The sequence below is a fragment of the Pseudomonas sp. 18175 genome (genome assembly GCF_050432925.1).
GTDB lineage: Bacteria > Pseudomonadota > Gammaproteobacteria > Pseudomonadales > Pseudomonadaceae > Aquipseudomonas.
In genome coordinates this window covers 224997-282667 of the sequence record NZ_JBKFTO010000006.1, presented here as the reverse complement: position 1 = coordinate 282667, position 57671 = coordinate 224997, and the positions used below count along the sequence as shown (strand labels likewise).

Below are 57671 nucleotides of genomic sequence, written 5' to 3'. Positions count from 1 at the left end.
CGCCAGGGATCTTACCGGCAGCGTAAGTTTTTTCCTGGTAGTGAACAGAAAGAGGGAAGAAGCCTTTGCTTGGGTCAGCGGTCTTTGCGCCAACAACGGTCACCAGTACGGTAACGTCGTCGTCAACGGTAACCAGCACTGCGCCGGAGGCTTGACGGGCGATGCGGCCTGTCTCGAGGGTAACGGTCGACTGACCGAACTGGAATTTTTTGATAACCGGGTTCACGGTGTCCTACCTTCTTTGTGGCTCTTGGGGAACTTGTCTTCTTGCGAAATTCTTGGGCAATGCTGGGAATCGGCCCAACCCTCGTCCAGGGTAAAACGTGTATCCAGATAAAACTTGAGGCTGGGAGCCTGCCATGGGCCAGCGGGAATCCCACTGACACACGGCAGACAACCAACCTCTAGCGCAATCGCTTATTAGCGACGCAGACCCAGGCGACCGATCAGAGTCTGATAACGACCCAGATCCTTGCCTTTCAGGTAGTCCAGCAGCTTACGACGCTGGTTTACCATGCGGATCAGACCACGACGGGAGTGGTGGTCTTTACCGTTGGCCTTGAAGTGACCTTGCAGCTTGTTGATGTTGTGGGTCAGCAGTGCAACTTGCACTTCTGGCGAACCAGTGTCACCAACAGCTTGCTGATAGTCAGCAACGATTTGTGCTTTTTCTTGAACGTCGAGAGCCATGAGGCAATCCTTTTATCAGGAAACTGTTTCAAAGAAACAGCTTCAACAGGCCAGGGACAAATCCCTGTATCTAAAAATGAGGAAGTGACCGTGCCTGTTAACAGCCACCCTCGTTCGGTCATTCTGACCGAATCAGTCGACGCGGCGCGATGCGCCCGTCTTCGCTCACTTCACCGATACCGATAAAGCGACCGTTGTGATCTTGTACCCGCACCATACCGAACTTCGGTGCATCCGGAGCGCGTACCGGTTGGCCGTTGAGCCAGTAGAACGCGCTGTGCTCCGAAAAGTGCAGCAATGGCCAATCCAGCAAACCGCTGTCGGACGGCATCAGGAAGCGATCAACCGCTTCGTTGCCACCTTCGGCGTGCACCGCTTCCAACTCTTCCAGCGTGACCGTCTGGGCCAGGGTGAAAGGGCCGGCCTGTGTGCGCCGCAGTTCTGCAACGTACGCGCCGCAACCGAGCTGTTCACCAATATCTTCCACCAGGGTACGGATATAAGTGCCTTTGCTGCAGTCCACGGCCAAGCGTGCGGTGTCACCTTCACAGGCGAGCAATTCCAAGCGCGCAATAGTAACAGAACGCGGTTCACGCTCCACTACTTCGCCCGCACGTGCCAGCTTGTAAAGAGGCTGCCCATCCCGCTTTAGTGCCGAGTACATCGGCGGTATCTGACTGATTTGCCCACGAAAAGCGGGTAAAGCAGCCTCGATATCAGCACGACCAACGGTCACGTCGCGAACCTGTAAAACATCACCTTCGGCGTCGGCCGTGGTAGTGGTCTTGCCCAGTTGCATCAGGGTTTCGTAACCCTTGTCGGAATCGAGCAGGTATTGCGAAAACTTGGTGGCCTCGCCAAAGCACAATGGCAGTACGCCAGTGGCCAGGGGGTCGAGGCTGCCGGTGTGCCCGGCCTTCTCGGCATTGAGCAGCCAGCGGACCTTCTGCAACGCCGCATTGGAGGTAAAACCAATGGGTTTATCGAGCAGAATGATGCCGCTGACGTTGCGACGGATACGTTTGACCTGAGCCACCGCTTACTCCTTGGCGTCTTCAGGTGTGGACGGGTGCTGGCTGTCTTCCGCCACGGCGCGCTCGATCAATGCCGACAGATGCGCACCACGCACGACGCTCTCGTCGTAATGAAAGTGCAACTGAGGCACGCTGCGCAGCTTCATTTCACGGGCCAACTGCATGCGCAGGAAACCTGCGGCCGAGTTGAGCACCTTGATGCTTTGCGCGATTTCTTCGCTGTTGTCCTGCCCCATCACGGTGATGAAGATCTTGGCGTGACCCACGTCACGGCTCACTTCAACCGCGGTGATGGTGACCAGGCCAACGCGCGGGTCTTTGACTTCGCGACGGATCAGTTGGGCCAGCTCGCGCTGCATCTGATCGCCGATACGTTGGGTACGGCTGTATTCTTTTGCCATGTCTTGTTACCTGTTACTGCCACACGGTGAAACCCGTGGGGTCTGAAAGCGGCAAACGCCCGGCCTGACAAAAGCCAGACCGGGCGTTGCGTTTAGAGTCCGTACGCTGCGCGGGGCATTTGCATGCCCACGCGCCGCGTGGCTCCGGAAGTGTGCGAGTTAGAGGCTGCGAGCAACCTGAACCTTCTCGAAGACTTCGATCTTGTCGCCAACCTTGACGTCGTTGTAGCTCTTGACGCCGATACCGCATTCCATGCCGGCACGCACTTCGGAAGCGTCATCCTTGAAGCGGCGCAGGGATTCCAGCTCGCCTTCGAAGATAACGATGTCTTCACGCAGTACACGGATTGGACGGTTACGGTACACGGTGCCTTCGACAACCATGCAACCGGCGATCGCACCGAATTTCGGCGAGCGGAACACGTCACGCACCTCGGCGATACCCAGGATGTTCTCCCGAACGTCGCTGCCAAGCATGCCGGTGAGGGCTTTCTTGACGTCTTCGATGATGTCGTAGATGACGTTGTAGTAACGCATGTCCAGGCCTTCCTGCTCGACGATCTTGCGAGCGCCAGCATCGGCACGCACGTTGAAGCCGAACAGTACAGCGTTGGAAGCCAGTGCCAGGTTGGCGTCGGACTCGGTGATACCACCGACACCGCCACCGACAACGCGCACTTGCACTTCGTCGTTACCCAGGCCGTTCAAGGCGCCGTTCAACGCTTCGAGAGAACCACGTACGTCAGATTTGAGGACGATGTTAAGCGTCTTCTTCTCTTCCTGGCCCATGTTCTCGAAGATGTTTTCCAGCTTGCCTGCGTGAGCACGAGCCAGTTTGACTTCACGGAACTTGCCTTGACGGAACAGAGCCACTTCACGGGCTTTCTTCTCGTCGGCAACCACGCTCATCTCGTCGCCAGCGTCCGGGGTACCGTCCAGGCCGAGGATCTCGACCGGGATAGCAGGACCTGCTTCCTTGATTGGCTTGCCGTTCTCGTCGAGCATGGCACGTACACGGCCGTAGTTCGAACCGACCAGGACCATGTCGCCTTGGCGCAGGGTACCGTCTTGAACCAGAACGGTCGCAACCGGGCCACGGCCCTTGTCGAGGCGGGATTCAACCACAACACCACGGCCAGGAGCCGATGGAGTAGCAGTCAGTTCCAGCACTTCGGCTTGCAACAGAACAGCTTCAAGCAGTTCGTCAACGCCAGTACCCATCTTCGCGGAGACTGGTACGAATGGAGTGTCACCACCCCACTCTTCGGATGTCACGCCGTGAACCGACAGTTCGCTACGGATGCGATCGAGATCGGCGCCCGGCTTGTCGATTTTGTTCACAGCAACTACCAACGGAACGCCAGCTGCCTTGGCATGCTGAACGGCTTCGATGGTTTGTGGCATCACGCCGTCGTCGGCTGCAACCACAAGGATCACGATGTCAGTCGCCTTGGCACCACGGGCACGCATTGCGGTAAACGCGGCGTGACCAGGGGTGTCGAGGAACGTCACCATGCCACGGTCAGTTTCAACGTGGTACGCACCGATGTGCTGGGTGATACCACCGGCTTCGCCAGCAGCAACCTTGGCACGACGAATGTAGTCGAGCAGGGAAGTTTTACCGTGGTCAACGTGGCCCATTACGGTCACAACCGGAGCACGGGAAACTGCCTCACCTTCAAACTTCAGGGACTCGGCCAAGGAATCTTCCAGGGCGGTGTCGCTGACCAGGGTCACTTTGTGGCCCAGCTCCTCAGCAACCAGTTGGGCAGTTTCCTGATCCAGTACCTGGTTGATGGTGGCTGGAGTGCCCAGCTTGAACATGAACTTGATGATTTCAGCTGCCTTGACCGACATCTGCTGGGCGAGATCGCCAACAGTGATGGTCTCGCCGATCTTCACTTCACGCACGACAGGGCCGGTTGGGCTCTGGAAACCGTGGGCGTTGCGTTTTTTCAGCTTGGCCTTGCCGCGACCACCACGACGGAAGCCATCGCTTTCTTCGTCGGTAGTACGTGGGGCAACGCGCGGAGCAGGCGCTTTCTCTTTGACCGAGGCACGATGCGGAGCGTTTTTACGCTCGCCATCGCCGCCACCGCCGCGACGATTGTTATCGTCTGCACGTGGCTTGTCTGGGCGACGAGGTTCGTCACGCTTGCGAGCGTCAGCAGCAGGCGCTGGTGCAGCGGCAACCGGAGCGGCCTCACGCACAGCTTCAACTGGGGCGCTTGGCGCGGCTACTGCTTCAGCAGTAGCAGGTTGCGCAGCAGCAGGCTGGCGACGCGCTTCTTCTTCGGCGCGGCGCTTGGCTTCTTCTTCAGCCTTCTGACGAGCAGCATTTTCTACTGCGCGACGTTCTTCCAGCTCGCGTTTGCGCTCGGCTTCGATTTCTTCCGGGCTGCGCTGTACGAAGACTTTCTTCTTACGTACTTCAACGCTGATGCTCTTGCTACCAGCAACACGCAGGGTGCTGGTGGTTTTGCGCTGCAATGTAATCTTGCGCGGTTCTTCCACTTTCGCCTTGTGGCTGCTCTTCAAGTGAGTCAGCAAAGACTGCTTCTCACTATCGCTCACACCTTCATCGGCGGCGGTGTGCGGCAGACCTGCCTCACGCATCTGCTGCAACAGGCGCTCTACCGGTGTTTTGACCTCATCGGCCAGTTGTTTCACCGTGACTTGCGTCATGCACTTCTCTCCTCAGGCCGCGCCTAGTTACTCGAACCAATGGGCTCGGGCGGCCATGATCAACTTGCCGGCACGATCATCGTCAATGCCGTCGATGTCGAGCAGATCGTCAATAGACTGCTCGGCCAGGTCTTCGCGGGTAATTACGCCGCGCACCGCCAGTTCCATCGCCAAATCCTTGTCCATACCCTCAAGCGAGAGCAGGTCTTCGGCCGGATGGGCGTCTGCCAGCTTTTCCTCAGTAGCGATGGCTTTAGTCAACAAACGATCCTTGGCCCGAGCGCGAAGCTCGTTGACGGTGTCTTCGTCAAAGCCGTCGATGTTGAGCATTTCTTCCAACGGTACGTAGGCAATCTCTTCCAGACTGGTGAAGCCTTCATCTACCAGCACCTGTGCCAGGTCTTCGTCGACTTCCAACTCGTCGATGAAGTTGCGCAGGATGTCACCGGTTTCAGCTTGCTGCTTAGCCTGGATGTCCGATTCGGTCATCACGTTCAGGGTCCAACCGGTCAGTTGGCTGGCCAGACGCACGTTCTGACCACCACGACCAATGGCCTGAGCCAGATTGTCTGCGCCAACGGCGATGTCCATTGCATGGGCATCTTCGTCAACGATAATTGCCGCCACTTCAGCCGGCGACATGGCGTTGATCACGAACTGCGCCGGGTTATCGTCCCACAGGACGATGTCCACACGCTCACCGCCCAACTCGCCCGACACTGCCTGGACGCGCGAACCGCGCATACCGATGCAAGCGCCTTGCGGGTCGATGCGTTTGTCTTTGGAGCGAACCGCGATCTTGGCGCGTGAACCCGGGTCGCGGGACGCAGCCATGACTTCGATCAGGCCTTCGGCGATCTCCGGCACTTCAATACGGAACAGCTCGATCAGCATTTCCGGCGCGGTACGCGACAGGATCAACTGAGGGCCGCGGTTCTCGGTGCGGATTTCCTTGAGCAGCGCACGCAGACGCACGCCAACACGGAAGGTTTCGCGAGAAATGATGTCCTCACGGGCCAGCAACGCTTCAGCGTTGTTGCCCAGGTCGACAATCACGTTGTCGCGGGTGACTTTTTTCACGGTGCCAGAGATGATTTCACCCAGGCGCTCGCGATAAGCGTCAACGACTTGAGCGCGCTCGGCTTCGCGAACCTTCTGCACGATGACCTGCTTGGCGGTCTGTGCAGCAATACGGCCGAACTCGATCGACTCGATCTTTTCTTCAACGACATCACCGACCTTGGCGCCAGGGTGCGTTTCGGCAACCTTGCTTGGCCAGGTTTCGATGGCCGGATCATCAAGATCGGCTTCTTCAACGACCGTCCAGCGACGGAAAGTCTCATAGGCACCGGTGTGGCGGTTGATTTCCACACGCAGATCAACTTCGTCTTCAAAACGCTTTTTGGTAGCAGTGGCCAGGGCCAGCTCCAGCGCTTCAAAAATCACGTTTGCCGGTACGCCCTTTTCATTGGATACCGACTCAACAACCAGCAGTACTTCTTTGCTCATCGTACGCCTCGCCTTTCGCAAGCCATTGGATCCGCGGGATCCGCGTCTCAGTCAAAACTGGGAATAATGTTGGCCTTGTCGATCATATCGATCGGCAACAGGAACTCATGGTCTTCTACCTGCACCACGACATCCTGCTCTTCTACACCGCGCAGAAGGCCCTGAAAGTTGCGTCGCCCTTCAAAGGGAGACCGCAGCTTGATCTTCACTTGTTCACCGGCAAATTTTGCAAACTGATCAATAGTGAACAGTGGGCGTTCCATGCCTGGCGAGGAAACTTCGAGGGTGTATTCAACGGAAATCGGATCTTCAACATCCAGGACACCGCTGATCTGACGGCTGACAATGGCACAATCGTCCACCAGCACGCCGCCCTCTTTATCGATATAAACGCGCAACATTGAGTGGCGACCTTGAGCCGAAAACTCAATACCCCAGCATTCATAGCCTAGGGCCACGACCACCGGGGCCAGCAAGGCCTGCAACTCTTCTAGCTTGCTCGACACCTGAACCCCCTCGTGCATGTATGTGCATGCTGTGCAAAATAAAAAAATGGGCGAAACGCCCATCCTTGAAACGCCGTCGAACAGCGGCGTTGAAAGTGTCCAGCTAACAAAAAGCCCCTTAAAAGGGGCTCCGCTAAAACTGGTTGCGGGGGCCGGATTTGAACCGACGACCTTCGGGTTATGAGCCCGACGAGCTACCAGACTGCTCCACCCCGCGACAAAGCTGGGGCGGAAGTATACGACCGATCCCTTGCAGGGTCAATGTAACCTTCCACCTACAAGAAAGCCCGCAACAGCGGGCTCTCCTGATAATTGGTACCGAGAAGGGGACTCGAACCCCTACACCCTATGGGCACAACCACCTCAAGGTTGCGTGTCTACCAATTCCACCACCTCGGCAATACAGCGTTTACAACCCTTCTTACTTTTGCTCTTGAGCTGGAGGTACGTCAGTCGCTGGAGTAGCCGACTTTTGCTCTTGAAGCACCGGGACATCATCAGAAGCCGGTTTTGCTTTTGGTACTTCCAACACTGCTGGGTTTGGTAAACCTACTTGAGTCAGCACATGAGCTTTCTCTTTAGCAAAGTAACCTAACCCTAAGCTGGTTATGAAGAAACCGGCGGCAAGTATAGCAGTAAACTTACTAAGAAAGGTAGAGGAACCTTGGCTTCCGAACACAGTATTTGAAGCACCTGCACCGAAAGACGCACCAGCATCCGCACCTTTACCCTGTTGCAACAAAACCAGGGCAACTACGCCCAGGGCAGCCAACAGATGAAAAACGACTACGACTGTTTCCAGCATTTTTTCAGTTTCCCGCGGCGCGACAGATCGCACCGAACTCATCTGCATTCAGGGAAGCTCCACCAATGAGCCCCCCATCGATATCCGGCATGCCGAACAGTTCGACCGCATTGGCCGCCTTCACGCTGCCGCCGTATAGAAGACGCACACCTTGTGCGACTTCAGAATTCTCTGCCGCCAACTGCGCGCGGATGGCTGCGTGCACATCCTGCGCCTGTTGCGGTGTAGCAGTCAGCCCGGTACCAATGGCCCAGACCGGCTCGTAAGCAATTACTGCCTTTGCAAACGCACCAACACCCAGCTCCTCGATGATGCTGCCCAGCTGACGCGAGACAACTTCAAGAGTCTTGCCCGATTCGCGCTCCGCCAAGGTCTCCCCTACGCATAACACTGGAATCAAGCCACAAGCCTGTGCCGCTGCGAACTTGCGATTGAGTGTCCCATCACGCTCGCCCACCATCTGACGGCGCTCGGAGTGCCCGACAAGCACATAGGAACAACCCGCATCGACCAGCTGACTCGGCGAAATCTCACCCGTCAACGCACCTTGCATTGGCTCCACCGCGGAGTTCTGCGCGCCGACCTGAATCGACTTGCCTTTCAAGCCATCAACCACTTGGCTGATATGCAAGCAAGGCGGGAAAACCGCAACATCAACACCGCTCGGCAAGGCCAAGTGACGAAGGCCATTGATCAGCTCAGCGACACTGGCGCGGGTACCGTGCATCTTCCAGTTACCAGCTACCATAGTGCGACGCATGCTGTACCTCGTCGGTCAAAGTGGGCGCAGATGTTACCCAACCACATCATCACTGGCAAGCCGAATTCAGGCGCAAACTTCAGTTACCAGTTTTGCCAGGTCTTCGGCGTGGCCGCGAACCTGTATTTCGTCATCACCTTCGACCATAACGCGCACCAGAGGCTCTGTGCCGGACTTGCGCAACAGCACCCGCCCACGCCCCGCCATTGCAAGGGTCACACGCTCGCACGCCTCTTTGACAGCCGGGTGCTCGATCGGGTTTTCGCCGCCTGCAAAGCGCACGTTCAGCAGAACCTGTGGGCACTTACGCAACGCCTGACGCGCCTGGGCGAGGCTCTCCTCGCGACGGCGCAACGACAACAACACCTGCAACGCAGCAATAATCGCGTCACCGGTAGTGGTGTGCTGGAAGCAGACGACATGCCCTGAGTTCTCGCCACCTACCTGCCAATTGCGCTCCAGCAGCTCAGCGATCACGTAACGGTCACCGACGTTTGCACGCACAAATGGAATCCCGAGATCAGCCAGGGCCAACTCCAGCCCAAGGTTGCTCATCAAGGTACCGACGACACCGCCTTGCAGCTTTTCACGCTCATGCAAATCGCGAGCGATGATAAACAACAAGTCATCACCGTCCACCACCGCACCCGTGTGATCCACCATCAGGACTCGGTCGCCGTCCCCATCAAAGGCAATCCCCAGGTCGGCATGTTCAGCCAGAACCGCTGCCTGCAATTGCTCCATATGAGTAGAGCCGCAGTTCTCATTGATGTTCAAACCGTTAGGCTGAGCCGACAACACGGTGACATCCGCCCCCAGCTCCTTGAACACACTTGGAGCAACCTTGTAGGTCGCACCGTGAGCGCAGTCGACAACGATCTTGAGGCCTGCAAAATTGGTGCTGGTAGGCACGCTGCTTTTGCAAAATTCGATATATCGGCCGGAAGCATCATTGATTCGCGAGACCTTGCCCAACTTGCTGGACTCCACCACCGTCATCGGCGCATCCAGCAACTCCTCGATCATCAACTCGATCTCGTCCGGCAGCTTGGTGCCTTGGCCAGAGAAAAACTTGATGCCGTTATCATCATGAGGATTATGCGAAGCGCTGATCACAATACCGGCTTCAGCGTGAAAGGTACGCGTCAGGTAGGCGATCGCCGGTGTCGGCATCGGCCCCAGCAACATGACATCAGCCCCCGCAGCGGACAAACCGGCCTCCAGTGCAGATTCAAACATGTACCCGGAAATCCGGGTGTCCTTACCTACCAGGATGCGGCACGCGCCCATGCTACGGAACGCCATTCCTGCCGCCCAGCCCAGCTTAAGCATGAAATCAGGAGTAATCGGAAACTCGCCGACACGACCCCGGATACCATCGGTACCAAAGTATTTCTTAGTCATAAGTGCTCCTTCATTCTTATTCGGCAGATTCTACGGCGGCAATCATGCGCACCACATCCACGGTCTCGGCAACATCGTGCACCCGCAAGATGCGCGCCCCCTTGGTCACGGCAAGCGCCGCCAAGGCAAGGCCACCATACAGCCGCTCACCCACTGGGCGATTCAAGGCCAGCCCTATCATGCTCTTGCGCGAAACACCGACCAACAGCGGCCGACCAAGGGCATGCAGGGATTCCATGTGCTTGAACAGGCTCAAGTTGTGTTGCAGGGTCTTGGCGAAGCCAAAGCCAGGATCGAGGATGATCTTCTCAGCAGAAATTCCCGCCGTGGCGCACTGAGCGACACGCTCGGCAAGAAAACCGCTCACCTCGCCAACAAGATCATCATAGTGCGGGCTGTCCTGCATATTGCCGGGCTCGCCCAGCATATGCATCAGACACACCGGCAAACCAGTAGCTGCGGCGGCGTCAAGGGCGCCATCGCGCTGGAGAGAGCGCACATCATTGATCAACCCAGCACCTAGGCGTGCAGTTTCACGCATCACTGCCGGTGTAGAAGTATCTACCGAGATGATCACATCCAACTCACGGGCAATTCGCTCAACGATCGGCGCCACTCGCTCAAGCTCCTCCAACGGAGAAACAACGCGAGCGCCGGGCCGGGTCGACTCGCCACCGACATCTATCAAGGTCGCGCCAGCCGCCACCATTGCCTCGGCGTGACGCAACGCTGCATCAAGCTGGCTAAAACGGCCGCCGTCTGAAAAAGAATCGGGGGTTACATTAAGAATGCCCATGACATGCGCATGGGCCAAATCAAGAACCCGATTGCCGCAAGGCAACCGGGTGGAGGACAACGCAGAAGTCATTTCAAACCTTAATGGTCAGCTGCCGGGCCGCCGATAGGGGTTTCTGGGCGTTCATTCTGAACCACTGGCGGGGTGCCAGAAGTTCCGGAACCGCCTTCCCAATCGCGCGGCTCACGAGGCGCACGACCCGCCATGATGTCGTCGATTTGATCGGCATCGATGGTCTCGTACTTCATCAGCGCATCAGCCATGGCATCCAGCTTGTCACGGTTATCCGTCAGAATCTGTTTCGCCGTGCCATAGCACTGATCGATGATGCTGCGCACTTCGGAGTCGATCAGCTTAGCCGTCTCACCGGAGAAACTGGCGCTTTGACCGCCACCACCGCGACCCAGGAATACCTCACCGTCCTCCTCAGCATACATCAAAGGACCGAGTTTTTCCGACAAACCCCACTTGGTCACCATATTCCGCGCAATCTGGCTGGCACGCATGATGTCGTTGGAAGCACCGGTAGTCACACCGTCAAAGCCGAGGGTCATTTCTTCCGCAATACGACCGCCGTAGAGCGAGCAGATCTGGCTGATCAGTGCACGCTTGGAGAGGCTGTAGCGGTCCTCTTCCGGCAGGAACATGGTGACACCCAATGCCCGACCGCGAGGAATGATCGACACCTTGTAAACCGGGTCATGCTCAGGCACAACGCGACCAACAATGGCGTGACCGGCTTCGTGATACGCGGTGTTCTGCTTTTCTTTCTCGGACATAACCATGGACTTGCGCTCGGCGCCCATCATGATCTTGTCTTTGGCCAGTTCGAACTCTTTCATTTCAACAATGCGCTTGCCGGTACGGGCTGCAAACAGCGAAGCCTCGTTGACCAGGTTGGCCAGGTCGGCACCGGAGAACCCCGGAGTACCACGAGCGATCACGGCCGGAGCCACGTCGTCACCCATAGGCACCTTGCGCATGTGAACTTTCAGGATCTGTTCGCGACCACGAATATCCGGCAAACCCACTACGACCTGACGGTCAAAGCGGCCTGGACGCAGCAGAGCCGGGTCCAACACGTCAGGACGGTTGGTCGCAGCGATAACGATGATACCGTCATTCATTTCAAAGCCGTCCATCTCAACCAGCAACTGGTTAAGAGTCTGCTCACGCTCATCATGACCACCGCCCATGCCGGCGCCACGATGGCGACCAACGGCGTCGATTTCATCGATGAAAATGATGCATGGCGCGTGCTTTTTAGCCTGTTCGAACATATCGCGAACCCGGCTGGCACCAACACCTACAAACATTTCAACGAAGTCAGAACCGGAAATGGTGAAGAACGGCACCTTGGCTTCGCCGGCAATCGCCTTGGCCAGCAAGGTTTTACCGGTACCCGGAGGACCGACCATCAGCACGCCGCGAGGAATACGGCCACCCAGGCGCTGGAACTTACCCGGATCACGCAGGAACTCTACGAGTTCGCCAACCTCTTCCTTGGCTTCGTCGCAACCAGCAACGTCAGCCAGGGTGGTCTTCACCTGATCTTCGGAGAGTAGGCGCGCCTTGCTCTTGCCAAAGCTCATCGGCCCGCCCTTGCCTCCCGCGCCACCTTGCATCTGGCGCATGAAGAACATGAACACGGCAATAATCACTAGGATCGGGAAGCTGGCCACCAGGAGTTGGGTCCAGATGCTTTGCTGCTCAGGCTGCTTGCCTTCGACAACCACGTGGTTATCCACCAGGTCGCCGATCAGACCGTTGTCCTGGATTGCCGGACGAATGGTCTTGAAGCTGTCGCCATCGTTGCGTTTGCCGGTGATCACGTAGCCATCAACCGCTACGCGCTCGACCTTGCCATCCTTAACTTGCTGGATGAAGTCGGAATAGTTGAGGGTCTGCGGCTCGTTAGGGCTGGAGAAGTTGTTCATCACCGTCACCAGGACAGCCGCGATGATCAACCACAGGATCAGATTCTTTGCCATATCGTTCAATTAACTACCCTCTGAAGCAAGCTCCGCTACTGGCGCGCGCTTCGCATGATATTCACCGGCCTAACTTACTACATTACCTACAACTCTGGCAGGCGCCGTCTGTAACCCTTTGTGAAACTTTGACTACACAATATTCGTAAAGCTTCGTGACGAAAGCGACATAAAAAAACCTATCGCCCTCCTCAACTTTCTCAAAAACGCTCTTCACTCGCCGCGCCTTCGACGCCACGGAAGCCACGGCACAGCAGGTATTGCTCTCTGGAGCGGTCTCGGGAAGAGTCTGGTTTGCGCGTCTGCACCTTATCGAACAGCTTTCGGATGTTCTTGTGGTACTCGTCAAAACCTTCACCCTGGAAGACTTTCACCAGGAAATCGCCACCGGGACGCAACACCCGACCCGCCAAATCCAGCGCCAGCTCGCAAAGGAACATGGCACGCGGCATATCGACGGCCGGTAATCCACTCATATTGGGGGCCATGTCGGAAATCACAAGGTCTACCTGCGAATTTCCCACAGCCTCCAGGATTTGGGCGAGTACCGCGTCCTGGGTAAAGTCACCGTGAACAAAGGTCACGTCCGGGATGCTATCCATCTCAAGGATGTCGGAAGCAATAAGTCGACCTTGCCCACCAATCAGACGACTGGTCACCTGGGACCAGCCACCGGGGGCCGCACCAAGATCGATAACGCTCATGCCTGGACGAATCAACTTGTCCTTGTCCTGGATCTCCAGCAGCTTGTAGCTGGCCCGGGAACGGTAACCGTCCTTCTGCGCCTTTTTGACGTAAGGATCGTTGAAATGCTCTTGCAGCCACTTAAGGCTAGTTTTGGAACGGGCCACGGGCCACCTCGAAAAATAAAACGGGTCGTGATTAACTGGGCGGTCCCGGACTCGCTCGGGTAAACTGGCCGCCGCTTTTTACAAGATCAGACGCAGGGGTCAGATTATGCCGCTCACTCAAGAGCAGAAGAAACAGTACAAATCCATTGGCCACCATCTGAAACCAGTTCTGATTGTGGCAGACAACGGTTTGACTGAAGGTGTGTTAGCCGAATTCGAACGCGCGCTGAACGATCATGAACTGATCAAGATCAAGGTCAACATCCTTGACCGCGAAGCACGCCTGGCTGCCGTTGCAGAACTGTGCAAGGTAGGCAAAGCGGACCTGGTCCAGGTCATCGGCAAGATGGCGCTGCTGTATCGCAAGAACTTCAGCGTCAACAAGCAACTGTCGAACGTTCATCGCTTCAAATGATTCAAAGGGTCACGGGCGTGCTTCGCGCGCCCTGCCACTCCACCCTGGCGCCGGCTGCATAACCAGCACCAAACCGGAGAACCCTAGCACAAGATAGCTGAATAGCTGCCAGCGCAACGCTTCCGGCAGCCAGACATGCACGATGCAATACATTGCACATGCATACAGCGCCATCAACAGCAGTTGCCCGCGAATATCCCGCCACAGACTCCCCAAGCCCTCGGCCTTGACCAGCACCAACGCCTGGATCATCACGCACGCCGCTGCAAAACCCACCAGCAACGCGCTCAGTAATCCGTCGATCTCATCGATCAACAACGGTGCCAGGCCAATCAGGCCCAGCGCCGGCAAAACACCAATGTGCAGCAACCACAGGCCGCCCACCCAAAGCATCTGGGAGAGCTGCCAAAGCATGGCGCCCGCACGGAGCGGGCGCCGCCTTTCAGACGTGACGAACTTCGACAATCTCGTACTCGATCACGCCACCCGGCGTCTTCACAGCCACCACGTCACCCTCTTCCTTGGCAATCAAGGCGCGGGCGAGCGGCGAACCAACGGAGATCTTGCCGAGCTTAAAGTCAGCTTCGTCTTCACCCACGATGTGATAGACCACGCTTTCGTCGGTTTCAACGTTGGCGATTTCCACGGTGGTGCCGAAAATCACCTTGCCGGTCTTCGGAATGGTCGTTACATCGATAACCACCGAGTTTTGCAGGCGGCCTTCGATGTCACGGATCCGCGCCTCAACCATACCCTGCTGCTCACGAGCAGCGTGGTATTCGGCGTTCTCCTTCAAGTCACCCAACTCACGGGCCGTACCGATGTCCTGGCTCAGCTTCGGACGGACGACCTTGGTCAGATGGGCGTGCTCCTCTTCCAGGGCCTTGAAGCCCTGGACGGTCATTGGGTATTTGGTCATGCCTTCAATCCTGCGTGTAGATCCTGCAAGCGACGCACGGTCTTTTCCGGACCGAACTTGAGCGCTTCACAGATGGCTTCGCCAGCAGCAATGGTGGTGGTGCAGTAGATCTTGTGCTGCAAGGCGTTACGACGAATGGAGTAGGAATCCGCGATCGACTGGCGACCTTCGGTGGTGTTGATGATCAGCGTGACTTCGTCATTCTTGATCATGTCGACCACGTGCGGACGGCCTTCCGTCACCTTGTTCACGCGACGCACCTTCAGGCCGGCAGCTTCGATCAGCTTGGCGGTCCCGGCAGTGGCCACGACTTCGAAGCCCAAGTTGATCAGATCACGGGCTACGCCTGCAACCAGTGGCTTGTCGTCATCACGTACGCTGATGAACGCAGTACCGCCGGTCGGCAGCACTTCGCTGGCGCCCATCTGAGCCTTGGCGAACGCTTCACCGAAGGTATCGCCCACGCCCATCACTTCACCGGTGGACTTCATCTCTGGGCCCAGGATCGGGTCCACACCAGGGAATTTGGCGAATGGGAATACCGCCTCTTTCACGCTGTAGAAGTTCGGAATGATTTCCTTGGTGAAGCCGATTTCCTTCAAGGTCTTACCAGCCATCACGCGGGCAGCGATCATGGCCAGGGAGACACCGATGCACTTGGAAACAAACGGCACGGTACGGGAAGCGCGCGGGTTGACTTCGATGACGTAGATGTCTTCGCCTTGCAGCGCCAACTGTACGTTCATCAGGCCGACCACGCCCAACTCCAGGGCCATTTTCTTAACCTGTTCACGCATCTCGTCCTGGATGTGCGCCGGCAGCGAATACGGCGGCAGCGAGCATGCGGAGTCACCGGAGTGAACGCCCGCCTGTTCGATGTGCTGCATGATCGCGCCGATCACCACGTCGGTACCGTCGCAGACAGCATCCACGTCCATTTCGATGGCACAGTTGAGGAAGTGATCCAGCAGCACCGGGCTGTCGTTGGACACTTTCACCGCATCACGCAGGTAACGCTTGAGCTCTTCTTCTTCGTAGACGATTTCCATCGCACGACCGCCCAATACGTAGGACGGACGCACCACCAACGGGTAGCCGATCTTGCTGGCTGCACGGATGGCCTCGTCTTCGCTGCGCACGGTAGCGTTTGGCGGCTGACGCAGGTTCAGGCGCTCAACCATTTGCTGGAAGCGCTCGCGGTCTTCGGCACGGTCGATGGCGTCTGGGCTGGTACCGATGATCGGTACGCCAGCAGCTTCCAGGGCACGGGCCAGTTTCAGCGGGGTTTGGCCGCCGTACTGGACGATCACGCCTTTCGGCTTCTCGACGCGCACGATTTCCAGCACGTCTTCCAGGGTTACCGGTTCGAAGTACAGGCGGTCGGAGGTGTCGTAGTCGGTGGAAACAGTTTCCGGGTTGCAGTTGACCATGATGGTCTCATACCCGTCTGCACGCAGGGCCAGAGCGGCATGTACGCAGCAGTAGTCGAACTCGATACCCTGGCCGATACGGTTCGGACCACCACCCAGGATCATGATCTTGTCGCGACCCGACGGCGCAGCTTCGCACTCTTCCTCGTAGGTGGAGTACAGGTAGGCGGTGTCGGTGGAGAACTCGGCGGCGCAGGTGTCAACGCGCTTGTAGACCGGGAAGATCTCCAGCTTGTGGCGATGAGTGCGCAGGTTCTTCTCGGTCACACCCAGCAGCTTGGCCAGACGCTGATCGGAGAAACCTTTGCGCTTGAGACGGAACATCATGTCGCGGTCGATGCTGGCCAGACCCAGGGTCTTGACCTTCTCTTCTTCCTTGATCAGATCTTCGATCTGTACTAGGAACCACGGGTCGATCATGTTCATGCCGAAGATGTCTTCGACGGTCATGCCTGCGCGGAATGCGTCAGCCACGTACCAGATACGCTCGGCGCCCGGCACGGTCAGCTCGCGCTTGAGCACGCTCATGCTTTCTGGGTTGCTCAGGTCAAGCTTCTCGTCCAGACCGCAAACACCCACTTCGAGGCCGCGCAGGGCTTTCTGCAGAGATTCCTGGAAGGTACGGCCGATGGCCATAACTTCACCCACAGACTTCATCTGAGTGGTCAGGCGCGCGTCAGCCTTGGCGAATTTCTCGAAGGCAAAACGTGGCAGCTTGGTCACAACGTAGTCGATGGACGGCTCAAAGGACGCCGGGGTCTTGCCGCCGGTGATGTCGTTCGACAGCTCGTCCAGGGTGTAACCCACAGCCAGCTTGGCCGCGACCTTGGCAATCGGGAAGCCGGTAGCTTTCGAAGCCAGGGCCGACGAACGGGAAACACGCGGGTTCATTTCGATCACGACCATACGGCCGGTGTCCGGGCAGATGCCGAACTGAACGTTGGAGCCGCCGGTTTCCACGCCGATCTCGCGCAATACCGCCAGGGAGGCGTTACGCAGGATCTGGTATTCCTTGTCGGTCAGGGTCTGTGCTGGAGCCACGGTGATCGAGTCACCGGTGTGCACGCCCATCGGGTCGAAGTTTTCGATGGAGCAGACGATGATGCAGTTGTCCTTCTTATCGCGGACAACCTCCATCTCGTACTCTTTCCAGCCGATCAGGGATTCGTCGATCAGCAGCTCTTTGGTCGGCGACAGGTCCAGACCACGGGCGCAGATTTCTTCGAACTCTTCACGGTTGTAAGCGATACCGCCACCGGTGCCGCCCATGGTGAAAGACGGACGGATGATGCACGGGAAGCCCAGGGTCTCAAGGACCGCATTGGCTTCTTCCATGCTGTGGGCGATACCGGAGCGCGGGCACGCCAGGCCGATGGATTTCATGGCCTTGTCGAAACGCGAACGGTCTTCAGCCTTGTCGATGGTGTCGGCATTGGCGCCGATCATCTCTACGCCGAATTTTTCCAGGACGCCTTCGCGCTCCAGGTCCAGGGCGCAGTTCAGGGCGGTCTGGCCACCCATGGTTGGCAGCAGCGCGTCCGGACGCTCTTTCTCGATGATCTTGGCAACGGTCTGCCATTTGATCGGTTCGATGTAGGTGGCATCGGCCATGTCCGGGTCGGTCATGATGGTGGCCGGGTTGGAGTTCACCAGGATGACGCGGTAGCCCTCTTCGCGCAGGGCTTTGCAGGCCTGGGCGCCGGAGTAGTCGAACTCACAGGCCTGGCCGATAACGATCGGGCCAGCGCCGAGAATCAGGATGCTTTTTATGTCTGTACGTTTTGGCATGGGTTTGTCACTCAAATCCGCAGGTCAGTCGGCAAGCCGTCTTGAACAATCTTTGAAGAGCCTGCGGGGGCCACCGAAGTTCGGGGCCGCCCGCAGGCCACTCAGTCAGCGTCGCTTGGCCATCTCATTGATGAAACGGTCGAACAGCGGTGCTACGTCGTTCGGGCCCGGGCTGGCTTCAGGGTGGCCCTGGAAGCTGAACGCGCTCTTGTCGGTGCGCTCGATACCCTGCAGGGAACCGTCGAACAGCGACTTGTGAATGGCGCGCACGTTGCTCGGCAAGGTTGCTTCATCTACCGCAAAACCGTGGTTCTGGCTGGTGATCATCACAACGCCGGTGTCCAGGTCTTGCACGGGGTGGTTGGCACCGTGGTGACCGTGACCCATTTTCAGGGTCTTGGCGCCGGAGGCCAGGGCCAGCAGTTGGTGACCGAGGCAGATACCGAATACCGGAATCTCGGTTTCCAGCACTTCCTTGATCGCCTGGATGGCGTAGTCGCACGGCTCAGGATCGCCTGGGCCGTTGGACAGGAACACGCCGTCCGGTTGCAGCGCGAGCACGTCGCTGGCCGGGGTTTGCGCCGGCACTACGGTGACGCGGCAACCGCGCTCGACCAACATACGCAGGATGTTGTACTTCACGCCGTAGTCGTAGGCCACGACGTGGTATGGCAGGTCAGCGGCTTCGATGGTCGCGTGGCTGTCAGTCTTTAAGTCCCAGACAGTGGAGCGCCACTCGTACTTCTCTTTGACGCTGACGACTTTCGCCAGGTCCATGCCTTTCAGGCCTGGGAAGCCCTGTGCGGCAGCGATGGCTGCGGCTTCGGAAATGTTGTCACCGACCATAATGCAGCCGTTCTGCGAACCCTTTTCACGCAGGATGCGTGTCAGGCGGCGCGTATCGATACCGGCGATTGCCACAACGTTGTTGGCTTTCAGGTAATCGGACAGCGACATCGTGTTACGCCAGTTGCTCGCAACCAGTGGCAGGTCACGAATGACCAAGCCGGCCGACCAGACACGATCAGACTCGACGTCTTCCGGCGTAGTGCCGGTGTTGCCGATGTGCGGATAGGTCAGGGTAACGATCTGTTGGGCGTAGGAAGGATCGGTAAGGATTTCCTGATAGCCGGTCATGGCGGTGTTAAACACCACCTCTCCAACGGTCTGACCGTCGGCTCCAATGGCTTCGCCGCGAAAAATGCTGCCATCAGCAAGGGCGAGTATGGCTGGCTTAGTCAAGAAGACCTCCCGTAAATAAAGCCTGAAAGGGCGATCGCAGGTTGTAAAAAAGCGGAGTGACGTATGGACACGTCACCCCGCTTGTTCACTGAATTATTCTGCGCGCTTTTAGTGGACACACTAAAGCTGTAGCTTACAGAAAAAGGCTTTTTTGGTCCACCGCTAATGAGCCGAAAAGGCAGGGGAATGCGACAGGACGTCGCTTAGCGGGTAAAAACGGGGTCTTAGGATAATCCTGAGGCCCCGTTTTAGCTACTGATTAGTGCAGATCCAGCACATCGCGCATGTCGTACAGGCCCGGCTCGCGACCTTCCAACCACAGCGCAGCACGTACCGCGCCCTTGGCAAAGGTCATGCGACTGGATGCCTTGTGCGTAATCTCCAGGCGCTCGCCCTCGGTAGCGAACAGCACGGTGTGATCACCCACCACATCACCACCACGCACGGTCGCAAAACCAATGGTGTCGCGCGCACGCTCACCGGTATGACCCTCACGACCGTACACAGCGACTTTCGACAAGTCACGACCCAGCGCATCGGCAATAGCCTCACCCATGCGCAGCGCAGTACCCGACGGCGCATCGATTTTATGACGATGATGGGTCTCGATGATTTCGATATCCGCCTCATCACCCAGCACGCGCGCCGCCAGGTCCAACAGCTTGAGCGACAGGTTCACACCGACACTGAAGTTGGCAGCGAACACAACCGGAATATCCCTGCCCGCCTCCACCAACAACTGTTTCTGCTCAGCCGTAAGACCCGTGGTACCAATCACCATGGCCTTGCCCGCCTTGCGACAGAAGGCGAGGTTTTTCAGCATCACGTCCGGCAGGGTGAAGTCGATCAGCACATCGAACTCGTCCGCCACTTGCTCCAGGCTACCCGACAACGACACGCCGATGCGCCCCAGCGAGGCCAGCTCACCTGCGTCCGCACCGATCAACGTGCTGCCTGGGCGAACGATCGCCGCCGTCAGCCCGGAGGCCGGCGAGCGCTGCTGCACTGCTTCTATCAGGTTTTTTCCCATGCGCCCGGCAGCGCCCATTACGGCTATACGTCGCATACTCATATCCTTACAGGTCGCCGAAGAAGCGCTTCACACCATCGAAAAAGCCCGTGGTTTTCGGCGAATGGGATTCGTCACCTTCCAGCGAACTACGGAACTCCTCAAGCAACTCACGCTGACGGCGATTCAGATTGACCGGGGTTTCCACCGCCACACGGCACATCAGGTCGCCAGCACCACCACCGCGCACTGGCGCAACGCCCTTGCCACGGATACGGAATTGCTTGCCGGTCTGGGTACCCTCAGGGATCTTGAGCTTGACCCGACCATCAAGGGTCGGAATCTCCAACTCGCCACCCAGGGCCGCATCGACAAAGCTGATCGGCACTTCACAGAACAGATGCTTGCCGTCGCGCTGGAAGATCGAGTGCTCACGCACATTGATCACCACGTACAGATCGCCCGTAGGGCCACCCTGAGTACCCGCCTCACCCTCGCCCGACAGGCGAATGCGATCACCGGTATCAACGCCCGCAGGCACTTTCACGGAGAGGGTCTTGTATTCTTCGACGCGGCCTTCGCCGTGACAGGAGTCGCAAGGATCGGAAATGATCTTGCCCTGACCATGGCAGCGCGGGCAGGTCTGCTGCACCGAGAAGAAGCCTTGCTGCATGCGCACTTGGCCAATACCGCCGCACGTAGGGCACGTGATCGGCGAAGAGCCTTTTTTGGCACCCGAACCATCGCACGGCTTGCAGTTGACCAGTGTTGGCACACGGATATTGACGCTGGTGCCGCGCACGGCTTCTTCCAGGTTCAACTCCAGGGTGTAGCGCAGATCGCTGCCACGCTGGGCACCGCCACGCTGACCACCACGACCACCGCCAAAGAAGTCACTGAACACATCGCCGAAGATGTCGGAGAAGTTCTGACCACCAAAACCGCCGCCACCACCCATGCTCGGATCGACACCGGCATGACCATACTGATCGTAGGCCGCACGCTTGTTGGGATCAGACAGACATTCGTAGGCCTCATTGGCCTCTTTGAACAATTCTTCGGATTCTTTGCTATCCGGATTACGGTCCGGGTGATGCTTCATCGCCAGGCGACGGTAAGCCTTTTTCAGGTCCGCCTCGCTGGAACCGCGCTCCACACCCAATACTTCGTAATAGTCTCGCTTTGCCATAAGTCTTTGCACTCTTAAGGACGTTCAGCCAGACCCTCCTGAGCCTTGCCAAACTCGTTGAGCCCCAATACAGGCCCGGACCCAACTCACGTCAATTCAACGATCCTGGTCATTACTACTTTTAGCCAGGTACCCGGCCAAAAATGCGGTATTTACTGCTCGGAAAGCAGGAGCATTCCCGATCACACCGCCAACATCCGAACGCTGTCGCATGCTGTAAAAATTCACATACCCCAGACACGCCAACGCGGGAGCAAGCTCCCGCGCGGCGACATCCTACCAGTCACCGCTTGATAGCGGTCAACCGGGCGACCAACTTACTTCTGGTCTTTGACTTCTTCGAACTCAGCATCGACAACGTCGTCATGCTTGGCTTCAGGCTCTGCCTGTTGCGCAGCACCGTCAGCTGGCTGGCCTTGTTCGGCGTACATTTTCTGAGCAACCGGCGCGGAGACTTTCGACAGCTCCTCAACCTTGGCTTCGATGGCAGCCTTGTCGTCGCCTTTGATAGCGGCTTCCAGGGCAACCACAGCAGCTTCGATCGCGGCCTTCTCTTCGTCGGTCACTTTGTCGCCAGCATCAGCGACCATTTTGCGTGTCGAGTGAACCAGGGCATCGCCTTGGTTACGGGCAGCAGCCAACTCGACAAACTCAGCATCCTTAGCAGCGTTGGCCTCACCATCACGGACCATCTGTTGAATTTCTTCATCAGTCAGACCGGAGCTGGCCTTGATTGTGATCTTCTGCTCTTTGCCGGTAGCCTTGTCTTTCGCGCCAACGTGCAGGATGCCGTTTGCGTCGATGTCGAAGGTCACTTCGATTTGTGGCACGCCACGTGGAGCTGGTGGAATCTCAGCCAGGTCGAACTTGCCCAGGGACTTGTTCTGCGCAGCCTGCTTACGCTCACCTTGCAGCACGTGAATGGTCACCGCGCCTTGGTTGTCGTCGGCAGTCGAGAACACTTGCGATTTCTTGGTAGGAATCGTGGTGTTTTTCTCGATCAGCGCAGTCATCACGCCGCCCATGGTTTCGATACCCAAGGTCAGCGGGCTTACGTCCAGCAGCAGCACGTCTTTCACGTCGCCAGCCAATACTGCGCCCTGGATGGCAGCACCCATGGCAACCGCTTCGTCCGGGTTCACGTCTTTACGTGCTTCCTTGCCGAAGAACTCGGTTACTTTTTGCTGAACCAGTGGCATACGGGTCTGACCGCCCACCAGGATCACGTCGTTGATCGCGCCAACGTCGATACCTGCGTCTTTCAGAGCAATACGGCAAGGCTCGATGGTGCGCTGAACCAGGTCTTCAACCAGCGATTCCAACTTGGCGCGAGAGATCTTCACGTTCAAGTGCTTAGGACCGGTGGCGTCTGCAGTGATGTACGGCAGGTTCACGTCGGTCGCATTGCTGGACGACAGTTCGATCTTGGCCTTCTCAGCGGCTTCTTTCAGGCGCTGCATTGCCAGCGGATCACCCTTGAGGTTCATGCCGCTTTCTTTCTTGAATTCGTCGACGAGGTAGTCGATCAGACGAATGTCAAAGTCTTCACCGCCCAGGAAGGTGTCACCGTTGGTGGCCAACACTTCGAACTGGTGCTCGCCGTCAACTTCAGCGATCTCGATCACGGAGACGTCGAAAGTACCACCACCCAGGTCATAAACGATCACGGTGTGGTCGCCCTTGGCCTTGTCCATACCGTAAGCCAGAGCCGCTGCGGTTGGTTCGTTGATGATACGTTTTACGTCCAGGCCCGCGATGCGGCCGGCGTCTTTAGTTGCCTGGCGCTGGCTGTCGTTGAAGTAGGCCGGAACGGTGATGACCGCTTCAGTCACTGTCTCACCCAGATAGTCTTCGGCGGTTTTCTTCATCTTTTTCAAGACTTCAGCCGAGATCTGCGGCGCAGACATTTTATTGCCGTTTACTTCAACCCAGGCGTCACCGTTGTCAGCCTTGGCGATTTTGTAAGGGACCATCTTGATGTCTTTTTGTACGACTTCTTCGTCGAACTTACGACCGATCAGACGTTTTACCGCGTACAGGGTGTTGTGCGGGTTGGTGACCGCTTGGCGCTTGGCCGACTGACCCACGAGGATTTCACCGTCGTTGGCGTAAGCAATGATCGACGGCGTGGTACGCGCGCCTTCGGCGTTTTCGATAACTTTAGCTTTACCGTTTTCCAGAACGGAGACACACGAGTTGGTGGTCCCCAGGTCGATACCGATAATTTTGCCCATGATTTACTCTCCCGAAACTTGAATTTGGTTGCCGCAGCAGTTGTGGCTAACTGCGGTAGCACTTAATCGCTTGACTTATAGATGGGGGCCTTGCGGCGAATTTCAAGCCTGCTCATCAATAGATGGTGCAACCGGTGCAGGAGCCTTGCTCACCACGACCATTGCCGGGCGCAGCAGGCGACCGTTGAGCAGGTAACCCTTCTGGAACGTCTTCAGCACGCTGTTCGGCTGCAGGTCATGGCTTTCCTGCATGGCCATGGCTTGATGATGCTCAGCGTTGAACGGCTCGCCGCCTTGCGGGTCGATTGCTTCCAACTGATAACGCTTCAGGGTGTCCTGGAACATTTTCAGGGTCAGCTCGATCCCTTCGCGCATTGGGCGGATGTTTTCGTCGTCTGGATTGGACAACTCAAGGCCACGCTCCAAGCTGTCGATGATCGGCAGCAAGTCATTCGCAAATTTTTCCAGCGCGAATTTATGCGCCTTTTCAACATCCTGCTCAGCACGACGGCGGACGTTCTGCAGATCGGCGGCAACACGCAAAGACTGGTCCTGCGCAGCAGCCAATTGCTCTTCGAGCACTTGCACACGAGTTGCCAGTTCATCGCCGGCAGCCGAATTGGCGTCTGGAGTTTGCGTATCCTGCGTCTGTTCGTCAGCCATAGATTTCTCCTTTCAAAATCATGCGCGAACCTAACTCGCGCTTCTGTTCCGGTATATGGGGCCACAATTTCCAGGTTCAAGGGCGCAGGCGTTACCAAAAGTCTTTCCTATGAGCAGGATGAATTCCTGCACACCCATTCCCCATTGCGCTAAAAAAAGCCGCCACTCAAGCAAATCGAGCTAAGCACCAGGATTGTCAGCCGCGAACAAAACACTGTATAAATAACCAGACCTAACGCCTGGGAGCGGCCGTCATGCTCGTGCACCTGTCTGTACACAACTACGCCATCGTTGAACACCTGGACCTCGAACTGGATCGCGGGATGAGCGTAATCACTGGCGAAACCGGCGCCGGCAAATCGATCATGCTCGATGCCCTGGGCCTTACGCTCGGTGACCGCGCCGACAGCGGCGTGGTACGCCCCGGTGCAGATAAAGCCGATATCCTGGCCACCTTCGATCTGGCGGACATTCCCGAGGCAGAATCCTGGCTGAGTGAACGCGACCTCAATAATGACGGCCCATGCATCCTACGCAGGGTTATTACGGCCGAAGGTCGTTCCCGTGGCTATATCAACGGTACGCCCTGCCCCCTTGGCGACTTGAAGGCCTTGGGCGAACTGTTGATCGACATCCACAGCCAACACGAACACCAGTCCCTGCTTAAAACCGACACTCACCGCCGCCTGCTTGACGAATACGCCGGCGCCACGGACCTTGCCAGGCAAGTGCAACTCGCCGCCCAGCGCTGGCGCCAGACCCGCCAGGAGTTGGAGCGCCTCTCCAATTCCGGCGACGAACAACGTGCCCGCCACCAATTGCTCAGCTATCAACTGGAAGAGCTGGAAAGCTTGGGCCTGGGTGAAACCGAGCTGGAGCAGCTTGAGCAGGAACACAAGAACCTGACCAACGCCGAAACACTGCTGGGCATTTGCCGCCAAGTCGTCGAGCAATGCAGTGAAAGCGATTCAGGCAATGTACTCAATGCATTGACCGCCAGCCTCAACCGCCTCTCCAGCGTCAATAGCGCCTCCGGCTCCTTGAGCGAAGCCACCACTCTGCTGACTAGCGCACAGATTCAAGTAGAAGAAGCCGTTGGCGAACTGAATCGCTTCCTTGATCACTTCGACGCAGACCCCGCTCGCCTGCAAGAAATAGAAGAACGCCTGGATACTATTTATACCCTGGCGCGCAAACACCGGATCCAACCCACCGAAGTCGCAACCCTGCAGCAGAAATTGCTGGACGAAATCGAAACACTGAACGCGAACGATGAGTCCATCGAGCGACTGGGCGATGAACTTGCCTCGTTTGCACGCCACTACCAAGAAAAGGCTCGCGAGCTGAGTGACCTGCGCGAGCAGGCTGCTACCAGCCTGGCTGGCGCGGTGGAACAGGAGATCCAACGCCTTGGCATGCCTGGCGGTCGCTTCACTATTGAATTACGCGCCAACGCCAGTAACGAACTGCAGCCACATGGCCTGGAACAGGTTGAGTTATTGGTCAGCGCCAACCCCGGGCAGCCGCTCAAGGCGCTGGCAAAGGTGGCATCGGGGGGCGAGCTGTCGCGCATCAGCCTGGCGATCCAGGTGATTACCGCGCAAACCTCACGAGTCCCGACACTGGTGTTCGATGAGGTAGACGTGGGAATCGGCGGGCCGACAGCAGAAATTGTTGGCCAACTGCTGCGCCGCCTCGGAGATCGGGGCCAGGTGCTTACCGTGACTCACTTGCCGCAAGTGGCCGCACAAGGACATCAGCACCTGTTTGTACATAAAGTACGCGGCAGCGATGCAACACACACGGCGGTATCCAAACTGAACAAGTCGGAACGCGTGGAAGAAGTAGCGCGAATGCTTGGAGGCATCGACTTGACCAAGGAGTCTTTGGCCCACGCCAAGAAGATGGTCGTGGCAGCGAAGGCCTGAACGGGGGAGTTTTTCTCCTTATATAGAAAGCACGAAGGCGACCCTAAGGTCGCCTTCGATCGTTCTGCAGGGTAAATCTGCAGCACTTTTTACTTTTTCTTACGGATGTACAGGACCAGATTATGGTCAACCAAATCGAACCCATGCTCCTCAGCAATCTTATGTTGCAGGGCTTCGATTTCCGGACTGGTGAACTCGATAACCTCGTTGGTATCCAGGTCAACCATGTGATCGTGATGACCACCGTCAGCCAATTCGAACACTGCATGACCGCCGTCGAAATTATGGCGAACCACCAGCCCTGCGGCTTCAAACTGGGTCAGCACACGGTAAACCGTGGCCAGGCCAACGTCCTCGTTAGACTCCATCAGCGCCTTGTAGACATCCTCGGCACTCATGTGGCGCTGCTCAGCAGAATCGAGCATTTGTAGAATCTTGACTCGTGGCAGAGTCACTTTAAGACCGGCTTTGCGTAGTTCGCTATTTTCAACCATGGTTAGCTTTCTCGCGGATGCTGCTTCGCAGCTTCTCTTAATACGGGTATGATCGGCGTTTACGTTGTCCCAGCCAAGATAGTGGAAGTCGCCCACCGATGCAAAACACCAAGCTCTTGCTAACCAGTTTCACCTTTGTGGGACTGCTCGCACTCGCCGGTTGTTCATTCCCCGGGGTTTACAAAATCGACATCCAGCAGGGCAATGTCGTCACGCAGGACATGATAGACCAGTTGCGCCCGGGAATGACCCGACGGCAAGTACGGTTTATCATGGGCAACCCCCTGCTGACCGACACTTTCCATGCTGATCGCTGGGATTATCTCTACAGCCTGCAGCCTGGTGGCGGTGAACGCCAACAGGAACGCGTCAGTGTCATTTTCAATGGCAATGACCAGCTTGTGAGCCTGTCCGGCGATTTCATGCCCGGCGTAAGCCGTGACGAAGCCTTGCTCGGCAAGGACAACGGTACCAACGTGACCGCGCCAGCGCAGGAAGCAGAGAAGCCGAAGTCCGAAGTTCCCGCCAAGCCTGGCTCGCTGCTCGACAAGATTCAGAAAGACGTCGACGGCGTGGAGACTGTTCCTGTCCCGACGCCACAGCCGCTGGACACCAGCCCGCAGTAAGTTTGCGGCGCTCAACAAAAAGCCCGGCATGCCGGGCTTTTTGCTATCTGTCGGTTGAGAAAGTCAGGAGCCCTGCTGCTTAGCCAGCGCGGCCTTGGCAGCGCGCAACCTGCGCACCTCTTTGGGGTCAGCCAGCAAGGCTCGATAGATCTCGATACGGTCACCCGACTGCACAGCGCGCACATCAGCGTCCGCGACCACCTTGCCGAATATCCCCAGGGGACAACCCGCCAGATCCAGCCCGGGAAACTGCGCCGCAATCCCCGACGCCTGCACCGCCGCCCGAAGGCTGGTGCCCACTGGCACCGTTACTGCCAGCAGAACCTGACGATCCTCGGCGGCATACACCACTTCGATCTCAAGCATGCAATTGCTTGGCCCGCTCACAGAACGCATCCACCAGGGTATTGGCCGCCTGGTTGAACAAAGGCCCCAACGTCGCCCGCACAATCGGCCCTGCATAGTCGAACGACAGATCCAGGCTGATCTTGCAGGCCTTGTCGGTCAGCGCCTTGAATACCCACACACCATGCAACTGAGTGAATGGCCCCTCCTGCAAATTCATCTCAATGGATTTACCCGGCACCAGCACATTGCGCGTTACAAAGTGCTGGCTCAGGCCACCCTTCGCCACGCCAACACTGGCGACCATGTGCTCATCACTGCTCTCCAGAACCTGCGCGGTTGAACACCAAGGCAGGAACTCCGGGTAACGCGCCACGTCGTTGACCAGGTCATAGAGCGCCTGTGCCGGATAAGGCAGCAGCGCCGAACGTTGAATATGCGTCGTCATGTGTGCGTCATTTCCACTGCTGAAGCAAATATCGCGAAAGAACAGCCCAATTCACGAAAGAAAAAAACCAAAGAACTGCCTGCATTGTCCGGGATTCGTCCAACACGCTCAAGCACGCAGGTTGACCGTAGCCGACACGCTCGCAACTCCCTATAATGCCGCCCCTATGGCTAAACAAAAGAAACACCCCACAGGGACCATCGCGCAAAATAAAAAGGCGCGACACGATTACTTCATCGAACATCGTTTCGAGGCTGGTCTGGTCCTGGCCGGCTGGGAAGTAAAGAGTCTGCGTGCCAGCAAGCTACAGCTGGTCGACAGCTATGTGCTGCTCAAGGATGGCGAGGCGTGGCTGCTGGGCAGCCATATCACCCCGCTAACCACCGCGAGCACCCACGTAATCGCCGACCCGGTGCGCACGCGCAAGCTGCTGCTCAACGCCCGCGAAATCGACAAGCTCGCCGCCGCCGTACAGCAGAAGGGCTATGCCTGCGTCTGCCTGTCCTGGTACTGGAGCAAGCACTTGGTCAAGTGCGAGATCGCCTTGGGCAAGGGCAAGAAGGAATACGACAAGCGTGATACCGAGCGCGAGCGCGATTCCAACCGCGAACTGCATCGCGCCGTGCGCAACAAGGGCAAGGAAGACTAACCCTTGCAGTGATGTAGCCTCGGGTTTTCCCCTGGCTACATCCCCTTACGCCGCTCGGCACGCGCCACGCGCTGAACCTCCTGACGTACTTCCTCCAACACTTCCTGCACGTACAGCAAATGACGCGTCGACACTTCGCGCGCCTGCTCCGCCCGCCCCTCGATAATCGCCAGGTACAAATCCCGATGCTGACTGATCAGCATGTCGCGGGTTTCTGTACGCTGCTGGTACATGCCACCAATGTTGGTCACCACGTTACGCTTGAGCAAGTCGAACAACCCGCGAATGGTGTGCAGCAACACGGCGTTATGACTGGCTTCGGCAATGGCCAAGTGAAAACTCGCATCCGCAGCGCCCTCCTCTGCCCGGCTCACTTCATCAGAGCGCGTGTAGCAATCCTGCAGCGTCTCGAACGCCGACTTCAAACGCTCGCGATCAACCTCCGTGGCGCGCAATGCAGCGTAGTAGGCACAAGAGGCCTCAAGCGTCTGACGAAACTCCAGCAAGTCGCGCTGAGCCTCAGGGTTGTTTTCCAGAAGGTGCAGCAGCGGATCACTGAAGGTCGACCCCAAGGACTCGGCGACATAATTGCCACCACCCTGACGACTCACCAGCAACCCCTTGGCCGCCAGCTTCTGGATCGCCTCGCGTAACGACGGGCGCGACACCCCGAACTGCTCGGCCAACGCACGCTCGGCCGGCAAGCGCTCGCCCGACTTCAGCGTGCCCTCAAGGATCATGCCCTCAAGCTGCTCGACGATATCGTCAGACAAACGGCGCTGACGCACCTGATCAAACCCCATAACTCACTCTCCACCAACCCGACCACTCGCCGGGCCCTCTATTCTCGCCTATCGCAGCCACCACGACACCCATCAGAACGCGCTCGTTTTATCCGATCAGCACCGCGCAACTACCGACCTACGACCAAAGTTTCGCAGGCGGCAAATTGACACACCACCCCGAAGGCTTTTAACCTAGCCAACAGCGATTGTAAATTGGTATTACCAATTGCCCAAATCAGCTTATCAGTGCCTGACCAACAACAATTAGGGGCCACCCCATATGCAAACCTGGCAACAGCTCTACAGCCCACTCGGCAGTCTCGGCCTGTCCGCTTTGGCCGCCGTTATCCCGATCGTGTTCTTCTTCCTGGCCCTCGCGGTGTTCCGCCTCAAAGGCCACGTGGCGGGCAGCATCACCTTGGCGCTGTCTATCCTGGTGGCGATCTTTGCCTTCCAGATGCCGGTGGACATGGCGCTGGCCGCCGCCGGCTACGGCTTCGCGTATGGCCTGTGGCCTATCGCCTGGATCATCGTCGCGGCGGTATTCCTCTACAAACTGACCGTCAAAAGTGGCCAGTTCGAGATCATCCGCAGCTCCGTTCTGTCAATCACCGATGACCAACGCCTGCAAGTGTTGCTGATCGGCTTCTGCTTCGGCGCCTTCCTTGAAGGTGCAGCCGGTTTCGGCGCACCTGTGGCGATCACCGCCGCACTGCTGGTAGGCCTGGGCTTCAACCCACTGTACGCCGCTGGCCTGTGCCTGATCGCCAACACCGCGCCAGTAGCCTTTGGCGCCCTGGGCATCCCGATTATCGTTGCAGGCCAGGTGACGGGCATTGATGCGTTCAAGATCGGCGCCATGACCGGTCGCCAGCTGCCTCTGCTGTCGCTGTTCGTGCCGTTCTGGCTGGTCTTCATGATGGATGGCCTGCGCGGCGTGCGCGAAACCTGGCCGGCCGCACTGGTTGCGGGCCTGAGCTTCGCCATCACGCAATACTTCACCTCCAACTTCATCGGCCCGGAACTGCCGGACATCACCTCGGCCCTGGCCAGCCTGATCTCCTTGACCCTGTTCCTGAAAATCTGGCAACCCAAGCGCACCGCAGGCGCGCAGATCGCCGGCGCCACTTCCAGCGCCACGGTTACCGCCAGCGCAGGCGGCTTCGGCCAGCCACGCAGCACTGTCGCATCGCCCTACAGCCTGGGGCAGATCTTCAAAGCCTGGTCGCCGTTCCTGATCCTGACTGTGCTGGTCACCATCTGGACCCTCAAGCCATTCAAGGCGATGTTCGCCGCCGGTGGCTCGATGTACAGCTGGGTGTTCAACTTCGCGATCCCGCACCTGGACCAGTTGGTTATCAAGGTCGCGCCAATCGTGACCAACCCAACTGCGATCCCGGCCGTGTTCAAGCTGGACCCGATCTCGGCAACCGGCACTGCAATTTTCTTCTCCGCGCTGGTTTCCATGCTGGTACTTAAGATCAATCTAAAAACTGGTCTTACCACTTTGAAAGAGACCTTCTACGAGTTGCGTTGGCCGATCCTGTCCATCGGCATGGTGCTGGCGTTCGCCTTCGTCACCAACTACTCCGGTATGTCTTCGACCATGGCCCTGGTATTGGCCGGCACCGGCGCAGCCTTCCCGTTCTTCTCGCCGTTCCTGGGTTGGCTGGGGGTTTTTCTGACAGGCTCCGATACATCGTCCAACGCCCTGTTCAGCTCGCTGCAAGCCACCACCGCACACCAGATCGGCGTCAATGACACCCTACTGGTCGCGGCCAACACCAGCGGCGGCGTCACCGGCAAGATGATCTCGCCACAGTCGATCGCCGTGGCTTGCGCCGCCACCGGACTGGTGGGCAAGGAATCCGACCTGTTCCGCTTCACCCTTAAGCACAGCCTGTTCTTCGCCACGATCGTGGGGCTGATCACCCTGGCCCAGGCTTACTGGTTCACCGGTATGCTGGTGCACTAAGACCTGCACGCAATAGGGTAAGAATCGACGCCGGGCAAGCCTGCCGGCGTCTGCTATTTCTGGAGGACCGATGAGCCTGCCTGCTGCTTTCCTACGCGACGTCGCACAACTGATCCCGAAAGATCGGCGTTTCGACGATCCCCTTTCCACCCTCGCATTCGGCACTGACGCCAGCTTTTACCGACTGATCCCACAACTGGTGATCCGAGTGGAGTCAGAAGACGAAGTCGTCGCCCTGCTGCAATGGGCTCAACGCGATCAGGTACCCGTAACCTTTCGCGCAGCCGGTACCAGCCTTTCTGGGCAGGCCATCAGCGATTCGGTGCTGATCGTGCTGGGAGACAATTGGAACGGTCGCGAGATTCGCGGGCAAGGCACGCAGATTCGCCTGCAACCCGGCGTAATCGGCGCCCAGGCCAACGCCTGGCTCGCGCCGTTCGGACGCAAGATCGGGCCGGACCCGGCGTCAATCAATGCCTGCAAAATCGGCGGCATCGTCGCCAACAATGCCAGTGGCATGTGCTGCGGCACGGCGCAAAACACTTACCACACCCTGGCAGGCATCCGCCTGGTATTGGCCGATGGCAGTCGCCTGGACACCGAAGATGAGGCCAGCGTCGCGGCGTTTCGTGAACAACACGCTGCGCTGCTTGAACGCCTGGCTACACTTGGGCGCGAGACGCGGGCCAATGCTGAATTGGCTGCGAAAATCCGCCACAAATACCGTCTGAAAAACACCACCGGCCTGTCACTCAATGCCCTGGTGGATTTCGATGAGCCACTGGATATCCTCAGCCATTTGCTGGTGGGCTCCGAAGGCACCCTGGGATTTATCAGCGCCTTCACTTACGACACCGTGGTAGACCACCCGAACAAAGCCTCGGCGCTGATCGTTTTCCCGGATGTCGAGACCTGTTGCAACGCAGTGAGCGTGCTGAAAACCCAGCCTGTCTCGGCGGTTGAATTGCTGGACCGACGCAGCATGCGCTCGGTACAGGACAAACCGGGCATGCCCGCTTTCGTACAACATCTGTCGGAAAGTGCCTGCGCACTGCTGATCGAATCTCGCGCGGCTTCGTCGTCATTGCTGCACGAACAATTGGCGCTGATCATGGCCTCCCTGGCCCAGTTCCCCGTGGAAAAACAGGTCGACTTCACCGAAGATCCCGCCGAAAACGCGCGCCTATGGGCGATCCGCAAAGACACCTTCCCCGCCGTCGGTGCCGTGCGCCAAACCGGCACCACGGTAATCATCGAAGATGTGACCTTCCCGGTCGAACAATTGGCCATCGGCGTGAACCGCTTGATCGAACTGTTCGACAAACATCACTACGATGAAGCCATCCTTTTCGGACACGCCCTGGAAGGTAATCTGCACTTCGTCTTCACCCAAGGCTTCAACAGCGCGCAAGAAGTCGCACGTTACCAAGCGTTCATGGACGACGTAGCGCAACTGGTGGCAGTGGAATTCGGAGGTTCGCTGAAAGCCGAACACGGTACTGGCCGCAATATGGCGCCGTTTGTCGAGCTGGAATGGGGCAGTGATGCCTACCAGCTCATGTGGCAACTCAAACGCCTGCTCGACCCCAACGGCATTCTCAACCCAAATGTAGTGCTCAGCGAAGACCCGCAGATTCACCTCAAGCACCTCAAGCCCTTGCCCGCCGCCGACGAGCTTGTGGATAAGTGCATCGAATGCGGTTTTTGTGAACCGGTGTGTCCGTCGAAAGGACTGACCCTCAGCCCACGCCAGCGCATCGTGATCTGGCGCGATATCCAGGCCAAGAAACGCGCCGGCATCGACACCACCGAGCTGGAAGCGGCCTACCACTACCAAGGCATCGACACCTGCGCCGCCACCGGCCTGTGCGCCCAACGCTGCCCAGTAGGCATCAATACCGGCGATCTGGTGAAAAAACTGCGCAGCCGCGACGCCAACCGTACGAAAACGGCCGAATGGCTCGCCACCCATTTCTCCACCGCACTGCAAGGCGCGCGCTTTACCCTGCATGTTGCAAACGGTGCACGCATGCTGCTGGGCGCACCACGCCTGGCAAAGTTTTCAGCCACTGTCACCAAACTGTCCAAGGGGCAAATCCCGCAGTGGACCAACGCCATGCCCCAGCCGGAGAAAGCCATACGCTTTAGCCCGGCGGTGACCGATGAACGCCCACGCGTGGTCTACCTGGCGGCCTGCGTCTCACGCGCCATGGGCCCCGCGGCCGACGACAAAGAGCAGATGTCGCTGTACGAAAAAACCTGCGGCTTGCTGGAAAAAGCCGGCTACCAAGTCATCTCGCCAGACAACCAGGACAGCCTCTGCTGCGGCCAACCATTCGCCTCCAAGGGCTACGCACAACAGGCCGAGCACAAGCGCCAGGAACTGCTCGGCGCCCTGCTCCACGCCAGCCGTGGTGGGCTCGACCCGATCTATTGCGATACCAGCCCCTGCACCCTGCGTCTTGTCCAGGACTTGGGCGAAACACGCCTGGACCTGTATGACCCGGTACGTTTCATCCGTACACACTTGATGGATCGCCTCGACTTCACCCCTCAGGAAGCCCCCATCGCCGTGCACGTCACCTGCAGCACCCAGCACCTGGGCGAAAGCCAGGCCCTGATCGACCTGGCCCGACGCTGCTCGAACAACGTGGTAATCCCGGAAGGCATCCATTGCTGCGGCTTTGCCGGTGACAAAGGTTTCACCACACCCGAACTCAACGCCCACTCACTGCGCACCCTCAAGGACACGGTGCAGTATTGCAGCGAAGGCATCTCCACCAGCCGCACCTGCGAGATTGGCCTGAGCCAGCACGGCGGCATTGATTATCACGGGTTGGTGTACTTGGTGGACCGGGTCACACAGGCCCGTGTGCATTAATCCTGCAAAAAAAACAGAACCCCTACGCGCCGGTGTAGTCATCTGCATAGGCCTCAACGAACGAGGCCCATCAGTGATGTCGCTGGCAGGCCTTGAACGCCAGCAGCGTCGAGCCCTTTTGCGCAAGGAGATACCCTATGAAGCGTTCCGCTCTTGCTGGCTTGTTCATTACCGCTGCGATGTTGGCCTCTCCTGCCTTTGCGGCAGGCGACAAGGACCTGTGCCAAATCAACATCGACAAAATCAAAAATGCCAAAACGCCGCTCCCCACCGACAGCACGGGCAAAGGCGGCGAAATAGACACGGCCGTGTCCTCCGCCATGGCGGCCCACGCCAGGGGTGATGACGAGCAGTGCATCGCGATCACCTCCAAGACACTGCAAGACCTGCAAAACCTTAACAAAGGCGAAAAATAGCCAGCCGGCGGCCGGAGACCAACCTTCGGGTTGGCCTTCCGCGACGGTTTGGCGTACACTGCATAGGCTTGTCACTCACTAAGAAACAACGAGTTACAAGCACGGGGCCGTTTAGGATTCGACGCCGGTCGCGAAACTTTAGGTGCATGCCGAGTTGGTAACAGAACTCGTAAATCCACTGTTGCAACTTCTTATAGTTGCCAATGACGAAAACTACGGCCAGGAATTCGCTCTCGCTGCGTAAGCAGCCTTAGCCCTGAGCTTCTGGTACCTTCGGGTCCAGCAATCACCAGGGGATGTCTGTAAACCCAAAGTGATTGTCATATAGAACAGAATCGCCGTGCAGTACGTTGTGGACGAAGCGGCTAAAACTTACACAACTCGCCCAAAGCACCCTGCCCTTCGGGTCGCTGAGGGTTAACTTAATAGAAACGGCTACGCATGTAGTACCGACAGCGGAGTACTGGCGGACGGGGGTTCAAATCCCCCCGGCTCCACCACTTCAACATCTAAAGACGTCCACGGACGTCTTTTTTTGTGCCTGTAATCCAGTAAATACGGGGTTTCAGCGCTGCGGGAGGCTTTCCAGGTTTTTTGAGTCCCAGGCGGTTTGGTATTCCCGGCTACCCGGCGCTAATCTTGGGAATACCAAAAGGTGTCATGGAGTACTTCTCATGTGCGCTCAAACCACCCGCCTCTCCGACCGCCAGCTCAAGGCAGTCAAACCGAAAGACAAGGATTACGTCCTCACCGATGGCGACGGGCTCCAGCTGCGAGTCAGGGTCAATCGCTCGATGCAGTGGAATTTCAACTACCGGCATCGCGTCAAACCATAACCCGCCGCGCGGTTTTTGAATCATCCGGCAGGCCCCAATGGATCAGCGCCGCGCACAGGACGCAGAACGGGGCCAGCGCCAACATGCCCATGTAGGTGTTACCGCTCACGTCGTTTATGTAGCCCACCAACAACGGCGCCACCATGCCGCTCAACTGCCCAACGGTATTGACCGCAGCAATCCCGCCGGCAATTGCAAGGCCGGTAAACGCCTGTTGCGGAATCGTCCAGAAAATCGGAATGGCAATAAAAATACCCGCCGTGGCCAGCACCAGAAATGCCGTCAGCAGGATGTAGTGTTCATTGAAATAGCACGCGGCGAAATAGCCGATGGCGCCAACCATCATCGACATCCACAAGTACTTGCGCCGCTCTCCGGAGGCATCCGAGCGCCGGGTGACGATGATCATGCCGATGGCGGCCACCAGATACGGCAGTGCCGTCAGGAACCCGACCGTCAGTTCGCTCTTTATCCCCGATGCGCCGATCAGGTGCGGCATCCAGAAGTTCAGCCCATAGCCGGTCAGTTTGATCATGAAATAGATCACCGACAGCACCGCGACCTGGCGGGTAAAGATCACCTTGAACAGCGAGGCATGGATCGGCTGCGACTGCTTCTTATCGTTGTCCAGGTTGCACTGCAGCACATCCTTTTCGTCCTGGGTGAGCCACTTGGCGGACTGAATGTCGCGATCAAGTTTGTACAGCACGACGATACCCAGCAGAGCGCAGGGTAACCCGGACAAGACAAACAGCCAGTGCCATCCGGCGAGTCCGAGAAAACCATTCATGTATTCGAGGATCAGGCCCGACACCGGCGCGCCGAGCACGCCGGCTAGCGGGATCGAGAGGAACCAGATGCCGTTCATGCTCGCCAGATTCTTTTTCGGAAACCAGCACGCCAGATAGAACAACAGCGCCGGGCCAAAACCGGCTTCCATCACCCCGATCAGAAAGCGCAGGAAATACAACGAATATTCATTGTAGGCAAACACTAGCGCGGCGGTCGCCAGCCCCCAGGAAATCATGATGCGGCAGATCCAGCTAGGTGCGCCGTAGCGTTTGAGTCCATAGCTGCTGGGCACTTCAAACAGCACGTAACCAAAAAAGAAAATGCTGGCGGCGAACCCGTACGCCGAATCCGACAGGCCGAGCTCGGCCTGCATCTGGGTCTTGGCAAAACTGATATTGATCCGGTCGAAATACGAGAAGAGGAAGCACACCATGGTGAGCGGAAGAATACGCCAGGCAATGCGCCGGTAAAGCATGAGTTCATCAACGCTGGCCGTATCGACCACAGCGCCTTGAATGGCAGTTGTCATGATATTTCTCCTTAATTGTAGTTGTTGGAGATCATTTGTTCCGGCTACGCATGGCAGCCGGTTGCTGCATTAAAAGGTTCTACAGTTCACGCACCACCCTGAAACCGATATTGCTGGTCCGCCCCTCGACCTTGTAGCCGGCGCGGCTCGCCGAGCGGATGAACGCCGGGATATTGCCCCAGGCACCACCCCGGATGACCCCTTGCGTGCATTGCCGCTCTTGCCAGGCACTGCCGTCCTGCGGTGCATTCCGGTAATCGCTGTGCCAGCAATCGTCGGTCCACTGCCAGACGTTGCCGAGCATGTCGAACAACCCGAAATCGTTTGCCGCAAAACTGCCGACAGGAGCGGTGTTCAACCATTGATCCGGTCCCGCAATAAAGCCGCCACAGCGAATTTGCGTAGGGCAATCGTCCGGGCCGTAGTTGGCCTGACTGCGACTGGCGGCCTCACCCCACCAGCGCGCGGTAGACGTGCCAGCACGGGCGGCGTATTCCCACTGCGCCTCGCTGGGCAGTGCGTACAGATGACCGGTCTTGTTCGAGAGCCATTGGATATAGGCACGCGCATCGCTGAGACTGACGTTGATCACCGGACGCTTGCCACGCCCCCATCCTTCGTCACTGGGCTTGTAAGCGTTGCAACCGCCATCGTCCAGGCAGGCATCCCATTGCTGGAACGTGACACTGGTAACCGCCATGGCGAAGGGCCTGGCAATGTTCACCGGATGCTGTTGCTCATTGCCGAAGCGCTGTGCCTCGCTCGGCGGTGAACCCATCGCGAAATCACCTGCAGGAATCGGCATCAAGGGTGGACAAGCGTCCTCGCAATCACTGAACGGCTCGCCGGACTGGGGCTTCGCTTGGCTGAGCACGGCCTGCAGGCTTTGCGCTCTGAGGCGGTTCGCCACGCTGACCGGTTGGCGTGCGGCAAGAAATTGGGCGATGTTCGCGACCTCCTCGTCGGTCAAGGATTTGGCCGCGACGTCCATGATCGGCGAAGCTCGCGTGCCGTCGCGAAAAGCGCGTAACTGAGCGTCGAGATAGCTGGCGAATTGGCCTGCCAGTTTTGGAAATGCGCTGTTTTGCGAATCACCGGCCACGCCATGGCACGCAGTACAGGCCGGAATCGCGCGCGCGCGATCACCCTCGGCGTAGAGTTTGGCGCCGACTTGCAGGTCGGCCGTGGCGGACAGCGGAGCTACGTGCGCCGAGCAAGCCTGCGGCTGGGCGGCAACCGTTCCACCTGACTGTACGCAAGTGCCTTTGGGCACCATGGTCCACTCGCCCGGGTCGTTGTCGACACTGCTCATGCCGGAGCAGGAGTGAAAACAACGGGTGTCGGCACAGTCGTTATGGCCAGCCTTGGCCACGCCATAACACACCTCGTTATCGGCGGTTTTTTGTGCGGCGGCATCGGCTTCGCTCGCGGCCGTTGCACCGATTGAGGCCAATGCCGAAGCTAACAGAAGATCTTTGAGATTCATCATCAGGGCCCGGATTCAGGACATGAACAACTGATGTGGATTGCCGCCCGCAACTCGCTCTCCCGGACGTGGGAGCCACACGCCAGCGCGCTGTTCGTTGTTAGCCTGGGTCAGGTGTGTGAACAGTTTTCCGGCTGCAGGCGACAAATGCCGAGGATCGCGCACGACCACTTTCAAGTGACGCGTGGCCCACTCGTCGCGCAGGTCGAGCGAAACCAGGTTCTTCGGCGGCCCGAGGCTTTTGAACACCTGGTAAGGAATCAGCCCTACGCCGACCCCGGCCTGGACCATGCGGCATAACACTTCGAAACTCGGCACCTGCGTTTGAATGTCCAACGGTTTTCCGGCTTCCAGTGAGCTTTTCATCGCGTGGTTGAGGATCCAGTCGTTGCCGTGCAGACCGATGTGATGATTGTCCAGCGACTCTTCGAAGCTGATCTGACCGCGCGGTGCCAGCGGATGCTTGTGATGGACAACCATGATCAGGCGATCCTGGCGGTACGGTTCGCAGTACAAATCGTGTGCCAGGCCATTGTCCGCGTACACCCCGATATCGGCCCTGCCCGCCTCTATGGCCTGCAACACATTAAGGCTGGAATCTTCCTGAAGGTCGACGCAGATCCGCTTGTGGGCGTTGAGGAAATGACTGACATCGTCGGGCACAAACTGGGCGATGGAGGATGGGTTGGCAGCGACCCTGACGCAATCCTGCGCCTGGCGCGCATGCTCCATCAGAGCGGCATGAATCCGTTGCGCGCCTTGCAACATTTGCCGCGCATGGTCGAGCAAGGTTTCACCGGCTGCGGTGAGCGTCATGCCCTTGGATTTCCTAATGAACAGCGGCAGGCCAATGGCTTGTTCCAGACCAAGCAGTCTTTTGCTCGCGGCCGAAATAGCGATGGATTCTCGTCGGGCACCGCGGGTCAGGTTGCCTTCCTCGCTGATCGAAAGCAGCAGCTTCAGCGTGGTCAGATCCAGGTGGTGTAACAAACTGATCGGATACATGTACTCACTCCGTTAAACCTGTGCGCGCCAAAGCACGCAGCGGGTATCCATTCCTTTCCCCCGGTAGCCGCTTGCAGCGCGGCGCCGTGCAGGTCATTTCGATGCCCCGGGGATCGAACCGAATGCTCGGTAGCAATCCCCATTGTTAACGCGGTCAGTTGCTGTCGCTTATAGAGTGTTCAGTAGCCATGGGAAGCGTTTGAGATGGTTGTGTTCGAAGGCTTGAATCAGCGCCTGGCGTTGCAATGTCAGAGCGATATCGTCCAGCCCGTTGAGCAGGCAGAATTTGCGGAACGGATCAATCTCGAACGCGATGGAAACGGCGTGTGCATCAGATGTGATGCGCTGCTGTTCGAGGTCGATGGTCAAATGTAAAGGTTCGATCTGAGTGGCCGCCTCGAACAGCCGATCGATCTGCTCATCCTCCAGCACAATCGGCAACAGGCCGTTCTTGAAGCTGTTGTGGAAGAAGATGTCGGCAAAGCTTGGCGCGATCATCACCCGAAATCCGTACTGCTCGAGCGCCCACGGCGCATGTTCGCGCGACGATCCGCAACCGAAATTGGCGCGCGTCAACAGGATCGACGCACCTTGGTAACGCGGTTGATTGAGGATGAAATCCGGGTTCAGTGGCCGTTGCTCACAGGCCTGCCCTGGCTCTCCATGATCGAGGTAGCGCCACTCGTCAAACAGATTCTGACCAAAGCCTGTGCGGCGGATCGATTTGAGGAACTGCTTGGGAATGATCGCATCGGTATCGACGTTGACTCGATCAAAAGGCACAACCAGACCGCGATGTTGGATCAATGGCGTCACAGTCATTTCCTTTTATGTTTATGGGTGTTTAAGCGTGCGGACATCGACGAAGCGCCCGGCAATAGCTGCCGCCGCAGCCATCGCGGGGCTGACCAGATGCGTTCGCCCACCGGGCCCCTGGCGCCCTTCGAAATTGCGATTGGAGGTTGAAGCGCAGCGTTCGCCGCTGCTCAGGCGATCGTCATTCATTGCCATGCACATCGAGCAGCCGGGTTCGCGCCATTGGAATCCGGCGCGAATGAACACTTGGTCCAGACCTTCAAGTTCCGCCTGACTCTTGACCAGCCCGGAGCCCGGAACCACCATCGCCAGCTTGATGTTGGCCGCCAGCGAATGCCCGCGCACAACCTCGGCAGCGGCGCGCAAGTCTTCGATTCGCGAGTTGGTGCAGGAGCCGATGAACACTTTGTCGAGGACGATATCTTTGATCGAAGTCCCCGCTTGCAGCCCCATGTACGCCAGCGCCTTGAGCATGCCGTCACGCTTGACCGGATCTGCTTCCTGACTCGGGTCTGGCACCCGGCCACCGACCGGCGCGACCATTTCCGGCGAAGTGCCCCATGTCACCTGCGGTTGAATGGTTGTGGCGTCCAGCGTCACCACCTCGTGGAACTGCGCATCCGCATCCGAGTGCAAGGTTCGCCAGTATTCGACTGCCTGCTCCCATTGCTCGCCGGTGGGTGCCAGCGGCCGGCCTTTGACATAGGCCAGGGTTGTGTCGTCGAAGGCAATCAGCCCGGCCCGCGCACCGGCCTCGATCGACATGTTGCAGATCGTCATGCGCCCTTCCATCGACAGCGCTTCGATGGTTGAACCGGCGTACTCAATCGCGCAACCCGTGCCACCGGCGGTGCCGATCTTGCCAATGATTGCCAGGACAATGTCCTTGGCCGTCACGCCGGGCGGCAACTGGCCGTCGACCTGGACTTTCATCGACTTCATTTTCTTCGTCAGCAGGGTCTGGGTGACCAGCACATGTTCGACTTCCGAAGTGCCGATGCCATGTGCCAGACAAGCGAAAGCGCCGTGGGTCGAGGTGTGCGAGTCGCCACAGACCACCGTCATGCCGGGCAGCGTCGCGCCTTGTTCCGGGCCGATCACATGCTCGATGCCTTGGCGGGGATCGTTCATCCCGAAGTAGGTGAAGCCATAAGTCTGCGCATTGGCGTCCAGCGTCTGAACCTGCATCCGCGAAAACGGATCACGGATCTTGCCACCGGCGCGATCACTGGTCGGCACGTTGTGATCGGCGACGGCGAGGTTGGAGGCAACCCGCCATGGCGTGCGCTCGCTCAGCTTCAGCCCTTCGAAAGCCTGCGGGCTGGAAACTTCGTTGATCAGATGACGATCGATGTAGAGCAGCGCCGTGCCGTCTTCATCGGTGGTAACGGCATGCGCATCCCAGAGCTTTTCGTAGAGGGTTTTGGCTGGCGTGGCGATGGTCATGGGGCAAGTCCCGTCGGAGATGTATCCAAATATTACTATCCGGATCCAATCCCAGACGTGACATGTCGAGATGGCTAACGTGCCGATTGGCGAGTGACACGTGCTTTTTGCTCAAGGCTTTCTGCCAACTCCTCAGTGCTTGTTGGTCAGATAGTTGACCAGCGCTGCTGCGGTGGCAGTCAGGCGATCACGATGGCGAAACACCACCACCAGTTTGCGGATCGACCACGGCTCGACAAATGGCACCACGCGCAGGTCCAGCGCGTTCATATTCAACTCGGCCACCAGTTGCGGAACCACCGCCACTCCAAGTTTGACGTGCACCATCCGGCACAACACGTCGAGGCTGCGCACGCGAATCTTCACGTCCAGCTCCTCGCCAATGTCCCGGGCGCGCTGCGCCAGCAAAGTCATCAGCGAGGTTTCCTCAGACAAACCGACGAAGCTTTCGCGGGCGATATCGTTGAACGTTACAGAACTGGCTTCGGCCAGGTGGTGGCCGCGCGGTACCACCAGCACCAGCCTGTCCGTGCGATACGGCAAGAACTCCAACTCTGCGGTGCCGGAATTGGCATTGCAGATACCGATTTCAGCGCTGCCCTCGATGACGCTGCGCATCACATGGGCGCTGCTGTGCTCATCGACGAGAATTTCCACTTCCGGAAACAAGCGTTTGAACGCCGCCAGATCTTCCGGAAGAAACTGAACGATGGCCGACAGGTTGGCGGCGATCTGCACACTGCCCTTGGCGCCCGAGGTGAACTGTGAGAGTTCGGCGTTTAGGCTTTCCAGGCTGGCAATCATCGCTTTGGCGTGACGAATGATCATTTCACCGACCGGCGTTACGGAAATGCCGCGCGATTCGCGATGAATGATCGGCAGCCCGACAATTGCCTCGATCTCGGCGATACGCCGGCTGACGGCCGAGGGCGTGATGCACTCGCGTTCGGCGGCGCGGGCGATGTTTTTTTCCTGACAAACCGTCACGAACAAGCGCAACGAAGTGAAGTCCAGTTTTCTGACTAAGTGATTCATGGCCCTCCCTTGGGCGCGACAGACTCTCGACTAACTCCAGACACGCCAACACGAATAATTCTTATTTAATGATATTAAGCCGCTACTTCAGCTGAGCACAACGTGCGACTTGCCGACATGGAATACACGCTTTTCAACGCCATTGGAAGTATCAACCAACCCTGCACAAGGTCGATCAACTGAAACTCCGCCGCTCGCTCATAGTACTGAAGCACGTCAAACCGAAGCGATCGTTCTCATTAAGTTGAACACTGTAGAAAATTCGAGAATTGATTTTCACGGCACCACCATAGACCATAGAACGCAATTGAATAGCGCCCTACATACTTGCTCTAAGAGAAACGCAATCGACTCTATTAGCGCAATTTTTTCGAGCCACTATTTGTCCGTGAAAGTTGTTTTACTCGTTCGAAGGAGTGCACGATGCAAACGCAAGACTTAAATTTGCTTTCATTCATCACTGACTATTGCAAGCATGGATTCAGTGGGCCGCAGCCGTATGTACTCAACAATGAGCTGCGCCAAAAAGTCCTCGATGAGTGCCTCCGCCTGAAACGCCTTTGCACTTGTGGCCAACAGGAATCGCGTGAAGAACTGCATCGGGTACTGGCAGTCATCTATGACTACCGCTTTTCAGTGCCATCAATGGAAACAGTCGATGTTGATGTCTCTTGTGTATTCGCCGACATCACTACCTTACTTGAACCAGTCATCCTGCAGAATGAAATCGATATTATCCCGGCAGACATATTCGATCAGATGCCGACTAACGGCAGCGCTTTTGTAAGTTGGTTCAAACAGCTGATATCCCAACACCCTGCGGGCGCGCACCCATTCTTTCAGAACTATCTTCGCGACTCGGCAAGTGTTGAAGCTTTCAGAACTTTCCTGGCGCAGGAAACCACTCTCGACCCGCGCTTCGACGATATTCTGGCGCTGATGCAAGTGGGCACAGTCGGCGCAGAAAAAATGGAAATCGCCAAAAACTATTTCGACGAGATGGGCAATGGTGATGAACGAGAGGTGCACACCCTGCTGTTCAGCAAAGCCTTGAAGGCGCTGAATGTCGACGCCGCTTACATCGACAAGGCGTTGCTCCCTGAAGCACGGGTGTGCGGCAACCTTTCTGCCTGCCTGGCCCTGAGCCCGCGGCATCATTACAAAGCCATCGGTTACTTCGGGGTTACCGAATACCTCGCCCCTCGGCGCTTCAAAAAACTGGTTGCCGGCTGGCGGCGCCTGGGGTTGCCGGAGTTTGGTCTGGCTTACCACGACCTGCATATCCGCATCGATGCAATTCATGGCAAAGGCTGGTTCGACAACGTCATAGAACCGGCGGTCGAACAGGATCCGCGTGTCATCAGGGAAATTCTCTACGGAGCACTGATCCGCCTCAATTCGTCGAACACTTTCCTCGACGCCTTGCTCGCCCACGTGCAGCGTCAGGACCGAATTGCGCAGCCGCAGAACGTTCTTTCGATTGCCTGAACCGGCTGAGGGGTGCATCCGTGGTTTCTTTGAACAGTCATGACAGACCGCTGCCCGACTCGGTGTCCGATGCATTCGAACACCTGGCAACGTTCGATCTCGATCACATCGCAGGCTCGCAGTTGGTCGGGGTGGCCCGGGAAGCGTTTCGGCTCGGGGATGTGGACTTTCTGTGCTTCGGCGAAAGCGATCATCCGAGCCCCGTCTGCGCACAAACCGCGCTCAAGCAAGCGCTCGATGCCGGGCACACCCGCTACCCGGATATTCGCGGTGTGCCGGCCCTGCGCCAAGGGCTGGCCGACTACCTGAGCGAGCTACATCAAATGCCAGTCAGTGAGGATCGGATCGCCGTGACCGCCTCGGGCATGGCCGCAATCAACGTCGCCTTCGCTGCGCTGCTGCGCGAAGGCGACACGGCGGTACTGATTTCGCCCGCGTGGCCCAACCCGGGAAATCTCGCGGCGCTCAAAGGCGTGAATGTGCGCGACGTGCCGCTGTTGCTCGACCAACAGGGGTTCACGCTGAACCTGGAAGCGTTGGAAGCGGCGTTGCCGGGCAGCCGGGTGCTGTTTCTCAATTCGCCCAACAATCCCACCGGCTGGACCGCCAGTGCGCAACAGATGCAGGCAATTCTGGACCTGTGCCGCCGCTACGGGGTGTGGATCGTCAGCGATGAAGTCTATTCACGCCTGATCTATGACGGCCGGCGAGCCGCCCCTTCCATGCTCGACATCGCCACGGCCCAGGATCGTCTGGTGGTGTGCAACAGCTTCAGCAAAGCCTGGGCCATGACCGGGTATCGGGTGGGTTGGCTGGTGGTGCCGCAGGGCCAGCGGGAAAAGCTTGGTGAGCTGATCGAGCTGACTCATTCCGGGGTCGCGCCCTTCGTGCAGAACGCGGCGCTGGCGGCGTTGCAGGATCGGCCATTCGTGGACGGGTTCCGCGATTACTGCCTGACCGGGCGGGCGATCGTGTCTGCCGCGCTGGCCGGTGTTGCAGGCATCCGCTACCACCAGCCAGACGCCGCCCTGTATGCGTTCATCCAGCTGGAGGGCGTCAGCGACAGCCTGAGTCTGGCCATGGCGCTGGTGCAACAACATGGCGTCGCCATCGCACCGGGCAGCGCGTTCGGCCCCGCAGGAGAAGGCTTCATTCGCGTGTGTTTTGCCCAGAAACCCGAACTGCTGCGCCGAGCCATGGAGCGTCTGGCGCGCGGTTTACAGACAGAGCTGGCGAAGCAAGGCCCGATGCCGAGTCTCGTCGCTGCCAACCCAAGGAGCGTTGCATGCCTTACGTAAATATCAAGATTACCGATGAAGGCGTCACCCGCGAGCAGAAACGCGAGCTGATCGCCGAAGTCACCGCGGTGCTGGAACGCGTGCTGCAGAAAAACCCGCGAAGTACCACGGTGGTCATCGATGAAATCCATGTCGATAACTGGGGCATGGCTGGTCTGCAAGTGCCGGAGTATCGCGAAACATTCATGAAAAAACCGTCCGCATAAGGTCGGTCAACGCAAGCAGTAGCCATCTGATTAAATCGTGCGAGGGATAGTCATGTTGACAGTTTGGGGCAGAGAACGTGGTTTGTGCGTCAAGAAGGTGTTGTGGTGCCTTGAAGACCTGAAGCTGGATTTTGAGCGAATCGATGCCGGCCGCCAGTATGGCCGGACCAATGATGAGGAATACCTGCGGCTCAATCGCAATGGTCTGGTGCCGACGCTGATCGATGAGGAATTCGTGCTGTGGGAGTCCAACGCGATCATGCGCTATCTGGCGCTGCGCTACGGCCCGCCAAGCCTTTACCCGTCCGAACCGAAGTTGCATGCGGACTGCAACCGCTGGCTGGACTGGTCTGTCGGCGCGCTGTGGCCGGATATCGTGCCGCTGTTCACTTCACTGATCCGCACCGCTCCCGAGCGGCGCGACATGAATGCCGTGCGCATCCAATCAACGCGCCTGGCGAAGAACTGGTCGATTGCCGACGAGTACCTGGCCGGCAAGCAATTCATCACCGGCGAGTACTTCACCATCGCCGATATTGCCCTCGGTGTGCTGGCGCAAACCTATGAAACCTTCGAGCTCGACAACAAACCCGAAACCCCGCATCTGGACGCCTGGTACCAGCGCATCAGCCAGCGCCCGGGCTTCAAGCGCTTTGCCGTGTTACCACCTGAGCCAGACCCGACCGAACATAACTGAATCGATCTTGCTCAAGCCGAGCATCTGAGTTGAAACGGGCAGCCTGCGGGCTGCCCACTGGTCTGAGTGGAGTATCAACATGCGCTACAAGCAACGTCCGGCGGGTTCGAACTGGGGGGATTTCGGTCCTGATGATCAACTCGGACGGCTGAATCTGCTGACGGCTGAAAAGATCCGTCAAGGTGCCGCTGAGGTTCGTGCCGGCAAATCGTTCTGCCTGAGTCTGCCGCTTGACCTGCCGGGCGGTTCGAAGTGGAATTCGCGTCGCCAGCCACCCGTGCTGAAACCAGTACTGCGCAACAATCGTTCGAACATCGACTACCAACTGAGCCAAGATGATCCGCATCTGACCGATGTGCTGTGCGACCACACGGTGACCCTTTGCACACAGTATTCGACCCAGTGGGACAGCCTTGCGCAAGTCGGCAGCCTGTTCGATATCGACGGTGACGGGCGCTTGCAAAGCTGCTTCTACAATGGTTTTCGCGCCGAGCAGGACATTTTTGGCGAGATCGTACGTGAGCCAGATGCCCACGGCGATTTCCCCCCGGCACCAGCCAGGTTCCTCGGGGTCGAGCACATGGCCGCCACCGGACTGCAAGGCCGGGCGGTACTGATCGACCTGCACAAACATTTTGGCAATGCCAAGCGGCATGTCGGTTATGCCGAGATCCGTCAGATCATGGAGGCCGACAATATTGTGGTCGAGCCTGGCGACATCGTACTGTTCCACACCGGTTTCGCGCAGATGCTGGTGGATATGCAAGGCGATCCGGACGTGCATTTGCTTGAGCACTCGTGCGTCGACCTCAACGGTCGTGACGAAGAGTTGCTACGCTGGATCGACGAAGCGCAGATCAGCGCGATTGCAGCGGATAATCATGCGGTGGAAGCCTTCCCGTCGGAAAAACTCGATCTGCCGCACTACCCGATTCTGCCGCTGCACGAGTTGTGTCTGTTCAAACTGGGCATCCATTTGGGCGAACTCTGGTATCTGACGCCACTCGCCCAATGGCTGCGGGAAAACGGTCGCAGCCGTTTTCTGTTGACCGCGCCGCCCCTGCGTCTGACTGGCGCCGTGGCCTCGCCGGTGACGCCGGTGGCCACGGTCTGAACCCGGCGCCGGCGAGCGCATCGGCATGGCGCAGGCAACGCCCATGCGCTCGATCATTTTTACAGGGATTCATCACATGAGTAGCGTGTACTGGCAACGTAACCTGGCCATCTGTTTCTTCGGCTCATTCATCAATATCGTCGCCATGACGTTGCTGTTGCCTTTTCTGCCGATCTACATCGAGCAACTGGGCGTTGAAGGCCATGCGCAAATCGTCCAGTGGTCGGGCATCGCCTATGGCGCAACGTTCCTTTCCGCTGCTCTGGTGGCGCCGCTGTGGGGGCGTCTGGCTGATCGTTATGGCAGCAAACAAAACCTCATTCGCGCGAGCCTGGGCATGGTTGTGAGCATGGCGCTGATCGGCCTGGCGCAGAATGTTTGGCAGCTGGTTCTGTTGCGGTTTCTGGTGGGACTGGCGGGCGGCTACACGTCTGGGTCCTATGTGATCGTGGCGGCGCAAACGCCCAAGGATCGCTCGGCCTGGGCACTGGGCACCCTGGCGTCGGGCATCATGGCCGGGAGTCTGGTCGGCCCGTTGATTGGCGGTGTGTTGCCGGCGGTGCTGGATATTCGCAGCATCTTCTTCCTCGCCAGCGCCTGTATTTTTCTGAACTTCCTGGCCACGTGCCTGTTCGTCCGCGAAGAAAAGCGTGTCGCCCCAGCCAGGACGAACGCGGCGCCCCCCCCCGCGACCGACGCCGATTTATCGAATAATCAGCGCACCGTGGTCTTCTCGATGCTCGTCACGGCGTCATTGCTGATGGTCGCCAACATGTCCATCGAGCCGATCATCACCGTGTACGTGCAACAACTGGTCGAGGCCGCCGGCAGCGTGACGTTCTACGCCGGTTTGACCATGTCCGCCGCCGCGCTGGGCAGTATCATTTCAGCGCCACGGCTGGGCAAGATCGCTGACCGGATCGGTGGCCTTAAAGTGGTCGCTGCGAGCCTCGCACTGGCCGGGCTGCTGCTGATTCCACAAGCCTTTGTCAGCGATATCTGGCAATTGATTGCCCTGCGTTTCTGCATGGGCCTGGCGCTCGGCGGCTTGCTACCCTGCGTAACTGCGTTGATCCGGCACAATGTCGATGATCGCTCGGTCGGCCGCATGCTCGGTTATTCGACCTCCGCGCAATACGCCGGACAAGTGCTGGGACCGGTCGCTGGTGGTTTTTTTGCCGGACACATCGGGATTCGTTCGGTGTTCATCGCTACCTGCGTGCTGCTGCTCGGCTGTGCGCTGTGGATCGGCCAATTGAGCGTGCAGCAACGGCGAAAAGCACTTTGTGACAAGCTCCCGGTCGATGTCTGAGCCTTGCCCACAGCGCTTGGCGATTCGTCTCCAACCAGCATCGCTGTGTTCTCCAACCATCAGCGCGGGGCGTTTTCCCCGCTGATAGAGTGCAATCAGGAGAACTCATCTATGAACAATGCAATTCGCTTTTCCGGGCGCGCTCTGTATTTGTCGCAAAACCCTGAGTGTATTCGCCGTCAGCTCGACGGCGAAGACCTGACTTTGGCAAGCGCCGAGCCGCTGCGCGACAACATCTCTACCGACGAAATCACCCCCGTCACCGTCATGATGGTTTACGACGAGCGCCTGGGGGAATTCCCCTATGTCGGCTTCAAGGCTGGCGAGCAATTGCCGATTGCTCGCCATGCGATCAAGCGAGGCGGTTTCGAGATCACCGTCGCGGGTAAGCGCTACGGCAAAGGGTCGTCACGCGAATCCTCGCCGGTGGCTGAACTGTCGGCCGGTATCCGCCTGATCGTGGCCGAGAGCTTTGAGCGGATCTATCAACAGAACTGCGACAACATTGGCATTCTGACCACCACCGATTTCTCTGTGCTTGAGCGCATCGCCGCTGGCGAAGCCATCGAATTTTCGACCTTCTTGGAAGGTCGCGACGAACTGACGCAGCAGATCATCCGCAGCGGTGGACTGCTCAAGTACAGCCGCGCTGCGCACTGGCCGCTGCCGGACCGCGAGCGGGTTATCCCGAGCAAGACAGGCCAGACTCTGGTCGAGAAAATCATCACTCGTCACCTGCATCCGGATGCGCAGACCGTCACCCGTGGCGAGGGCGTGTTCATCGCCGCAGATTACCGCTTCAGTCACGACTACTTCACCGGCATGAGCGCCCACCTCATGCATCAGGCGTTCGGTCAGCCGGCCAGCCTGATCGATCCAGACCGGATCATTGCGTTTGAGGATCATCTGGTCCTCGCGCCGCAAAGCATTCCGCACATCCAGCAGGGACTGCTCGACGGTGTGGCGGATCTTGCCCGTGGCCACAGGCACTTTTCCGAGCAGTATCCGGTGCGTTCCCACGGGGCGCTGCAAGACAAATCCGGGTCAGAGGGCATTTGCCATGCCTTGATGATCGAGCGCTACGCCCTGCCCGGACAAGTGGTCGCCGGCACCGATTCACACACACCGCATTCCGGCGCGCTGGGCTGTCTGGCGTTCGGCGTTGGCGCGACCGAAATGGCCAATAGCTGGGCCACCGGTTACGTGCGCTGCAAAGTCCCCGACACGATTCGGATAGAGGTCAGCGGCACGTTGGCGCCTGGGGTGATGGCCAAGGATCTGGTGCTGTATCTGCTGCAGATGGAGTCGATCCAGGCCGGTGGTGCAATCGGCGCAGTGTTCGAATATGGCGGCCCAGCCATTCGAGGAATGAGCATTGATGAACGCGCGACGTTGACCAACATGGTCGCCGAGCTCGGCGGCATGACCGGCATTGTCGAGCCCGATGCCAAAACCGTGAGTTTTCTCAAAGAGCGGCGCGGCATCGACTTCCAGCTCGAAGACTGGATGAGCAGTGATGCGGATGCCCATTATCGCGAAGTGATCCACATCGACGGCGCCCAGTTGCAAGCCATGCTGGCCCGTCCGGGAGATCCCGGCAACGGCGTGGCAGTGGCGGATCTGCCCGCGCCGGTGAACGTGGACATCGCCTATGGGGGGTCCTGCACCGCCGGCAAGCGCAGTGATTTTGACTGCTATCACGAAGTCCTGGCGTGGGCGCTGGCCAACGACTATCCCCTGAACGCAGACACACGGCTGTTTTTGCAGTTCGGCACGATGGACGTTCACGATTACTGTCAGCAGCGCGGTTACCTGAAAACCTTCGAGCAGGCCGGCGTGGTGCTGATCAAACCGGGTTGCGGCGCCTGCGCCAATTGTGGACCGGGGCAGTCGGTGTCGGCGGAACAGGTCACCATCAGCGCGATCAACCGTAACTTTCCCGGCCGTTCGGGGCCCGGCAGCGTCTGGCTGGCCAGCCCCTACACCGTGGCCGCCAGCGCGATTGCCGGCAGCATCACCACCTTCGCCGAACTTCAGGCGACGCTGGCAGTTGGCGCTCCGTAAGGATCGCTAGACGCTGACGGTAACCAGCAGCGCATCGTTCAACCAGCGCGTAACCAGCGCTGCGCTATCGACCAACTGCGATGGGCGATTCGCCTCGGCGAATCGCGTCTGAGCTGCCAGCAAGGCCTCGCTCAGGCTGGCCCCGCCACTCAGGCAGATCAACCCCGCCGCTTCGCAAGGGTTCAACTCCCGCACCTTCACCACCCAGCCGAGTCGATAAACCAGAGTCGTCCGGTGTTTCGCTTGCAGATCCGGAAATGCCTGGCCCGGCGTCACATGAGCAGTCCATAACGCCGCGCATGGCCAGTCACTGTGCAGCAGCGAACAGCCTGGATGCAGGGTCAAACGTTGGGCATCGAGTTGACTGCTGCTCAGCGCAGCCAGTTCGCCAGCACTCAATGCCACAGCGTCAGCAGCGAACGCCGCACACTGCACCGACCACTCCAGCGCCGCCACGTCAGCGAAATACGGGTAGGCGTGAACGGCCAAGTAACCATTGAGAAACGCCGAAAACTGCGCGCCGAACATTTTCAGATCGGCCTGGCGCGATGGATATCGCTGGCCAAAAGCATGCGCAAGCGTGCGGAAAAACTCATCGCCGACCAACGCCTTGATCACCGGATAAGTCAACGCCAGCGAGCGCTCCTGGTGCTGCCAGAGAGCACTGCGGTAACGCGAAAAACGCTGCAGATCATCGGCACTGGCAGCGTCAAACCAACCCTGCGGCAGAATCGCAGGTGCTGACGATTCGTCGAGGCTTGCAACAAAATCGGCTTGCAGCGACGCCAACTCTTCACGCGTCAATCGACACCTGCGCAGCAATCGCCCGAGCAATCTCGACCTGACCCAACAGCTCTTCAAACGGCGGCAGACGAGTGTCCCATTCGATCAGCACCGGCACGCTGCCAAACTGGCGCAATGCGCTGCGATACAGCGCCCAGACCGGCTCGGCAACCGCACTGCCATGATCATCCACCAGCAAGCCGTGCTCATGGCTATGGCCTGCAAGATGCAATTCACCCACGCAGCCAACAGCGAGCGTTTGCATGGCGGCCAGCGCCGGTTCGCCGTGGTTGCATTGATTGACGTAAAGATTATTCAGATCCAGCAGCACCGCACTCCCAGTGCGCGCCACGACTTCGGCAAGAAACTGCGTCTCACCCAAGGTGTCACCCTTGTAGCGCAGACTGGTCGACACGTTTTCCAGCAACAGTTGTTGACCGAGGGCGCTCTGCACTTGATCGAGGCGCTCACAGACCAGGCTCAGAGACGCTTCGGTCAGCGGCAGCGGCAACAGATCGTTAATGCAGCGCCCCTCCACCGCGCCCCAGGTCAGGTGTTCCGAAATCAGAAAGGGCCTGACGCTGGCTGCCAACTGGCGAATGCGCTCGACATGTTCCATGGAAAACCCATGTACCGAGCCGATGCCCAATCCCACCCCATGCAGACTGATCGGATAGTGATCGGCCAGGCACCGCAACACATGCAGATCCCAGCCACCGGGCCCGAAGTAGTTCTCCGTATGCACTTCAAGCCAGTCGACGGGCGGCAGCGTCTGCAGAAAGTCGGGGTAATGCGCAGCGCGCAGACCAACACCAATCGGCGGTAACGGGCGCATTCGTGACTCGTCGGGCAATGGATTCATGACCCCCATTATGCGGACGGAATCGATCTGTGCAACTGCGCAACCGGCTGAAGACAACGGCGACGCTGCGGGCGAAATGACAACACCACTTAGAGTCAACGGTACTGGTACTCACCCAAAACACCCAAACGCCCCAGTCATCAAAAAAAGGCCGAGGCCCATTCAGCGCCTCGGCCTTTTTGTCCTAATTTCACACCCATTCACGAAATATTCAGAAACCCCAACAGATACTAGCCCATTGCAATGCCCCCCCCCAAACGGTCCCTCTGCCCTGGTAGCCACACCCTATGACGCGTACCGCTCCCCTGCTGCTGTTACTGGTTGGTTTGCTGTTTTTCTTTGCCTTGGGCAAACACGAACTCCAAGGTTCCACCGAAGCCCGCGTCGCCGGGATCGCCATGGCCATGCACTTGGACAACGATTGGGTGGTGCCGCGCCTGTTTCGCGAGCCTTTCCTGGAAAAACCACCCCTGAGCCTGTGGCTCGACGCCGGGGCGATTCGCTTGTTTGGTGGCACCACTTGGGCCGTGCGCCTGGCATCGGCGTTTGCCGGGTTGTTCAGTGTGATGCTGTTTTACGGGATGCTGCGCCAGTTTGGCCGGCCCAAGACCCTGGCGTTCAGCGCCGCGCTGGTCCTGGCGACCATGGCCAGTTTCTGGGGCAATGTGCGCGGTGTGGGTGAAGACGCGTTGCTCACCCTCGGCGTGACCACCGCGTTGCTGGCGTTCTACCAAGCCATGCGGCCCGAACGCCAAGGCACCAGTGTGTGGCCCTGGGCGCTGTTTACTGCCGGGATGGTGATCGCCACCCTGAGCAAAGGGGTGCTGGGCCTGGCGATGCCGGGCATTGTGATTTTTGTGTACCTGGCCGTGACCAGCGTGATGGACAAGCGCCTGCGCATCGGTGACTGGCTCAAGCCTGGGTTGTGCACCTTATTGGCGCTGGTGCCGCTGATGATTTGGCTGGCGTTTCTGTTCCAGCGCGGTGGCATGCAAGCGGTGGGCGAGGTGTTGTGGACCAATAGCGTCGGGCGGTTCAGCGGCTCGTTCGTCGAGGCCGGGCATTACGAGCCGTTCTACTACTACCTCGCCAAACTGCCCGAGGCGTTCCTGCCGTGGAATATCCTGGTCTACCTGGGCCTGTGGCACTTCCGAAAAAGCCTGATGGGCAATCGCTACCGTCTGTTTTTCAGCATCTGGCTGGTGGCGCAGTTCACCCTGCTGACGCTGGCTTCCAGCAAACGCACCGTCTACCTGATGTCCCTCACCCCGGCCGCCGCCGTGCTTGCTACGGAATATGCCTATGTGTTGCTGCAAGGGCTCAAAGCGCGCAAGCCAGGCCTATACCGCTATCACCGGCCGGTAATCGCAGGCGTATTCACTGTGCTCTTTGCCAGCTACCTGAGCGCGGCGTTCTGGTTTGCGCCCAAGGCCGACAAGCGTGAGTCATTCGTGCCGGTAATCAGCCAGATCCAGGCATTGCAGGCAGAAGGTCGAGACGTGGCGATGTTCCAGCCGAACGAGCGTATTTCCGGCGCCGGGGTGTTCTACATGCAGGGCTATGTTCCGATCCTGCAAACCGAGCCCGAACTGCGCGCCTTCCTCACCGCCAAACCGGGCAACGTTGCGTTGCTCGACCACACCAACGGGCTGGATGAGAAGGTGACCGTCATCAAGCAGATGGCGATCAGCCGCCAGCCTTACTACTTCGTCGAGCAATAAGGCCGGCGCGGGGTATCAGTGCTTGGTGAGCTTGTCCAGGTAACCCATGGCAAACGCCGAGACCACGAAGGTCATGTGGATGATCACGTACCACATCAAGTGCTGTGGATCGACGTTCTTGGCGTCCATGAAGATACGCAGCAAGTGGATGGACGAAATCGCCACGATGGAGGCCGCCACTTTCATCTTCAGCGATGAAGAGTCCATGGTGCCCAGCCAGTTGAGCTTTTCTTTGTTTTCATCGATATCCAGTTGCGAGACGAAGTTCTCGTAACCCGAGATCATCACCATCACCAGCAGGCCACCGACCAGCGCCATGTCGATCAACGACAGCAGCAGCAGGATCACTTCTGCTTCCAGCATGGTGAAAATGTTAGGAATGACGTGGATGATTTCCTGGAAGAATTTCAGCGCCAGGATCAGCAAGCCCAGGGACAACCCGAGATAGATGGGCGCCAACAGCCAGCGTGAAGCGTACATAGTATTTTCGATAAAGCGTTCCATGGGATCTCACACAGCTTGGCTAAAAATGGCAGCGAGTATACCAGCCGCTACAAGACACCTGTCACCGCGAGAAAACTGACCCAGGCGGCATCTGTAAGAGAATTTTTCTGCTAGTGTCGAGCCCATCAAATCGGCTCGATGATGTCGGACAGGAAAAACTCAGATGATGGATGTGCGATCCCCTTTGGCCAGCATCGGCCTGTGTGCGGTGTTGCTGATGGCCAGCGGCTGTTCCCCCAGCGATGAGAAAAAACAGGCCACCCTCGAAGAGAAAACCGCCAAGTTCGAACAGTCACTGGACAGCATCCAGGACCCCAAGCTGCGCGACGCCATCGCCGACCTCGGCGGCTCGCTGCTGCTACTGGAACGGGCGCGGGTCAAGCTCGCCGACAAACCCATCGAGGCCGAATACGGCGAAGACACCCTGGCTCTGCTCAAGTACTACCCCACGCCTCAAGCGTTGGTGGACACCTACATCAATGGCCTGTTCGTGCTGCGCAAAGCCTCGCATTCCGACTATTTGACGGATTTGCAGCCCGTTTTCCCGTTCAGCTTCAACACCCTTGAGCAGTTCCCGTTCCCCCACAGCCTGGAATGGCAGTCGGTGACCTTGAGCAACAATAAGGTCATCCCCTTTCAGCCCGAGTGGTCGGAAACCGATCCCGGTATCCAACTGAGCCCCAGCAGTTCCAACCTCACCAACCCCGATGACCTGACGGTGACCTACCCGTTCATCGATGGCGTCGAGACGGAAAACAAAAGCCAGCCACAACCGGTCAGCCTCAAAGGCACGGTTGATGTGGTTGCGCCGGGCAAGGTGCTGAGCTTCGACCTGTCGAAAAAAGACGTAGGCCACAAGCGCACCGAAGGCACCATCACCCTCAACCTGCTGCTGCTTGAAAAGAACTACGCCGAAATCGAACTGACCAACAGCGCACCGCTGGCACCGGAAGTCGGCGACGCGTCCCCCAACCCACTGCTGGTACAGGCGCGCGACAGCACCGGGCAATTTCTCACCCGCTCGGGCTCGATCAACGAGAGTAATGCCCAAGTGGCGTTCTATGAGAAACAACTGGCCGAGATGCAAAAGCAGAAAACCTGGTCCGATGCGTTCGAAAAACAGCTCACCGACGAGCAAAAAGCCTTCGAACACAAACAGAGCAGCCATTACGCCAAGGTGTACTTCAACGGGCTGATCGACAACCTGCAGGTCAATGTGCTGGATTTCTCCAAAGCCACTCTCACCCACAAGGACCTTGAACTGCCGGTGATGCGCTTCGACAAGAACAGCCTGCAACAAACCGTACAGGCCTTGCCAATGCCGGTCACCGTGTATGACGACGGCGCCGCCAGCTGGCTCAAAGACGCATCGATGACCGAGGACCAGCTGAAAAACAGCGTCACCATCAGCCAGTCCACCGAAGACGCCAGCGCCGCACATATCGTCTTCGACCACCCCTTCACCTTCAACGACGACTTGGTGGGCGCCGAGCGCAACAGCAGCGAATCACCGGTGACCTTCTTCACTGCCGATGACAAAGGTGAGCGCGGCGAGCCCATCGAACTGCCCACCGAAGCCTTTGAACTGAACCCAAGCCGCGGCACCCTCACCTACGACCTCAACCTGTTCCCGGAAAACCCGGCGTTTGTGGTCGGCTCGATCCCGCTGTTCCTGGCCACTATCGAGAAAGCCACAGTGGATGTGGCCAAGCTACCCAAGGGGTTGACGCTTAAAGACAACGCGCTGATCGTTGACCAGAAGGCGTTCCCGTCCGACAGCTGGCGCTTCTATGCCAAGGACGCCAGCGGTAACTACCTCAATGAAATCCTGGGGGTGAGCCACCGCGCCGAGGAGTACGGCACGGCAACCTTTGATGTGCATTATTTCTACGGCCAACCGACGACGCTGGAAAGCTACCAGCGCACCGACCTGAGTACCGTGCAATACGGTTTCGAGGTCAAGCTGGACAAGCCTCAGGCCCAATAGCCGTCAGTGCTGGGTGTCACTGAGGGCGGGTGTTCGTCCGCCATTGAGCTGTCGCAGATGGGCCTGCATGTGCAGGCACCAGATCTGCGGGTCGCCCGCGCGCTCATAGCCGTGCAGTGTCAGGCTGTCGACGATGGATTCCAGAATGGTTTCGGCCACGAAAGGCCCATGGAACGGGCCTTGGGACTTGATGGTGGAAGGCTGCTCACCGGTCATGCCGGCGGCAAACAACAGCGTCCACATCCCGTTATCCCCCGCGAGAGGGCGAATGGAGCATTCGATACGGGTAACCAGGCCCAGGCACTGGCGGGTAAGGCAAAGGTTGCGCGGCATGGCGGCGACCCTCGGTAGATCGGTGTTCAACCTCAACGCTCGGCGAGGCTGTCTCTATCCTGCGACTCCTGTAGAGATCCCTTGAGCAGAGAATAGAAGAAAACCGCAATAAACCAAGGTTGTAGGGACCAACGGGCGTGGAGCCCTTCACCCTGAGTCAATTTCATGACATGCGCCCAATATATCAAACCTCACCGCAGACCTAATGTGGGAGGGGGCTTGCCCTAATGCCAGTCAGTTAAGGGCAAACACCGTCAGTGTGGCGAGGGAGCTTGCTCCCGCTGGGCCGCGTAGCGGCCCCAAAGATGGGACTGCTGCGCAGTCCAGCGGGAGCAAGCTCCCTCGCCACAGGTTAGCTTTTACTCTTTCTAACCCTTAACTGACTGGCATTGGGGCTTGCCCCCTCCCACATTGACCGCGTCGAGACGAAAATCAGGTGGGCTTGGCTTCGGCCAGCGCCTGCTGCGCCAACTCCTTCTCGGCTTCCTT

The 57671-nt window shown here is 58.3% G+C and carries 52 protein-coding genes, 2 tRNA genes, 1 other RNA gene and 1 pseudogene (2 of these 56 cut by a window edge); 18 read left to right on the top strand and 38 right to left on the bottom strand.

What is annotated here, in order from left to right:
- The 15 genes from pnp to rlmE form a co-directional block, all read right to left on the bottom strand.
- Positions 1-226: the 5' portion of a polyribonucleotide nucleotidyltransferase gene (pnp, locus tag ACLD1Y_RS11105; protein WP_429478025.1), read on the bottom strand. It extends 1880 nt beyond the left edge of the window; 226 of the gene's 2106 nt are visible here — the first part of the coding sequence; the start codon lies at positions 224-226; the stop codon falls past the left edge of the window.
- Between the two features lie 194 nt (positions 227-420).
- On the bottom strand, positions 421-690 hold the full coding sequence (gene rpsO / locus ACLD1Y_RS11100) for a 30S ribosomal protein S15 (protein ID WP_003177875.1): 270 nt from the start codon (positions 688-690) through the stop codon (positions 421-423).
- A 118-nt stretch (positions 691-808) separates the two neighbouring features.
- Positions 809-1726 carry a tRNA pseudouridine(55) synthase TruB gene (gene truB / locus ACLD1Y_RS11095; RefSeq protein WP_003176136.1) on the bottom strand — a complete coding sequence of 306 codons (918 nt, stop codon included), beginning with the start codon at positions 1724-1726 and terminating at the stop codon, positions 809-811.
- Positions 1727-1729: 3 nt separating this feature from the next.
- Entirely contained in the window at positions 1730-2125 is a 396-nt protein-coding gene (gene rbfA, locus ACLD1Y_RS11090) for a 30S ribosome-binding factor RbfA (RefSeq protein ID WP_003176137.1), read from the bottom strand.
- 159 nt (positions 2126-2284) lie between these two features.
- Complete coding sequence (gene infB, locus ACLD1Y_RS11085; RefSeq protein WP_429478021.1) at positions 2285-4810, bottom strand: translation initiation factor IF-2; 2526 nt, start codon at positions 4808-4810, stop codon at positions 2285-2287.
- Between the two features lie 27 nt (positions 4811-4837).
- Positions 4838-6319, bottom strand: coding sequence for a transcription termination factor NusA (nusA, locus tag ACLD1Y_RS11080; RefSeq protein ID WP_008057419.1), 1482 nt, complete (start codon positions 6317-6319; stop codon positions 4838-4840).
- Positions 6320-6366: 47 nt separating this feature from the next.
- Positions 6367-6825 (bottom strand): ribosome maturation factor RimP, encoded by a 459-nt coding sequence (gene rimP, locus ACLD1Y_RS11075; RefSeq protein WP_003235029.1) that lies wholly within the window; start codon positions 6823-6825, stop codon positions 6367-6369.
- A 140-nt stretch (positions 6826-6965) separates the two neighbouring features.
- A tRNA-Met gene (locus ACLD1Y_RS11070) sits at positions 6966-7042 on the bottom strand.
- A 96-nt stretch (positions 7043-7138) separates the two neighbouring features.
- Positions 7139-7224 (bottom strand) — tRNA-Leu (locus ACLD1Y_RS11065).
- Between the two features lie 22 nt (positions 7225-7246).
- Complete coding sequence (gene secG / locus ACLD1Y_RS11060; RefSeq protein WP_010206600.1) at positions 7247-7630, bottom strand: preprotein translocase subunit SecG; 384 nt, start codon at positions 7628-7630, stop codon at positions 7247-7249.
- Positions 7631-7634: 4 nt separating this feature from the next.
- Positions 7635-8390 (bottom strand): triose-phosphate isomerase, encoded by a 756-nt coding sequence (gene tpiA, locus ACLD1Y_RS11055; protein ID WP_429478018.1) that lies wholly within the window; start codon positions 8388-8390, stop codon positions 7635-7637.
- A gap of 66 nt (positions 8391-8456) precedes the next feature.
- Positions 8457-9794, bottom strand: a complete 1338-nt coding sequence (gene glmM, locus ACLD1Y_RS11050) for a phosphoglucosamine mutase (protein WP_429478016.1) — start codon at positions 9792-9794, stop codon at positions 8457-8459.
- A 16-nt stretch (positions 9795-9810) separates the two neighbouring features.
- Positions 9811-10662 (bottom strand): dihydropteroate synthase, encoded by an 852-nt coding sequence (gene folP / locus ACLD1Y_RS11045; RefSeq protein WP_429478014.1) that lies wholly within the window; start codon positions 10660-10662, stop codon positions 9811-9813.
- 8 nt (positions 10663-10670) lie between these two features.
- The gene (gene ftsH, locus ACLD1Y_RS11040) at positions 10671-12581 is read right to left on the bottom strand and encodes an ATP-dependent zinc metalloprotease FtsH (protein WP_429478012.1); all 1911 of its coding nucleotides are present in this window, start codon (positions 12579-12581) and stop codon (positions 10671-10673) included.
- Between the two features lie 200 nt (positions 12582-12781).
- Positions 12782-13432, bottom strand: coding sequence for a 23S rRNA (uridine(2552)-2'-O)-methyltransferase RlmE (rlmE, locus tag ACLD1Y_RS11035; RefSeq protein WP_032862906.1), 651 nt, complete (start codon positions 13430-13432; stop codon positions 12782-12784).
- Between the two features lie 106 nt (positions 13433-13538).
- On the opposite strand from rlmE, the gene ACLD1Y_RS11030 reads away from it, so the two are divergent.
- Complete coding sequence (locus ACLD1Y_RS11030; protein WP_003176146.1) at positions 13539-13847, top strand: YhbY family RNA-binding protein; 309 nt, start codon at positions 13539-13541, stop codon at positions 13845-13847.
- A gap of 9 nt (positions 13848-13856) precedes the next feature.
- Here ACLD1Y_RS11030 and ACLD1Y_RS11025 read toward each other — a convergent pair whose 3' ends face one another.
- From ACLD1Y_RS11025 to grpE, 8 genes are all read right to left on the bottom strand, one after another.
- Entirely contained in the window at positions 13857-14261 is a 405-nt protein-coding gene (locus tag ACLD1Y_RS11025) for an MFS transporter (protein ID WP_429478009.1), read from the bottom strand.
- A gap of 28 nt (positions 14262-14289) precedes the next feature.
- Positions 14290-14766: a transcription elongation factor GreA gene (gene greA, locus ACLD1Y_RS11020; RefSeq protein WP_003235048.1), complete on the bottom strand. Its 477-nt coding sequence runs from the start codon at positions 14764-14766 to the stop codon at positions 14290-14292.
- Positions 14763-17984, bottom strand: coding sequence for a carbamoyl-phosphate synthase large subunit (carB, locus tag ACLD1Y_RS11015; protein ID WP_429478006.1), 3222 nt, complete (start codon positions 17982-17984; stop codon positions 14763-14765). The genes greA and carB overlap by 4 nt, the downstream gene beginning before the upstream one ends.
- Before the next feature lie 105 nt (positions 17985-18089).
- Positions 18090-19226: a glutamine-hydrolyzing carbamoyl-phosphate synthase small subunit gene (carA, locus tag ACLD1Y_RS11010; RefSeq protein ID WP_429478004.1), complete on the bottom strand. Its 1137-nt coding sequence runs from the start codon at positions 19224-19226 to the stop codon at positions 18090-18092.
- Between the two features lie 259 nt (positions 19227-19485).
- A complete protein-coding gene (gene dapB / locus ACLD1Y_RS11005; RefSeq protein ID WP_429478003.1) occupies positions 19486-20292 on the bottom strand; it encodes a 4-hydroxy-tetrahydrodipicolinate reductase in 807 nt (268 codons plus the stop codon).
- 10 nt (positions 20293-20302) lie between these two features.
- Positions 20303-21424 (bottom strand): molecular chaperone DnaJ, encoded by a 1122-nt coding sequence (dnaJ, locus tag ACLD1Y_RS11000; protein ID WP_429478001.1) that lies wholly within the window; start codon positions 21422-21424, stop codon positions 20303-20305.
- A gap of 317 nt (positions 21425-21741) precedes the next feature.
- Positions 21742-23658 carry a molecular chaperone DnaK gene (gene dnaK, locus ACLD1Y_RS10995; protein ID WP_429477999.1) on the bottom strand — a complete coding sequence of 639 codons (1917 nt, stop codon included), beginning with the start codon at positions 23656-23658 and terminating at the stop codon, positions 21742-21744.
- Between the two features lie 102 nt (positions 23659-23760).
- Complete coding sequence (grpE, locus tag ACLD1Y_RS10990) at positions 23761-24321, bottom strand: nucleotide exchange factor GrpE (protein ID WP_429477997.1); 561 nt, start codon at positions 24319-24321, stop codon at positions 23761-23763.
- A gap of 254 nt (positions 24322-24575) precedes the next feature.
- On the opposite strand from grpE, the gene recN reads away from it, so the two are divergent.
- Positions 24576-26249 carry a DNA repair protein RecN gene (recN, locus tag ACLD1Y_RS10985; protein ID WP_429477995.1) on the top strand — a complete coding sequence of 558 codons (1674 nt, stop codon included), beginning with the start codon at positions 24576-24578 and terminating at the stop codon, positions 26247-26249.
- An 89-nt stretch (positions 26250-26338) separates the two neighbouring features.
- Here the strand turns inward: recN and fur are convergent, their stop codons facing one another.
- The gene (gene fur / locus ACLD1Y_RS10980) at positions 26339-26743 is read right to left on the bottom strand and encodes a ferric iron uptake transcriptional regulator (RefSeq protein WP_003194220.1); all 405 of its coding nucleotides are present in this window, start codon (positions 26741-26743) and stop codon (positions 26339-26341) included.
- 98 nt (positions 26744-26841) lie between these two features.
- Here fur and ACLD1Y_RS10975 point away from each other — a divergent pair, with 98 nt between their 5' ends.
- Positions 26842-27369 (top strand): outer membrane protein assembly factor BamE, encoded by a 528-nt coding sequence (locus ACLD1Y_RS10975; RefSeq protein WP_058427661.1) that lies wholly within the window; start codon positions 26842-26844, stop codon positions 27367-27369.
- Between the two features lie 63 nt (positions 27370-27432).
- Here ACLD1Y_RS10975 and ACLD1Y_RS10970 read toward each other — a convergent pair whose 3' ends face one another.
- Together ACLD1Y_RS10970 and ACLD1Y_RS10965 are read right to left on the bottom strand one after the other, a co-directional pair.
- The gene (locus tag ACLD1Y_RS10970) at positions 27433-27735 is read right to left on the bottom strand and encodes an RnfH family protein (RefSeq protein ID WP_429478080.1); all 303 of its coding nucleotides are present in this window, start codon (positions 27733-27735) and stop codon (positions 27433-27435) included.
- The gene (locus ACLD1Y_RS10965; RefSeq protein WP_429477993.1) at positions 27728-28162 is read right to left on the bottom strand and encodes a type II toxin-antitoxin system RatA family toxin; all 435 of its coding nucleotides are present in this window, start codon (positions 28160-28162) and stop codon (positions 27728-27730) included. Before ACLD1Y_RS10965 ends, ACLD1Y_RS10970 begins: the two co-directional genes overlap by 8 nt.
- Positions 28163-28328: 166 nt before the next feature.
- Between ACLD1Y_RS10965 and smpB the strand changes: the two genes are divergently transcribed.
- Entirely contained in the window at positions 28329-28811 is a 483-nt protein-coding gene (smpB, locus tag ACLD1Y_RS10960) for an SsrA-binding protein SmpB (protein WP_025857098.1), read from the top strand.
- A 35-nt stretch (positions 28812-28846) separates the two neighbouring features.
- Here smpB and ACLD1Y_RS10955 read toward each other — a convergent pair whose 3' ends face one another.
- The gene (locus ACLD1Y_RS10955; protein ID WP_429477991.1) at positions 28847-29614 is read right to left on the bottom strand and encodes a GntR family transcriptional regulator; all 768 of its coding nucleotides are present in this window, start codon (positions 29612-29614) and stop codon (positions 28847-28849) included.
- A gap of 262 nt (positions 29615-29876) precedes the next feature.
- On the opposite strand from ACLD1Y_RS10955, the gene ACLD1Y_RS10950 reads away from it, so the two are divergent.
- From ACLD1Y_RS10950 to ACLD1Y_RS10930, 5 genes and pseudogenes are all read left to right on the top strand, one after another.
- Positions 29877-31571, top strand: a complete 1695-nt coding sequence (locus ACLD1Y_RS10950; protein ID WP_429477989.1) for a lactate permease LctP family transporter — start codon at positions 29877-29879, stop codon at positions 31569-31571.
- Between the two features lie 70 nt (positions 31572-31641).
- Complete coding sequence (locus ACLD1Y_RS10945; RefSeq protein WP_429477987.1) at positions 31642-34452, top strand: FAD-binding and (Fe-S)-binding domain-containing protein; 2811 nt, start codon at positions 31642-31644, stop codon at positions 34450-34452.
- 137 nt (positions 34453-34589) lie between these two features.
- Positions 34590-34868 (top strand): hypothetical protein, encoded by a 279-nt coding sequence (locus tag ACLD1Y_RS10940; RefSeq protein WP_429477985.1) that lies wholly within the window; start codon positions 34590-34592, stop codon positions 34866-34868.
- A gap of 103 nt (positions 34869-34971) precedes the next feature.
- Positions 34972-35368, top strand: a transfer-messenger RNA (tmRNA) gene (ssrA, locus tag ACLD1Y_RS10935).
- A gap of 174 nt (positions 35369-35542) precedes the next feature.
- Positions 35543-35695, top strand: a pseudogene (locus ACLD1Y_RS10930) (integrase arm-type DNA-binding domain-containing protein); the annotation flags it as partial.
- Here ACLD1Y_RS10930 and ACLD1Y_RS10925 read toward each other — a convergent pair.
- From ACLD1Y_RS10925 to ACLD1Y_RS10900, 6 genes are all read right to left on the bottom strand, one after another.
- Positions 35694-37025 (bottom strand): MFS transporter, encoded by a 1332-nt coding sequence (locus tag ACLD1Y_RS10925; RefSeq protein WP_429477983.1) that lies wholly within the window; start codon positions 37023-37025, stop codon positions 35694-35696. The pseudogene ACLD1Y_RS10930 and the gene ACLD1Y_RS10925 overlap by 2 nt on opposite strands.
- A 79-nt stretch (positions 37026-37104) precedes the next feature.
- Complete coding sequence (gene bufA1 / locus ACLD1Y_RS10920) at positions 37105-38514, bottom strand: BufA1 family periplasmic bufferin-type metallophore (RefSeq protein ID WP_429477981.1); 1410 nt, start codon at positions 38512-38514, stop codon at positions 37105-37107.
- A gap of 12 nt (positions 38515-38526) precedes the next feature.
- Complete coding sequence (locus ACLD1Y_RS10915) at positions 38527-39516, bottom strand: LysR family transcriptional regulator (protein ID WP_429477979.1); 990 nt, start codon at positions 39514-39516, stop codon at positions 38527-38529.
- A gap of 168 nt (positions 39517-39684) precedes the next feature.
- On the bottom strand, positions 39685-40332 hold the full coding sequence (gene leuD, locus ACLD1Y_RS10910) for a 3-isopropylmalate dehydratase small subunit (RefSeq protein ID WP_429477977.1): 648 nt from the start codon (positions 40330-40332) through the stop codon (positions 39685-39687).
- Between the two features lie 18 nt (positions 40333-40350).
- Positions 40351-41778, bottom strand: a complete 1428-nt coding sequence (gene leuC / locus ACLD1Y_RS10905) for a 3-isopropylmalate dehydratase large subunit (RefSeq protein ID WP_163908307.1) — start codon at positions 41776-41778, stop codon at positions 40351-40353.
- A gap of 132 nt (positions 41779-41910) precedes the next feature.
- Entirely contained in the window at positions 41911-42813 is a 903-nt protein-coding gene (locus ACLD1Y_RS10900) for a LysR family transcriptional regulator (protein ID WP_429477975.1), read from the bottom strand.
- A 423-nt stretch (positions 42814-43236) separates the two neighbouring features.
- On the opposite strand from ACLD1Y_RS10900, the gene ACLD1Y_RS10895 reads away from it, so the two are divergent.
- From ACLD1Y_RS10895 to ACLD1Y_RS10865, 7 genes are all read left to right on the top strand, one after another.
- Entirely contained in the window at positions 43237-44301 is a 1065-nt protein-coding gene (locus tag ACLD1Y_RS10895) for an iron-containing redox enzyme family protein (RefSeq protein WP_429477973.1), read from the top strand.
- Between the two features lie 20 nt (positions 44302-44321).
- The gene (locus tag ACLD1Y_RS10890) at positions 44322-45599 is read left to right on the top strand and encodes a pyridoxal phosphate-dependent aminotransferase (RefSeq protein WP_429477971.1); all 1278 of its coding nucleotides are present in this window, start codon (positions 44322-44324) and stop codon (positions 45597-45599) included.
- The gene (locus ACLD1Y_RS10885; protein WP_163908299.1) at positions 45587-45805 is read left to right on the top strand and encodes a tautomerase family protein; all 219 of its coding nucleotides are present in this window, start codon (positions 45587-45589) and stop codon (positions 45803-45805) included. Before ACLD1Y_RS10890 ends, ACLD1Y_RS10885 begins: the two co-directional genes overlap by 13 nt.
- A gap of 52 nt (positions 45806-45857) precedes the next feature.
- Positions 45858-46502 carry a glutathione S-transferase family protein gene (locus ACLD1Y_RS10880; RefSeq protein ID WP_339502647.1) on the top strand — a complete coding sequence of 215 codons (645 nt, stop codon included), beginning with the start codon at positions 45858-45860 and terminating at the stop codon, positions 46500-46502.
- Between the two features lie 79 nt (positions 46503-46581).
- A complete protein-coding gene (locus ACLD1Y_RS10875) occupies positions 46582-47616 on the top strand; it encodes a cyclase family protein (protein WP_339502648.1) in 1035 nt (344 codons plus the stop codon).
- A gap of 76 nt (positions 47617-47692) precedes the next feature.
- Positions 47693-48928 carry an MFS transporter gene (locus ACLD1Y_RS10870; RefSeq protein WP_429477969.1) on the top strand — a complete coding sequence of 412 codons (1236 nt, stop codon included), beginning with the start codon at positions 47693-47695 and terminating at the stop codon, positions 48926-48928.
- A 111-nt stretch (positions 48929-49039) separates the two neighbouring features.
- Positions 49040-50992 carry an aconitase family protein gene (locus ACLD1Y_RS10865; protein WP_429477967.1) on the top strand — a complete coding sequence of 651 codons (1953 nt, stop codon included), beginning with the start codon at positions 49040-49042 and terminating at the stop codon, positions 50990-50992.
- 6 nt (positions 50993-50998) lie between these two features.
- Here the strand turns inward: ACLD1Y_RS10865 and ACLD1Y_RS10860 are convergent, their stop codons facing one another.
- Positions 50999-51796, bottom strand: a complete 798-nt coding sequence (locus ACLD1Y_RS10860; protein WP_429477965.1) for an HvfC/BufC family peptide modification chaperone — start codon at positions 51794-51796, stop codon at positions 50999-51001.
- Complete coding sequence (bufB, locus tag ACLD1Y_RS10855) at positions 51786-52610, bottom strand: MNIO family bufferin maturase (protein ID WP_429477963.1); 825 nt, start codon at positions 52608-52610, stop codon at positions 51786-51788. The genes ACLD1Y_RS10860 and bufB overlap by 11 nt, the downstream gene beginning before the upstream one ends.
- A 314-nt stretch (positions 52611-52924) precedes the next feature.
- Between bufB and ACLD1Y_RS10850 the strand changes: the two genes are divergently transcribed.
- Positions 52925-54358, top strand: coding sequence for an ArnT family glycosyltransferase (locus ACLD1Y_RS10850; protein WP_429477961.1), 1434 nt, complete (start codon positions 52925-52927; stop codon positions 54356-54358).
- A gap of 15 nt (positions 54359-54373) precedes the next feature.
- Here the strand turns inward: ACLD1Y_RS10850 and ACLD1Y_RS10845 are convergent, their stop codons facing one another.
- Positions 54374-54862, bottom strand: a complete 489-nt coding sequence (locus ACLD1Y_RS10845; RefSeq protein ID WP_005791582.1) for a TIGR00645 family protein — start codon at positions 54860-54862, stop codon at positions 54374-54376.
- Between the two features lie 163 nt (positions 54863-55025).
- Here ACLD1Y_RS10845 and ACLD1Y_RS10840 point away from each other — a divergent pair, with 163 nt between their 5' ends.
- Entirely contained in the window at positions 55026-56849 is a 1824-nt protein-coding gene (locus ACLD1Y_RS10840; RefSeq protein ID WP_429477959.1) for a hypothetical protein, read from the top strand.
- A gap of 3 nt (positions 56850-56852) precedes the next feature.
- Here ACLD1Y_RS10840 and ACLD1Y_RS10835 read toward each other — a convergent pair whose 3' ends face one another.
- Together ACLD1Y_RS10835 and ACLD1Y_RS10830 are read right to left on the bottom strand one after the other, a co-directional pair.
- Positions 56853-57182 carry a hypothetical protein gene (locus ACLD1Y_RS10835; RefSeq protein ID WP_429477957.1) on the bottom strand — a complete coding sequence of 110 codons (330 nt, stop codon included), beginning with the start codon at positions 57180-57182 and terminating at the stop codon, positions 56853-56855.
- A 432-nt stretch (positions 57183-57614) separates the two neighbouring features.
- A protein-coding gene (locus ACLD1Y_RS10830; protein ID WP_429477955.1) for a Lon protease family protein crosses the window boundary here: on the bottom strand, positions 57615-57671 show its 3' portion. The gene runs 2382 nt beyond the window's last position; 57 of the gene's 2439 nt are visible here — the last part of the coding sequence; the start codon falls outside the window, past its right edge; the stop codon is at positions 57615-57617.

What these genes read in the sequence shown, in the direction of transcription:
- recN (WP_429477995.1), top strand. Translation starts at nt 24,576, where the DNA reads ATGCTCGTGCACCTGTCTGTACACAACTACGCCATCGTTGAACACCTG.
- ACLD1Y_RS10965 (WP_429477993.1), bottom strand. Translation starts at nt 28,162, where the DNA reads ATGACGACGCATATTCAACGTTCGGCGCTGCTGCCTTATCCGGCACAG.
- ACLD1Y_RS10875 (WP_339502648.1), top strand. Translation starts at nt 46,582, where the DNA reads ATGCGCTACAAGCAACGTCCGGCGGGTTCGAACTGGGGGGATTTCGGT.
- ACLD1Y_RS11030 (WP_003176146.1), top strand. Translation starts at nt 13,539, where the DNA reads ATGCCGCTCACTCAAGAGCAGAAGAAACAGTACAAATCCATTGGCCAC.
- grpE (WP_429477997.1), bottom strand. Translation starts at nt 24,321, where the DNA reads ATGGCTGACGAACAGACGCAGGATACGCAAACTCCAGACGCCAATTCG.
- ACLD1Y_RS10945 (WP_429477987.1), top strand. Translation starts at nt 31,642, where the DNA reads ATGAGCCTGCCTGCTGCTTTCCTACGCGACGTCGCACAACTGATCCCG.
- dnaJ (WP_429478001.1), bottom strand. Translation starts at nt 21,424, where the DNA reads ATGGCAAAGCGAGACTATTACGAAGTATTGGGTGTGGAGCGCGGTTCC.
- ACLD1Y_RS10840 (WP_429477959.1), top strand. Translation starts at nt 55,026, where the DNA reads ATGATGGATGTGCGATCCCCTTTGGCCAGCATCGGCCTGTGTGCGGTG.
- rbfA (WP_003176137.1), bottom strand. Translation starts at nt 2,125, where the DNA reads ATGGCAAAAGAATACAGCCGTACCCAACGTATCGGCGATCAGATGCAG.
- tpiA (WP_429478018.1), bottom strand. Translation starts at nt 8,390, where the DNA reads ATGCGTCGCACTATGGTAGCTGGTAACTGGAAGATGCACGGTACCCGC.
- greA (WP_003235048.1), bottom strand. Translation starts at nt 14,766, where the DNA reads ATGACCAAATACCCAATGACCGTCCAGGGCTTCAAGGCCCTGGAAGAG.
- dapB (WP_429478003.1), bottom strand. Translation starts at nt 20,292, where the DNA reads ATGCGACGTATAGCCGTAATGGGCGCTGCCGGGCGCATGGGAAAAAAC.
- rpsO (WP_003177875.1), bottom strand. Translation starts at nt 690, where the DNA reads ATGGCTCTCGACGTTCAAGAAAAAGCACAAATCGTTGCTGACTATCAG.
- ACLD1Y_RS10955 (WP_429477991.1), bottom strand. Translation starts at nt 29,614, where the DNA reads ATGGGGTTTGATCAGGTGCGTCAGCGCCGTTTGTCTGACGATATCGTC.
- infB (WP_429478021.1), bottom strand. Translation starts at nt 4,810, where the DNA reads ATGACGCAAGTCACGGTGAAACAACTGGCCGATGAGGTCAAAACACCG.
- leuC (WP_163908307.1), bottom strand. Translation starts at nt 41,778, where the DNA reads ATGACCATCGCCACGCCAGCCAAAACCCTCTACGAAAAGCTCTGGGAT.
- ACLD1Y_RS10865 (WP_429477967.1), top strand. Translation starts at nt 49,040, where the DNA reads ATGAACAATGCAATTCGCTTTTCCGGGCGCGCTCTGTATTTGTCGCAA.
- ACLD1Y_RS11025 (WP_429478009.1), bottom strand. Translation starts at nt 14,261, where the DNA reads ATGCTTTGGCAGCTCTCCCAGATGCTTTGGGTGGGCGGCCTGTGGTTG.
- ACLD1Y_RS10940 (WP_429477985.1), top strand. Translation starts at nt 34,590, where the DNA reads ATGAAGCGTTCCGCTCTTGCTGGCTTGTTCATTACCGCTGCGATGTTG.
- ACLD1Y_RS10895 (WP_429477973.1), top strand. Translation starts at nt 43,237, where the DNA reads ATGCAAACGCAAGACTTAAATTTGCTTTCATTCATCACTGACTATTGC.
- ACLD1Y_RS10880 (WP_339502647.1), top strand. Translation starts at nt 45,858, where the DNA reads ATGTTGACAGTTTGGGGCAGAGAACGTGGTTTGTGCGTCAAGAAGGTG.
- ACLD1Y_RS10885 (WP_163908299.1), top strand. Translation starts at nt 45,587, where the DNA reads ATGCCTTACGTAAATATCAAGATTACCGATGAAGGCGTCACCCGCGAG.
- bufB (WP_429477963.1), bottom strand. Translation starts at nt 52,610, where the DNA reads ATGCGCCCGTTACCGCCGATTGGTGTTGGTCTGCGCGCTGCGCATTAC.
- ACLD1Y_RS10845 (WP_005791582.1), bottom strand. Translation starts at nt 54,862, where the DNA reads ATGGAACGCTTTATCGAAAATACTATGTACGCTTCACGCTGGCTGTTG.
- dnaK (WP_429477999.1), bottom strand. Translation starts at nt 23,658, where the DNA reads ATGGGCAAAATTATCGGTATCGACCTGGGGACCACCAACTCGTGTGTC.
- secG (WP_010206600.1), bottom strand. Translation starts at nt 7,630, where the DNA reads ATGCTGGAAACAGTCGTAGTCGTTTTTCATCTGTTGGCTGCCCTGGGC.
- ACLD1Y_RS10835 (WP_429477957.1), bottom strand. Translation starts at nt 57,182, where the DNA reads ATGCCGCGCAACCTTTGCCTTACCCGCCAGTGCCTGGGCCTGGTTACC.
- carB (WP_429478006.1), bottom strand. Translation starts at nt 17,984, where the DNA reads ATGCCAAAACGTACAGACATAAAAAGCATCCTGATTCTCGGCGCTGGC.
- ftsH (WP_429478012.1), bottom strand. Translation starts at nt 12,581, where the DNA reads ATGGCAAAGAATCTGATCCTGTGGTTGATCATCGCGGCTGTCCTGGTG.
- smpB (WP_025857098.1), top strand. Translation starts at nt 28,329, where the DNA reads ATGGCTAAACAAAAGAAACACCCCACAGGGACCATCGCGCAAAATAAA.
- ACLD1Y_RS10900 (WP_429477975.1), bottom strand. Translation starts at nt 42,813, where the DNA reads ATGAATCACTTAGTCAGAAAACTGGACTTCACTTCGTTGCGCTTGTTC.
- ACLD1Y_RS10925 (WP_429477983.1), bottom strand. Translation starts at nt 37,025, where the DNA reads ATGACAACTGCCATTCAAGGCGCTGTGGTCGATACGGCCAGCGTTGAT.
- ACLD1Y_RS10970 (WP_429478080.1), bottom strand. Translation starts at nt 27,735, where the DNA reads ATGCTTGAGATCGAAGTGGTGTATGCCGCCGAGGATCGTCAGGTTCTG.
- bufA1 (WP_429477981.1), bottom strand. Translation starts at nt 38,514, where the DNA reads ATGATGAATCTCAAAGATCTTCTGTTAGCTTCGGCATTGGCCTCAATC.
- nusA (WP_008057419.1), bottom strand. Translation starts at nt 6,319, where the DNA reads ATGAGCAAAGAAGTACTGCTGGTTGTTGAGTCGGTATCCAATGAAAAG.
- ACLD1Y_RS10870 (WP_429477969.1), top strand. Translation starts at nt 47,693, where the DNA reads ATGAGTAGCGTGTACTGGCAACGTAACCTGGCCATCTGTTTCTTCGGC.
- ACLD1Y_RS10915 (WP_429477979.1), bottom strand. Translation starts at nt 39,516, where the DNA reads ATGTATCCGATCAGTTTGTTACACCACCTGGATCTGACCACGCTGAAG.
- glmM (WP_429478016.1), bottom strand. Translation starts at nt 9,794, where the DNA reads ATGACTAAGAAATACTTTGGTACCGATGGTATCCGGGGTCGTGTCGGC.
- fur (WP_003194220.1), bottom strand. Translation starts at nt 26,743, where the DNA reads ATGGTTGAAAATAGCGAACTACGCAAAGCCGGTCTTAAAGTGACTCTG.
- ACLD1Y_RS10950 (WP_429477989.1), top strand. Translation starts at nt 29,877, where the DNA reads ATGCAAACCTGGCAACAGCTCTACAGCCCACTCGGCAGTCTCGGCCTG.
- folP (WP_429478014.1), bottom strand. Translation starts at nt 10,662, where the DNA reads ATGACTTCTGCGTTGTCCTCCACCCGGTTGCCTTGCGGCAATCGGGTT.
- ACLD1Y_RS10850 (WP_429477961.1), top strand. Translation starts at nt 52,925, where the DNA reads ATGACGCGTACCGCTCCCCTGCTGCTGTTACTGGTTGGTTTGCTGTTT.
- ACLD1Y_RS10975 (WP_058427661.1), top strand. Translation starts at nt 26,842, where the DNA reads ATGCAAAACACCAAGCTCTTGCTAACCAGTTTCACCTTTGTGGGACTG.